Raw genomic sequence first — 57,671 nt, forward strand, 5'->3', positions numbered from 1 at the left:
TGGTAAAACAGTTACACTTCCTATCGTTAATCGTGAAATTCCAATTATTGCTGACGATTATGTTGATATGGAATTTGGTACTGGAGTTGTAAAAATTACTCCTGCTCATGACCCTAATGACTTTGAAGTTGGAAACCGTCATGACTTACCTCGCATTCTTGTAATGAATGAAGATGGTACGATGAATGAAAAAGCAGGAAAATACAATGGTATGGATCGCTTTGAATGCCGTAAACAAATCGTTAAAGATTTACAAGAGATGGGTGTTCTTGTTGAAATCGAAGAACATATGCATTCTGTAGGTCATAGTGAACGTAGCGGAGCGGTTGTTGAGCCTTATTTATCAACTCAATGGTTTGTTAAAATGCAACCACTAGCTGATGCTGCAGTAGCATTACAAAATTCTGATGATAGCGTAAAATTTGTACCAGATCGATTTGAAAAAACGTATCTACGTTGGATGGAAAATATTCGTGACTGGTGTATTTCACGTCAATTATGGTGGGGACATCGTATTCCGGCTTGGTACCATAAAGAAACTGGTGAGATTTATGTAAATCAAGAGCCACCAGCTGATATTGAAAATTGGAATCAAGATAACGACGTTTTAGATACTTGGTTCAGTTCAGCATTATGGCCATTCTCAACTTTAGGTTGGCCAAATGAAGAAAGTAAGGATTTCCAAGCCTATTTCCCAACTAATGTATTAGTAACTGGATATGATATTATTTTCTTCTGGGTATCAAGAATGATTTTCCAAGGAATTGAATTTACAGGTAAACGTCCATTTAACGATGTTTTAATTCATGGCTTAGTACGTGACGAGCAAGGACGTAAAATGAGTAAATCACTTGGTAACGGTGTTGACCCAATGGATGTTATTGAGAAATATGGAGCAGATTCATTACGTTACTTCTTAACAACAGGAAGTTCACCAGGCCAAGATTTACGTTTCAGTATTGAGAAAGTTGAAGCGACTTGGAACTTTGTAAACAAAATTTGGAATGCTTCTCGTTTTGCTTTAATGAATATGGAAGGTTTCACATATGAAAATATTGATTTAACGAAAGAAAAATCTGTTGCTGATGAATGGATTTTAACTCGCTTAAATGAAACAATTGAAAGTGTAACAGCTTTAATCGATCGTTATGAATTTGGTGAAGTAGGTCGTGTACTTTATAACTTCATTTGGGACGATGTTTGTGACTGGTATATCGAAATGGCAAAGATTCCTTTATACGGTGACAATGAAGATGCAAAAAATATGACTCGTTCAGTTCTAGCACACGTATTAGAAAGTACAATGAAGCTTTTACATCCATTTATGCCTTTCGTTACTGAAGAAATTTGGCAATCTCTACCTCACCAAGGTGAATCTATTACAGTTTCTGCTTGGCCAACAGTTAGAGAGGAATTAACAAATAAAGAAGCTTCTGAAACGATGAAAATATTAGTTGAGTTAATTCGTTCAGTTCGTAATATTCGTGCAGAAGTAAACACGCCAATGAGCAAAAAAGTTCAACTAATGATCTCTGCAAAGGATGAAACGATTGCAGCAGCATTAGAAGAAAACCGTTCTTATATTGAGCGCTTCTGTAATCCAGAAGAATTAACAATTTCTACTAACTTAACTGCACCAGAAAAATCGATGTCAGCAGTAATTAGTGGGGCAGAACTTTATCTTCCTCTAGAAGGATTAATTAATCTTGAAGAAGAGAAAAAACGTTTAGAGAAAGAATTAGAAAAATGGACTAGTGAAGTTGAACGAGTTCAAAAGAAATTAAGTAACCAAGGATTTGTAGCGAAAGCTCCTGAAGCAGTTATTGAAGAAGAGCGTCGTAAAGAAAAAGATTATCTTGAAAAACAAGAATCTGTAAGAGCTCGAATTGCAGAACTAAGTAAATAAGTAGTTTAAGCAGTTGATTTAATTGACTGTAATAAAAGTTAGTAAGATAAAAACGGCGAATTGAGTTAATGATTCGTCGTTTTTTACTATAAAGGTAGGGTTATGATGGTTAATACATATGAGGAAGCTCTGAAATGGATGTATAACAGAACAAAATTTGGCATTGTACCTGGATTACAAAGAATGGAAGAAATGCTTGCTAGATTAGGAAATCCCCAGTTAAGTGTTAAAACAATTCATGTCGCAGGTACGAATGGGAAAGGCTCAACAATTACGTTTCTTCAAAGTATTTTATTAGATGCAGGGTATACTGTAGGAACTTTTACATCACCATATATATTAGATTATCGTGAACAAATCATGTTTTGCGGTGAAATGATTAGTGAACAAGAATTTATTCAACTAGTAAACTGTATGATTCCAGTTGTTGAAGAAGTTGAACAGTTACCTTGTGGTGCTCCAACTGAATTTGAAATCATTACGGCAATGGCTTTTTACTATTTCGGTAAAATTAAAGAACCAGACATATTTTTAGTAGAAGCTGGTTTAGGTGGGTTAGAGGATTGCACAAATGTTATGACACCCTTAATTAGTATTATTACGAGTATTGGCCATGATCATCAACAAATTCTTGGTGAAACAATAGAAGAAATCACTAAGCATAAGGCAGGAATCATTAAAAAGGGAATTCCAATTGTTACAGCAGAATTGAAAGATAAAGCTTTAACGATTATTCAAAATACTGCAATCAAGAATGAAGCTGATTATTTTGAATATGGAAAGCATTTTTTTGCTTCTCCTTTGAAAGATTCACTTAATGAAAAATTTAATTACCTTGGCATTGACAAGTTAATTGAAAATATTGAGTTATCAATGCTTGGGCAACATCAAATTAGGAATGCTTCTTGCGCAATTTGTGTTGTTCAATTATTACAAACTAAATATGAGATGAAATTTAGTGAAGAGAATATCAAAAGGGGATTAAAAATAGCTCATAAAGCAGGTAGATTAGAAAAAATAGCATCTAATCCTGTCATTTATATTGATGGCGCACATAATGTTGAAGGAATTCAAAGTTTAGTGGAGACGATGAATAGCCATTTTCATGATAAGAAAATAAAGATTCTGTTCTCTGCCTTAAAAGATAAAAAAGTTGAAGAGATGTTAAAAGAATTACGAGAAATAACAAATAATATTGTAATGACAACTTTTGATTTTCCTAGAGCGATGAATAAAGACGAGTTAATTTCGAATGCTAATACACTCGATATAAAATATGAAAGTGATTTATCTATTGCATTAGAGAAGAATATAAAGGATAGTCAGGAAAACGAGATATTGTTAATAACCGGTTCTTTATATTTTATCTCAGTAGTCAGAAGATACTTGCTAAAAAAATTCGCTTAGAATTGTAAAGGAGGGCCCATAATCTTGATTAGTAAGCATAGTAATAGGTTGATTTGGATCGCATGGATTGTTCTAATGCCTATCATATTTTATTATGCTAATTTGGTTAGCCCTCTTAGACATATAGATCGTTCGAGTTTTTTGATTATAATCGCGTTATTTCTAATTGTAGCAAATATGCCGATTAAAATTAATGATGCTACATTTTCTTTTATTTTCGGAATCTCAATATTAGTTTTTTTATCATATGGTTTAGTTGCAGAACTTTTAATTAGTCAATTAGCCTATATAATTTTATATATAAGATTAAGTATTACAAAAAAAACTCTCTACCGAATGCCGCTTAATTCGATGATGTTTGCACTTTGTTCCATTGGTAGTGCGCTTCTTTATTATTTAGTTGGAGGAAAGATTGAACCTATTGGGACTAAGGAAATATTGAGTAACTTAATTCCAATCCTCATTTACACACTTACATCTTTTTGGATTAATCAAATCGTTATTTATTTTATTACAATTTACTTGTATAAGAGAGAAATGAAATTGATTAATAGGGAATTTAAGTGGGATTTGTTTATTTATCTATTAATGTATCCAATCGGAATAAGTCTATATTTAATGTTAGAGACAAAAGGATATATTACAATCATTTACATAACAATTTACTATATTATTTTAATGATTATTTTAAACTCTTTATCCTCTGCTTTAAATATGAACAAATATTTAAAGAAAACGATGAATATAAGTCAAAAGCTGTCTCAAAGAATGGAAGAAGAGAAAGTAATCGATGAATTTTTTGAACAATTAACTACTTTAATTCCAGTTTCATATGGAAATTTATTTATAGTTGAAGATAAATCGCTTAAATTAAAAAGGTATTTTCAAAATAAATGTGATGAAAAAATATTCAGTTGTCCTTACTTTGAAACGCATGAAGGCTCAATATCTGAAAAAGTATATTTTGAAAAAAGAAGATATAGTTTTAATAGACGATCACAATGGTACACAAATGATCATTTAATATTTTTAGAAGCAGAAAGTTTATTATCAATCCCCGTTATAAAAAATCAAGAAGTAGTTGGTGTACTTACAATAGCATCAGAACAAAAAAATGCTTATAAAAAATACCAAATAGTGCTGATTGAAATACTTGCTTTATATCTCGCAATTGCGATTGAAAATGCAAGGTTTTACTTACAAACAAAATTCAAAAGTGAAACTGATTCTTTAACCGGCCTATATAATTTTGAATATCTCGAATCTAAAATAAAAGATGAATTTGAACGTTTGAAAACATTCAGGATAAAGTCAATTTCATTACTTCTACTTGATTTAGATTATTTTAAAAGAGTGAATGACATGTACGGTCATCAAGCAGGTAATGAAGTATTATTAGAAGTTGCTAGACGAATTAAAATGGTAGTGAATCAATCTGGTTTAGTTGCTCGTTTTGGTGGAGAAGAATTCTCAGTTCTACTAGTAAATCATAATGAAAGAGAAACATATAATTTAGCAGAAGAGATTAGAAAATCGCTTGAAATTATTCCATTTTACATAACAAATCATATGACTAACGAAAATCAAAAGATTAAATTAACAGTAACAGCAAGTATAGGTGCAGCAGTTGCACCATTTGTGGCGAGTGAACCGTCAGACTTAATTCGATGTGCTGACAAAGCTATGTATTCAAAAGCAAAAAATGCTGGTAGAAATAAAGTGGCAATGTATAGCAAATAACCACCGGGAATCCTACGGTGGTTTTTTATTTTGTATAGATAAGAAATGGGCAATTTTTTGTAATTTTTTGTTGCACGATACCTGGTTGTCCTCGACAAATGTCGGCGTGTTTTTCTGGAATTATATGTTAGTATTTTTTTACGTTTTAAAATAAAGTAGTAGGAGGATTCATATGGACAAGTCCTCAAAGATATCAATAAAAATTAATGGCGAGGAAAAAGCATTTGAAGAAGGTGCCGTGACATCCCAAGATCAGGTAGAGAAGGATGGGGAATTTGATTGGGTTTTACCAACTCCTGATGGGTTAGGTAAAAAAGTAATCGTTTTAGATGATGTTAAAAAGAAGAAAAAGATTAAGCCAGAGCAAAAGGTGAAAGTGAAAAAGAAGATTTCTTTTTTCACAAAGAAGTCACCTTCGAAAAGTATTATTATTTCGATAATAGGTGCAAGTTTAATAGGACTATGTTTTGGGTTTGTATTTTTAGGGATATTTAAACAATCAAAGCCAGATAAACTTAACCCAACAAAAAATAGTGTATCGGTTTCTGGTACAGCAACGACTCAAGTACAACTTAAGATTCCAGCGGTGAAGGTTGATTTGGCACAAGTTGGAATGTATAAAAGTATGGAATCAGCGAAGAAAAATGAAAAAGAATTATCTACAAATGGCTTAACCCCTGTCATTTATGAAAAAAATGATAAATTCTTTGTCATTATTGCATTGAGTGGGAAAGATAGCACGTTTTTAGCAGATGAAGTTAAGAAAAAATTAAAAAGTACTTATTTAAAAGAAGAAACAGTTGGTGGGCAAGTTTACAAAGGCCCAAAACAATCAGTAGATATGTATAAAGCTGAAGTGGAAACATTTAATTTTATGTTATCGTATTTAACAGAAAAAAACTTTAATAATGAGAAACAACTTGAACAAATAAGCTCAACGATGTTAATTTTGAGTAAACAAAAAGATTACATTAAAAATAAGCAATTACTAAGTGGACTTAAGCATCTACAAAACATCGAAAAAGTTATGTCTTCAAGTAGTAAGCAAAATCTAAATAAAGTAACCCTATCAGTCCAAGATGATTTGCTATCATTATTTAAAATATTAAAAGAACAAAAAAATACACTGACAAATTAAATTTTGTTAGTGTATTTTAGTTTGTTGAAATAAAACGGCGAATAGAGAAAAAGTACTTTAAGTGGACATTTATTAATGATGAAATGAAATTTTTATTTTTTGGATGATCTATTTATGGTTGTAAATGTTAATATGTTTGAGCAATTTTATGATTCTAATAAAACTAGTAATGTTTTTTTCAGGAGTAAATATTATGAGCTAATTTATAGAATAGCGTATTAATTGATTAGTTTAATTAATGTTCGATAGTAATTGACCTACAATCTGATTAATAAACAACTGTAGGATACTCTAAGTAAAGGCTTTTTGATTAGGCTTTATTGCAGACTTTTTTTGATGAACAACACTCTACTCCTTTACGAAAACTTGGTAAGTTAATTGACTTTTTTACAACTTGAAAATATTGCCAAAATATTTTTGTTTGTGTATTATTTATTACAAATTAAATGAAAGAAATTAATATATATCATTAAAAATTTCTTATTGTAATTTATATCTATTCAAATTTAAAGCAAACTTTATTCTGAAAAGACGGGATTTAGACATAAAATATTTAAAAATGAAATTTTATTATTAGGGCATTTTAATACTTAACAAAACTTTCAATTTTATTACATTTTAATAACGAATAGACAACTAAAAGTGTTTTTTACTAATTTGTGTTATAGTGATTACTTGGGTAGGATAGTCATGTATCCTTCCTTTTAAAAAAAAATAATAGGTGAATGAAATGAAAAAACTTATATTAGCCTCTGCATCTCCTCGAAGAAAAGAACTTCTTAGCATGTTAAATATCCCTTTTATCATTGAAACTAGTGATGTTGAAGAAGTAATGGAGCAGAACCTGCAGTCTTCTGAGATTGTAATGAAATTGGCGGAAGAAAAAGCAATAGATGTATCCAATAAATTTCCAAACGCAGTCGTAATAGGTGCTGATACAATCGTTACTTATAATGATAAAAAACTAGGTAAGCCTACCTCAAAAGAAGATGCATTTGCAATGTTAAAAATGCTATCTGGAAAAACACATGAGGTTTTTACTGGAGTTTCAATTATTAATGAAGGTAAAAGTAGTAGTTTTTATCAATGTACAAAAATTACCTTTAGTGAACTAAGTGACCAAGAAATAATTGATTATATCAATACGAACGAACCAATGGATAAAGCTGGTTCTTACGGCATACAAGGATATGGTGGTACATTTGTAGAGAAAATAGACGGCGACTATTACTCTGTTGTTGGACTTCCGATCAATAAAGTTAAGAAAAAACTAAATGAACTAAATTTTTAACTTTTGATTTGAGGTGGTACTTTGCCAAATTCGCTTCTCATTAAAGATTTTCCGAAAGATGAAAGGCCTAGAGAGCGATTGTTAAAATTTGGTCCCGGAAGTTTGTCTAACCAGGATTTACTTGCGGTTTTATTAAGAACAGGGACAAAAAATGAATCGGTTTTAAAAGTTTCAAACGAACTTTTATTGAAATTTGATGGACTAAGATTATTAATGAGTGCTTCCGTTGAAGAAATATCAAATATTAAAGGAATCGGCGAAGCAAAAGCTGTACAGCTGATCGCTGCCTTTGAATTAGGAAAAAGGATTAACCGACTTCAATATGACGAAAGATTTATGATTAAAAGTCCAGATGATTGTGCTAAATTTATGATGGATGAAATGCGATTTCTTGAACAAGAGCATTTTGTATGTTTATACTTAAATACGAAAAATCAAGTTATTGCCCGCGAAACTATTTTTAAAGGTAGTTTAAATGCTTCAATTGTCCATCCTCGTGAAGTTTTTAAAGAAGCTTTTCGTAGATCTGCAAGCTCGATTATTTGTTTACACAATCATCCAAGTGGGGATCCAACTCCAAGTCGAGAAGATATCGAAGTAACAAAACGATTAGTTGAATGTGGAAAAATAATTGGAATTGAATTACTAGACCATATCATAATTGGTGAACATAAGTACGTCAGTTTAAAAGAAAAAGGTTACGTTTAAGGGTGTTCATTAGTAGCTAATTGTTTTATAATGTAAGTTATGGATAAAAACCTGTTATTTACTAACGATAAGAGAATATAGTATAGATACTTTAAATATAAAGTTGTACGTTTTAGAAAGGAAGATACATATGTTTGGATTAGGTGGATTTACTCGTGATTTAGGAATAGACTTAGGTACTGCGAATACTTTAGTCTTTGTAAAAGGAAAAGGAATAGTAGTTAGAGAACCTTCAGTTGTTGCTTTAAAAACAGATACGAAACAAATTGTTGCTGTAGGGAGTTCAGCAAAACTTATGATTGGTCGTACTCCGGGGAATGTTGTTGCAACTAGACCAATGAAAGATGGGGTTATTGCTGACTTTGAAACAACAGCAACAATGATGAAACACTACATTGATCAAGCTCAAAAGAGTAACGGATTTTTCTCACGTAAACCTTATGTAATGGTATGCGTACCATCAGGCATTACTGCTGTTGAAAAAAGAGCTGTTATTGATGCAACAAGACAAGCGGGTGCACGTGATGCATTCTTAATTGAAGAACCTTTTGCTGCAGCAATTGGTGCTAATTTACCGGTTATGGAACCAACTGGAAGTATGGTTGTTGATATTGGTGGAGGAACAACTGAGGTTGCAATTATCTCATTAGGTGGAATCGTTACTAGCCAATCGATTCGTACTGCTGGTGATGATATGGACGAAGCGATTATCCAATATATTAAAAAGAACTATAACTTATCAATTGGTGAACGTACTGCCGAACAGTTAAAGCTTGAAATTGGTTCAGCTATTAAAACTGATTCAGATGAGCAAATGGATATTCGTGGTCGTGATTTAATTTCAGGTTTACCTAAAACAATTACAATCCATGGAGAAGAAATTGCAGCAGCTTTAAGTGACACAGTAGAAGCAATTGTTGAATCTGTAAAAAATACATTAGAGAAAACGCCACCTGAATTAGCAGCGGACATTATTGATCGTGGAATCGTTCTTACTGGTGGTGGAGCACTTCTTCGTAATATTGACAAAGTAATTGCTCAAGAAACAAATATGCCTGTAATAGTTGCGGAAGACCCTCTTGACTGTGTTGCAATGGGTACAGGTAAAGCATTAGATAATATCGATATTTTCAAAAAGAATTATTCTTCTTCAAGCTCTTCATATCGATAAGGTTGATTGGTAATAAATAAATTTGGCTAGTTTTCTAAAAAGTTGAACTAGCAAATAAGTTCTTTAATAAGAAGATTAATTAAAATTTGTAATCCTCACTACAATTAGTGAGGATTACATTCATGAAATCGTTAGAACAAAAAAGTTGAATTGTTATAAGAGGGTGTAAGAATGCCACAATTTTTTCAAAATAAACGTTTAATGATTGTCTTAGCTGCTATTATCTTACTAGTGGCACTTCTAGGTTATTCTTTAAGAAGTAATAGAAACCTTTCCATTCCTGAGCAGTTTATTAAAGATACAGTAAGTTTGACTGAAAAAGTTTTTAATAAGCCCGCACAACTTATTGCGGGTTTATTTAACAATATGGCGGACTTAAAAGATACATATGATGAAAATCAAGTTTTGAAAAGTAAGCTCGATAAATATGTTGAATTATCTGTACGTGAGAAAGCATTAGAAAAAGAAAACAAAGAATTAAAAGACACGATTGGAATCAAAAAAAGTTTAAGTGATTATGATACATTCCAAGCAACAGTAACAATAAGAGATCCTGATAAATGGCAACAAATCATTACTATTGATAAAGGATCTATAGGTGGAATTGAAAAAGAAATGGCAGTTATCACATCTAAGGGCTTAATTGGTAAAGTTAAAAATGTTTCTAAATTTTCATCAACTGTACAATTATTAAGTTCTTCAGATCGAACAAATCGAATTTCTGCTAAAATTCAAGAAAAAGATACGGTTTTTGGTTTGATAGAAGGCTATGATGTTGAGAAGCAAGCTTTATTATTCAAACGAATTCCTTCAAATGCAAAAGTAAAAAAAGGACAAACAGTTGTGACTTCAGGTCTTGGTGGTGTTTTCCCAGCTAATCTAGTAATAGGTAAAGTTGAGGAAGTTGTGCCTGATGAACATGGGCTAACACAAACAGCTTATATTAAACCGCAAGCAGATTTTAATGACATAAATCATGTACTAGCTGTTAAGCGTTCAATTGATCAGCCACAGAAAGGAGAGTAATTAGTAAATGAGTAAGTATGGTTTACCTCTCCTTTTAACATTTCTGTTTATATTAGAAAACATTTATGTATCAACTGTATCGCCAAACATTCTTGGTCATAATGCGATAATTGTTCCACATTTTTTATTTTTTGGTTTATTATTTATTACATTATATTACAATCCGAAGAAGGCACTTATTTATGGTGTTATCTTTGGATTCGTTTATGATATTGTTTATACAGAGATTATAGGTATATATTTAGCTGCTTTTCCGTTATTTATCTTTTTAATAAGTCAAGCAATTAAAATACTTTATGCGAATTTATTCGTTCGAAGTATTCTTGTTTTAATCTGGACAGCGGCTTTAGAATATTTAGTATACGGATTAAATGCGTTATTCGGATTTACTAATATGAATAATACATACTTTATGAATCATCGATTATTTCCGACACTACTACTGAATGCACTATTTATATTAATTTTTGCATATCCTTTCTCATCATTATTAAGAACGATTAGTGAAAATAATGAGGAAAAATAAAGGATTTTTCGGGTGCATGTCGAATTATACAATCGGGGTGAACACTTATCATGGAACAGAGGCAACAATATGTTACAATAAAAGGAACGAAAGATGGTCTAACACTGCACCTCGATGATACATGTTCTTTTCAAATTTTAGTAGATGAAATTGAAGAAAGACTGTCTACCCACTTGTTTGAGAGCAATGATCGTCCCTTACTTGCAGTTCGATTAAAAATAGGAAATCGTTTTTTATCTCCTGAACAAGATGAAATTATTCGTTCAATTGTTCGTAAAAAGAATAATCTTGTGGTTGAAACAATCGAAAGTAATGTGATTTCGAAGCAAGACGCTATTGAATGGATGAAAAGGGAGGAAATTGTACCTATTTGTAGAATGGTAAGATCCGGTCAGATTCTCCAAGTGAAAGGTGATTTACTGTTAATCGGTGATGTTAACCCAGGTGGAACTGTTATTGCGGGTGGAAATATCTTTATTATGGGTGCACTAAGAGGTACTGCTCATGCCGGCTTTAATGGTAATAAGGAGGCAGTTATTGCGGCATCAATAATGAGACCAATGCAGTTGAGAATTTGCAGCATAATGAACAGAGCACCGGATCATTATGGTGATGAAGGCAATGAGATGGAATGTGCGTATATAAACGAAGATAGCCAAATCATTGTCGATCGCATACAATTTCTGACTCATCTTAGACCTAGTTTGACAAGGTTAGAAAGGGGCATGATGTAACTGTGGGAGAGGCTATAGTAATTACATCTGGTAAAGGTGGAGTTGGTAAAACAACTACATCAGCAAATTTAGGAACAGCATTAGCGATGTTTGGAAAAAAAGTGTGCTTAATTGACACTGATATCGGCCTACGTAACTTAGACGTTGTCATGGGATTAGAAAATCGCATCGTCTATGATTTAGTAGACGTTGTTGAAGGTCGCTGTAAAACGCATCAGGCACTAATAAAGGATAAGCGATTTGAATGCTTATATTTATTACCTGCTGCACAAACAAGCGATAAAACTGCTGTTTCTCCTGAACAAATGAGAGAGCTTGTTGATGAATTAAAAAAGGACTATGATTATATATTAATAGACTGCCCTGCTGGTATTGAGCAAGGATATAAAAATGCAGTAGCAGGTGCAGATAAGGCGATTGTTGTCACAACTCCTGAAGTTTCTTCAATTCGTGATGCAGATCGTATTATTGGATTATTAGATCAAGAGGATATTGAACCTCCTAAACTAGTAATCAATCGTATTAGAAGTCATATGATGGAAAATAGAGATAGCTTAGATGTTGATGAAATTACTTCAATGTTAGCTGTAGATTTAATTGGTATTGTCCAAGATGATGAAAACGTTATTAAAGCAACTAATAGTGGTGAACCTGTAGCTATGAATCCAAATTCAAAAGCTTCTATTGCATATAGAAATATTGCAAGAAGAGTGCTAGGGGAATCTGTACCATTACAATCATTAGAAACTGAAAAGAGCATTTTCTTTAAAGTGAAAAAGTTATTTGGTATCCGATAACACTTCGTAAAAAACGAAGTGTTTTTCTTTTATCCATTTTTCAATTTTCTCCCAAAATCCTGCCTAATACCTTTGTCCATTTTTCAAATTATCTACTCATAAGTTGTCCTACCCGTTCATATAAATTAATTAACTAGTTTGCGAGGAGAGGTGACACTTTGAGTAAGCGCGTAGATGATATAAGAAAGCGGATCGCTAAACGGCGTGAACAAGAAGAAAAATGGGGAAATCCGAATCAAGCGATGAGCAAATTTCCGGTAAAAGAAGTGCAAAATACTGAGGGCGGATACACTTATACTTATGATGATTTGGTAGAAGAGCAAGGTAAGAAAATAATGAATAATTCTAACTTTATGTTTAGAAGTTTATTATGCGCGATCATTGTACTAGCTTTAGCCATCATCTTAAAAAGTAACTCACCTATGGCATCTCAAGTTCGGCATGGTCTATCCCAAGTTTATGAAAGTGAATTTCAATTTGCCTCATTACAGAAATGGTATGAAGATCGGTTTGGAAGTCCAATTGCTTTTTTACCGCAATTAAATGATCAAAAAAAGAATGTAGGAAATGATAATTATGCTGTTCCTGCAAGTGGTAAAGTACTACAAAGCTTTAAAACGGACGGCCAAGGGATATTGATTCAAACTGAAGCTAACCAAAAAGTAGAGTCAATCAAAAAGGGTCGAGTCCTTTTTGTAGGAAAGAAAGATAATTTAGGAAATACGGTTATTATTCAACACGCCGATGGTTCAGAATCTTGGTACGGAAAATTAGGAACAACTAACGTAAAAGTATACGACGAAGTGGATAGTAAAAAGATTATCGGAACGGTGTCATCTAATGATGAAGGGAATCTAGGTACTTATTATTTTGCAATTAAAATGGGGGAAAAATTTATTGATCCGAAACAGGTGATTCCATTTGAATAAATGGCTAATTCTTCCTTCAAAAATTTCAGTTCATCCACTGTATTTGTTAATTGCATGTATTGGTATTATGACAGCTAATTTTTGGTCAGTATTGTTTGTATCCATTATTATTTTTTGCCACGAATTAGGTCACGCCATTGCTGCTACTTCATTTAATTGGAGAATTAATAAAATTACGCTACTTCCGTTTGGTGGGGTTGTAGATCTTGATGAACATGGAAATCGACCAACTTACGAGGAGTTTATTGTTACAATCTCTGGTCCCATTCAACATTTAACTTTATATATAATCGCTAACTTTCTATTTCGAATGAATTTAATGCCAGAAAACCTTTATACGCTTTTTATCAACTACAATCTTAGTATTCTTTGTTTTAATTTATTACCAATTTGGCCATTAGACGGTGGAAAATTAATACATCATTTATTTTCATTGATCTTTCCGTTCGTTAGAGCCCATATATATAGCTTGTACTCATCATTTGTATTTTTAGTGTTATCCTCATTACTTACAATCATAATTCAGCCTATGAACATTACTATTTGGGTTTGTCTATTATTTTTAATCGTTTCCTTATGGGGTGAATGGAAAAATAGGCATTTTGTTGTTATACGATTTTTAATGGAACGATTTTATGGAAACAAACAATATATCCAAAAAATTAAATCAATCTCCTTGAATAAAGAAACAAAATTATTTGAAGTTTTTTCTAACTTTCAAAAAGGGTATAAATACAACGTCGTCTTTTCTCTTGATAAAAAAAATCAACAAATGTTAGATGAAAATGAATTATTACATGCTTACTTTACTGAGAAGAAAGCAACCTATTCGCTTGAAGAACTAATTAGTTAGATTGCATTTACTTTAAACTTTTCCCAACAACTTTGAGAAATTTTACTTAATCCCAAAAAAATATAAGAGTTTGCACAAAAAAAGATGGTCTCTAGTTGAGGCCATTTTTTTAAATTTGTATTATTCAATTCTATTTATACATACCACGATGAGTCTTTTGGAATATAGTCATAGTAATACAATATAGAAGGGATCCTTTTTTGAATTTTTATATCGTTTGAAACTCGTCTGCCCCATTCATCGTCTTCACCAAAACTAATATTAAGAAACTTATGTGCCGAGGCAATCTTTTTTGAATAGCACATTAAATGATTTGGTTTTCGATAATAATAATGATCATCTTCCCCATGGGCAAACTCTTTCCCATACTTACAAACTTTTGAATATTGGTTATTAAAATTTACTAAAACGTCAAATACAATACAGTCAACATTTGGCGTTTCATTTATTGCTGAGCACAATAATTCGATATAATTTGGTTCTATCCGATCATCGTCATCTATAAATACTACATAATCTCCTTTTGCTTGCTCAATTAGAACATTTCTTTTTTCACCAATGCTTCTTTTTTTATTTTCTAAAAGTACTAATATTTCAACAGGATATGTTTTACTCTGTTTATCTAATTCATTAATAATATTATTTAAATACCCCATTCTTTCGGGGACAGTTGGAATAAGAATTGATAGAATTATATCCATATAATCGCTCCTATCTAAATCAGGATTAAGTAAAAGAAAGGGAAAAATAATGTCTCTTTAAAGAACAATGTAAGGGAAATCTAAATATAATATTCAATTTCTAATATTCATGTGAGTAGACTAACTAATCGATTGTATTAACTAGCTTTTTTCTAATTAAATGAATAAAATGATAGGTACTATACATAGTTAGGAAGATGAATTTGAAGAAAGTTATTATGAATGTTAAACATTCAGAGAAAAGAATTGCTGTAACTGAAAATGACCAGCTAGTAGAATGGTTTTCTTCTGCTGATAAAAATACACATGTGGGAAATATATATGTAGGACAAATCCAAGAGGTCATGCCGAAATTAAATGCCATTTTTGTAAATATTGGTTTAAATAAAAATGGCTTCATGAGATTGGAAGATACAATCGAGGGTAAAGAATCTGAAATCAATAAAGATGAATTAATACGAAAAAAGTTCCAAAAAGGACAATATATTTTGGTTCAAGTAATAAAGGATGCGTTTGATGAGAAAGGTCCTAAGCTAACAAATAATCTTGAATTTTCTGGTGATTACGTAGTATATTTCCCTCTTACAAAACAAGTTGCTGTATCAAATAAAATAAAAAAAGAATCGAAACGAAATAAATTATATTCATTAGGTCGGGATTACACTAGTGATAGTGAGGGGCTAATTTTCAGATCTTCATGTGAAAATGCCGAATCGGATGAGATTTTAAATGAGTTAAAAGGATTTCAAATAGTTTATGAGTCGTTTAAAAATCAAAGTTTTAAAAAAATCACTTGTGTATGGGAAGCGAATTCCTTGTTTACTAAGTTTTTTAAATTGCATCCTAAAGATACAATCAGTGAATTAATAATTGATGATTTAGCTGCTTATAAAAATTATTTGCCTGAAGATCTTCAAATAATTAGTTATAGAGGAAATGAAAATATTTTTGTAGCATTTAAAATAGAAGAACAAATAGAGAAATCCTTTAAACAAATTGTATGGTTAAAAAATGGCTCATTTCTACTAATCGAGCAAACTGAAGCTATGACAGTAATCGATGTAAATACTGGTAAATTTAGCGGGAAAAATAATCGTGAAGAAACCGTGTATCATACAAATCAATTAGCTGCAATTGAGATTGTTCGCCAATTAAGACTTCGTGATATTGGTGGAATGATTATTGTTGATTTTATTAATATGAAGTCCATTGAACAGCAAAAAAGTATAGGTGTTTTATTAAAGGAAGCGTTTAAAAATGACCGAGCATATACAAAGCTATTTGGGTTTTCAGGACTTGGTTTATTCGAACTTACACGCAAAAGAACAGCTCATTCACATATCGAAGCAACACATCAAAAGTGTCCTGAGTGTAATGGTAGTGGGCTTGTAAAAAACACTGTTCAGACAGCCTTTGAGTTAGAAAGAGAGCTTTGGGAACTCTCAACAAGTCGTGATATTGAGGCATTACTTGTTGAATGTAGTGAAGATGTTGCAAAAGCGTTAAATGGAGATCAAAATAATCATGTTCAAAGACTAGAAAAAGCAATGTTTATAAAAATCTGTTTAAAAATTATATCTTCAAAAACACCATTTTATAATATAGCTAGAACTGGAACGACCAAGGAAATAACTAGCTATTTAGAAACTGACATTAACTGAAGTAGTTGTTGACATTCGACATATGTCATGGTAACATCATAATGTTATTGTTTGTAGCGCACCCGTGCTACAACCGCGCATAATAGGTATTAAATTGCTATTATTAGCATGCCTATTGGTGGCGAGTCTTAGACTATTGAGGAGGTGCAATTATGTACGCAATTATTGAAACTGGTGGTAAACAAATCAAAGTTGAAGAAGGTCAAGCAATCTACATCGAAAAGCTTGATACTAACGCAGGTGAAACTGTAACATTCGACAAAGTTTTATTCGTAGGTGGCGAAAACATCAAAGTTGGTAGCCCAACTGTTGAAGGAGCTACTGTAACTGCAAAAGTTGAAAAGAACGGTAAAGCTAAAAAGATTCTTGTATTCAAATACAAATCTAAAAAGAACTACCGTCGTAAGCAAGGTCATCGTCAACCTTACACTAAAGTTGTTATCGAAAAAATCAACGCTTAATTTTAAGTAATGACTAAAATAACAATTGAACGTTTAAAAGATGGACGTATAGGTTCCTTTAAAATAAGTGGACATGCATTTTTTTCTGATGCTGGGACTGACATTGTTTGTGCCGGTATATCAGCAGTTTCAGTAGGAACTGTAAATGCTTTGGAAGCAATTTGTCGTATAGATTCTGAATTAAATACAGTGATTGATGAAAAGAAAGGTTTCTTGAAGTATCAATTACCGATTGATTTAAATGAAGATAATATGCAAAAAGCGCAACTTATCCTTGAAGCGATGATCGTATCTTTACAAACTATCGCTGCAAGTTACGGTGACTATGTCACTATAAACGAGTAAAACAGGAGGTGTAACCATGTTAAAATTAAATCTTCAGTTATTTGCTTCTAAAAAGGGAGTAGGTTCTACAAAAAACGGTCGTGACTCAATGTCAAAACGTCTTGGCGCTAAACGTGCTGACGGACAATTCGTAACTGGTGGTTCAATTCTTTACCGTCAACGCGGCACTAAGATTTATCCAGGTGTAAACGTTGGTCGTGGTGGAGATGACACATTATTTGCGAAGGTTGATGGCGTAGTTAAATTCGAACGTTTAGGCCGTGACCGCAAACAAGTAAGTGTATACCCTGTAGCTCAAGAAGCTTAAGAAACTAACTTAGAAACTCTAACCTTTTAGGTTAGAGTTTTTCTGTACTTAAGATCTATTTATTTATAATAAATTGCTTTTCAACATAGAAAAAAGTGTTGTTATAGCAACCTCTCAAACAATATGCTCCGAGACTCGGCATTTTACAAGGTAAACACTAGTTTGAGACATTCAAAATGATCAATCAAAATGCCGAGTCTAACTTTTTTATACCTTCATAAATACCAAAAATGTAAACCTATAGGAGAAATACAATGCAGGAGAAATGGGACGTTCTAGAGGTATTAAGGCATTCGCGTCATGATTGGTTAAACCGAATTCAATTAATAAAAGGATATATGGCCACAGGTCAATCTGACCAGCTAGAAGAAACGATTACGAAAATTGTTGCTGATTCTTTAAATGAAGCTAAAATTTGTTCGTTACAAATTCCAGAGTTTGCAGAATTTATCATTACCTATAACTGGAAGCCTCGTACAATTGTACTAGATTATGAAATTTTAGGGGAACCATGTTCGCTTAAAAATCTAGACGAAGTGATGACAGTATGGATTCAAAATTTTTTAGAAAAACTAGAATCTTGGGTACATATTTATGAGGAAAATTTTGTTAGTTTAACAATTGAAATAAATGATAAAACAGTTAGTTTCTTTTTTGACTTCAGAGGTAAACTAACAAAGAAAGAAGATATGTTGAAGTGGATTGTTTCATCATCAAATGACAGCTCAAAAATTAGAATGATGTCATATTTTTGCGAGACAGAAGAATGTAGTATCGAATTTAAATTGGAAAAATAAAAGAGTGGTGGATTTATGTTTATTGATCAAGTCAAGATATATGTAAAAGGTGGAGACGGTGGAAACGGTATGGTAGCCTTCCGTCGTGAAAAATATGTACCAAAAGGTGGCCCTGCTGGTGGAGACGGTGGTAAGGGAGCTAATGTTGTATTTAGAGTAGATGAAGGCTTAAGAACATTAATGGATTTCCGTTATAAACGTCATTTTAAAGCAGATCGTGGTCAACACGGTATGTCTAAAAATCAACATGGTAAAAATGCAGAAGATATGATTGTAAAAGTACCACCTGGGACGATCGTAACAGATGCTGATTCAGGTGAATTAATAGCAGACCTTACAATGGATGGTCAAACAGCTATTATTGCAAGAGGAGGCCGTGGAGGCCGTGGGAATAGTCGATTTGCATCGCCTGCAAATCCGGCTCCAGAAATAGCTGAAAATGGAGAGCCAGGTAAGGAAAGAAACATTAAACTTGAACTTAAAGTGTTAGCTGATGTTGGTTTAGTTGGTTTCCCAAGTGTTGGTAAATCAACATTATTATCAGTTGTAAGTTCTGCTAGACCAAAAATTGCTGAATATCATTTTACAACAATTGTTCCTAATTTAGGTGTTGTAGAAACTGAAGATAATCGTAGTTTTGTTATGGCCGATTTACCAGGGTTAATTGAAGGGGCACATCAAGGTGTTGGACTTGGGCATCAATTCCTACGTCATATTGAAAGAACACGTGTAATTGTTCATGTAATTGATATGTCAGGTCTTGAAGGCAGAGACCCATATGATGATTACTTAACAATTAATCAAGAGCTAAAAGAATATAATTTACGTTTAACTGAACGACCTCAAGTAGTCGTTGCAAATAAAATGGATATTCCAGAAGCTGAAGAAAACTTAAATAAGTTTAGAGAACAAGTTGGAGATGAAGTTCAAATTTTCCCAATTTCTGCAGTAACACGTCAAGGTTTACGTGATTTATTATTTACAGTTGCAGATTTAGTGGAAACAACTCCAGAATTCCCACTTCATGACGAAGAGGAAGACAAACCATTACGAGTTCTTTATAAATATCAAAAAGAAGAACCTACTTTTGAGATTACTCGTGAAAGTGATGGAACGTTCGTCGTTAAAGGTGAAGAGCTTGAAAAACTATTCAAAATGACTAACTTTGAACGTGAAGAGTCAATTCGTCGATTTGCACGTCAAATGCGTGGTATGGGGATCGATGAAGCATTACGCCAACGAGGTGCTAAAAACGGAGATATCGTTAAAATTTCTGAATACGAATTCGAATTTATCGATTAAAAATTTCTATATAAAAAGAGGGTGTCCAACACCCTCTTTTTTTTATTTCAAAAATAAAGTACTGCAAATAAGGATTGGGGAATCGCAAATAAATCGCGAACTGCAAATGAATTTCGAAAATCGCAAATAAGATAAAGTTTTACCCATGCTAGTAAAGGTATTTTGGCTTAAAATTGTACAAAATAATGACCATTAAAAAGGAAGGGAGCAATTTTACTCTAATTCTTCCAATTTTGACTATAAAATGGCTAAAATGATCAATAAAAAAATTTAAAATATTAACTACAAATTAAAGTCTGGCTTAGATACCCTGCTCTAATAAAAAAGGGATGCCCATGTGTTCCTTACTCTGACACATGAGACATCGCCCTTACCGTATAATCAAAGAAATCTACCAATACCATTTCAAACCTCATAACCCTATACTTACGGTATATCTACCAAAAAACCTTCATTTTTTAATTGTAAGATCGCACTTTCTAGCTGTTGTTCACTATCTGCTTCGATTGTATGAAGATGTGTTCCATTTGTTAAATTAGACAGTGGGACAGAGCTAGTTTCTCCCATTTTTTGAAGAAATAAGGTTATATCATAACGGTTTGCAATTTGTAATTGGGCTGTGATATATCCATAGACAGGATGTTCAACCATTACATCCTTAACTGTAACACCGTGATCGACTAATATTTCTAGTTCTTTTTGAGTTTCTTCTGCTGTATGGTGACAAATAATTACTTTTTTAATTTTGTCAGTTTCCTTATTAGGGTGTATATAAATATAACCTTGAGCAGTTGCTAGTATAGGCTCATTTTTCGCTTTTAAAAGTGTAATATCACCTACAACTACTTGTCGACTAACATTTGCTCTTTTAGCTAAGGAATTACCTGATAGGGGTGACTCAGACTCCTTTAACCATTGTAAAACTTTCTTTCTTCTTTCTTCCCCTAAAAGTTTTTTATTCATTTTAATTTCCTCGATTAAAAATTTTGATTAATGATTAATTTTAACACAGACGAAAATTTGATTAAGTCATCTTCTGTTGTATGTTTTCCGATTGAAACTCTGAAGAATTGTTTTGCCTCATGAGGGTCTCTTCCAATGGCTAACATCGTTTCTGAAGGTTTCTGCATGCCAATGGCACAAGCACTTCCAGTTGAAATGGCAAATTGATGTCGATTACATTCAAGCATCACAAACTGACCTTCAAGTCCAATAATCCTCATTCCTATTATATTTGGAATACATTCGCCATCGTTACCTTCAAATTTTACAAGATGATTAACATCTTGTAATTGTGATTTTAAAACATTTTTTAAATCGTGACATCTCTTTTGCTCTTCGTCTTGATTTTTTATTATATGACCAGCTGAAGTTACGAATGATGCAATTGCTGGAACATTAACAGTTCCGGGACGAATTCCACTTTCATGTGATGTACCGGGATAGATAGGTTGACAAGTTAATTTAGGATTTAAATAAAGGGCTCCAATCCCTTTTGGTCCATATAATTTATGACCTGAAATACTCAAACTAGAAATTTCATATTTTGAGACATCTATTGCTATTTTTCCAAATGATTGTACACAATCGCAATGAAGTAAAATATTAGACGAACTAAATAAATTTGCAATCTCGTTAATCGGTTGAATTGCTCCAATTTCAGAATTTACATGTTGAAAAATACCTAATACAGTATCTTCACGAATGGCATTTTCAATCATTTCTAATGAGATAATCCCGCTATTTGTTACCGGCAAATAAGATACTTCATATCCTTGTTCTTCCAATACTTTTAAATAATTACCAATTGAAGAATGCTCTAATGTTGTAGTTAAAATATGTTTTCCGACTTTTTTTGTACTCTTTAAGAGGGTTTGGATCGCAATTAAATTTGATTCAGTTCCTCCACTTGTAAAGTAAATTGAAGCGGGGCTAGCATTTATAAATCCCGCTAATTGTTTACGGCATGCTTCAAGTAGCAGTGAAGCCTTTGAGCCAATATCATGTAAACTTCGCTCATTCCCAAAGTAATTTTTAGAGGCAGTGACAAATGTCTCAATTGCTTCTTCACTCATTGGAGTCGTAGCAGCATAGTCTAAATAAATCAATTTAAAGTCTCCTTTTTTACTCATTAAAAAAAAATTTCTTGTCATTAGTTTAAATATATGTAAATATAGGTGTCAAGACAGCTTTTTTATCTATAAGATAAAATTTAAATAGAGGTACTGTAAATGGAGGGGGCAACTATGCGAACTGCAGACGTTGTCATTATTGGCAGTGGGATTGCTGCTTTAATGGCTGCTGAGGAAATTTGTCAGTCTAAAAATGTGATTCTATTCACAAAGAAAAAAATTTGGGACAGCAATTCGATGCTTGCACAAGGTGGAATTGCAGCAGTAATGTCAGAGGATGATTCTTGGGAACTTCATAAACAAGATACGCTCGAAGCGGGTTGTAATGTAAATAATATAGATGCGGTAGAAGAGCTAGTAAAGAACGGAACAAAGTCTATGAAAGATCTTGTTTCTATTGGTATGGAATTTGATAAAGATGAATCTGGCCAGTTTCATCTTGGTAGAGAAGGAGCCCATCGCAAAAATAGAATTTTACATTCTGGCGGTGATGCCACTGGAAAGCATCTAGTAGAAACTGTATATGCTCGGATAAAAGATAAAATAACGATTATTGAACATGAAATGGTAATTGATTTAATAATACATGATGGTATATGCAAGGGTATTTATATACTTAATGAAAATGGTGAATTAGAATCTTGTTTTGCAAACACGACACTTCTGGCAACGGGCGGTATTGGGGCAATGTATCAATTTAGTTCTAATAATAGGGCCATAACCGGAGATGGAATTGCTATGGCATATCGAGCGGGTTGTGAGACCACTGATTTGGAATTTATCCAATTTCATCCTACCATGCTTTACATTAATGGAGCATGTAAAGGTCTAGTATCAGAAGCTGTTAGAGGTGAAGGAGCTTTTTTAGTAACGAAAACTGGTCGTCGCATTATGAAGGGAATCCATCCTTTTGAAGATTTAGCACCAAGAGATGTTGTTAGTAGGGCGATCTTTAATGAAATGCAAAACGGTGAAGAAATCTATTTATCGATCGAAATGATAGATGGATTTGAACAGCGTTTCCCAACAATTACTACCAATCTTATTAATAATGGGATTGATCTACAAAAAGGATTGATTCCAGTTGTTCCAGGTGCACATTTCCACATGGGTGGGATAAAGACATCTGCAAATGGAGAAACGACAATTCCAGGATTGTATGCAGTAGGTGAGGTTGCTTGTACCGGTGTGCATGGTGCAAACCGACTTGCTAGTAATTCTTTATTGGAAGGGATTGTGTTTGGTAAAAAGGTTGCGAAATTTATTGCTGACCTACCTTTAGCTAAAATAGATGGGAATCAACCGAAATACATGATACCAAGATTTAGAACGTTACCTACAAAAGATGAAATTAAAGAAATAATGATGAAGTATATCGGCATTGTAAGAAAGGAAGAAGATTTAAATAAAGCAATCACATATTTTTCTTACTTTTTAGAATCTAAAACAGTAGATTCACGCCCGATGAACAAAGAGGAACTAGAAAGATACAATATGCTAATTACTGGAAAACTAATTGCAGAAGCTGCTGTAAGAAGAAAAGAAAGCATCGGCTCACATTTTATAGAATATATAGATCAACCAGCTAATATTTGAGGAGAGAAATTCATGAATACTTTAAAAGCTAAAAAAATGATTGAGCAATTTTTACTAGAGGATATTGGAGAAGGGGATTTATCCTCAATTCATATTTTCCCAATGCATGAAAGAACAACGGGAAAAGTACTTGCAAAGGCAGATGGAGTAATAGCGGGTACTGAATTAATTGAAATAACTTATAAATTACTTCATGAAGATATTAAAGTAACACTTCACGTTAAAGATGGTGAATCTGTTGTGGCAGGGCAACTACTTGCAGAAGTAGAGGGACCAGTTCAAGTGTTATTATCAGGTGAAAGAGTTATGCTTAATCTTTTACAACGTATGAGTGGAATTGCAACACATACTTCAAAAGCAGTTGAAACACTAAGCGATGAGAAAATTAAACTAGTCGATACAAGAAAAACGATGCCAGGTTTACGTTTATTTGATAAATATGCAGTTACTTGTGGTGGTGGAGCGAACCATCGTTTCGGTTTATATGATGCAGTGATGCTTAAAGATAATCATATTGCTTACGCAGGTTCAATAAAAAATGCAGTTGAGTCATTACGAAATAAATTAGGTCATATGGTCAAAATTGAAGTCGAGACGGAAAACAAAGATCAAGTTCTTCAAGCTATTGAAGCTGGTGCAGATGTCATTATGTTTGATAATCGTACGCCAGATGAAATAAAAGAATTTGTTAAACTTGTTCCAGAAACGATCGTAACGGAAGCTTCTGGTGGAATTACTTTAGAAAATTTAGCAAGTTTTCAAAACTGTGGTGTAAATGTTATTTCTTTAGGCTGTTTAACACATTCAGCAAAAGCATTAGATATAAGCTTCTACTTGTAAAATAGTAGGGATTGGAGTGGGGACAATGAACGTTTTAGATATGATACAAAAAAATGAAGGATATCAAATTCCTGATGAGTACTATACATTATCAACTGAGGAAATGGAAAAAAGAGTAAAAGATATAAAAGAGAGATTAGGTGATGCTCTTTTCATTCCAGGTCATCATTATCAAAAGGAAGAAGTTGTAGTTTTCTCAGATTCGACAGGAGATTCTCTACAACTTGCTCAAGTTGCCGCTAATAATAAAAAAGCGAAATATATTGTATTCTGTGGTGTACATTTTATGGCAGAGACTGCAGATATTTTAACGGAAGATGAACAAATTGTTATTTTACCTGATATGAGAGCAGGCTGTTCAATGGCAGATATGGCAGATCATCATCAAACTGATCGTGCATGGGTAGAGTTACAGAAGCTTTTCGGAGACACAATTTTACCGTTAACATATGTTAATTCAACTGCTGCGATTAAAGCGTTTGTCGGTAGAAATGATGGTGCAACCGTAACATCATCTAATGCTAAAAAGGTAGTTTCTTGGGCTTTCACACAAAAAGAACGTATATTGTTCTTACCTGATCAACATTTAGGCAGAAACACAGCATTTGAATTAGGTGTACCTTTAGAGCATATGGCGATTTGGAATCCAATAACGGACACTTTAGAATATGAGGGAGACCTAAATAACATCAAAGTAATACTTTGGAAAGGTCACTGCTCTGTTCATGAGAATTTTACTGTGAAAAATATTGAGAATGTACGAAAAAATCATCCTGATATGAGGATTATTGTGCATCCAGAATGTTCTAGAGAAGTTGTAGCAGCAAGTGATGACAATGGATCTACAAAATATATTATTGACCAGATTGAAGCTGCTCCTGCAGGAAGTAAATGGGCAATTGGAACTGAGATGAATTTAGTTCAAAGAATTATTAAAAATCATCCTGATAAGGAAATCATTTCATTAAATCCATTTATGTGTCCATGCTTAACAATGAATCGTATCGATTTACCACACTTGTTATGGTCTTTAGAAAATATCGAAAAAGGTAATATCCAAAATATTATTACAGTTGATAAACAAACTGCAAAAGATGCAATTAAGGCATTAGATAAAATGCTTGAGCTTGCTTAAAAATAAAATAAAATATCATAAAAAATTTAAAATCATCTAGTTCAACTTGAGCTAGATGATTTTTTTATAGAAAAAACAAGAATAAAGTAAATACTTATACAAGCTTACTCGTCATAAATTAAAATACCTTCTATCATAAATATAAATATTCAGACATACATTGTTGTGAGGTACTAATGTACAATCCAACGTAGAGGCAATTGGTCAGGAGGGGAAAAGGTGAGAATTCACATAGTAATAAAGGGCGATACCCTTAAGAGCATTGCTCAAAAATATAATATCGACTATGAAGAGATAGTTAAATTAAATGCCCAACTAAGTAATCCAGATATGATCTATCCTGGCATGAAAATAAAAGTGCCAGAAAGGGGAGAAAAACCAGCCCCATTAGGTTCTAAAAAGGAGGTACAGCAACCTAAGCCAAGTGTTGCTTTGGAGGTAGAAGAAGGAAATGTTCAACCTGTAGCTCAGACACAACCTGCTGTCATGCCGAATACAAAGCCAGTTGATAATAATTTGAATATTAATGTAGAGGTTACACCGACAGTAAAACCTGTAATTCAGATACCTATTCCACCTGCGAAACCGACTGTATCACCTGCGACAAATAATGCGAATCAACAAGTATCTCCTGTTCAAACTGGAAAACCAAATGCGAACATACCGCAAGTTGTTTCGCCAGTGGCAGTTAAAAATCCGATAAATGATAATAAATCAAATGTGAACACCAAGGGAGGACAAAGCATGTCAGAGAAAAAGAACTACTTCCCAGGATCATTGGTTTCTCCATCAACACCAAATACGCAAGTATCTCCTGTGGAAACAGGGAAACCAAATCAACAAGTATCGCCAATAGCAACAGGCAAACCAAATCAACAAGTATCACCGGTAGCAACAGGAAAACCAAATGTGCAAGTATCACCAGTAGCAACAGGAAAACCAAATGTGCAAGTATCGCCAGTGGCAACAGGAAAACCAAAAGAGCAAGTATTACCTGTAGCAACAGGAAAACCGAATATGCAAGTATCACCAGTAGCAACAGGAAAACCGAATATGCAAGTATCACCAGTAGCAACAGGAAAGCCGAATATGCAAGTATCACCAGTAGCAACAGGAAAGCCGAATATGCAAGTATCACCAGTAGCAACAGGCAAACCAAATATGCAAGTATCGCCAGTGGCAACAGGCAAACCAAATATGCAAGTATCGCCAGTGGCAACAGGAAAGCCAAATGCGCAAGTATCACCAGTTGCAACTAATAAAGCTCAAACATTACCGGCGTATGTGGGACCAAATAATGCACCACAAACATTACCAGCGTATATGGGACCAAATGCACCACAAACACTTCCAGCATTTGCAGGACCGAATGTACCTCAAACACTACCAGCGTATGTAGGACCGAATCCAAACGCAGCCCAAACGCTACCAGCATATGTAGGACCGAATCCAAACGCAGCCCAAACGCTACCAGCATATGTAGGACCGAATCCAAACTTCCCGCAAACATTACCGGCATATATGGGACCGAACGGAAACTTCCCGCAAACATTACCAGCATATATGGGACCAAATGAAAACTTCCCAGCAACAATGCCAGCATATATGGGGCCAAACGCAAACTTCCCAGCAACAATGCCAGCATATATGGGACCAAACGCAAACTTCCCAGCAACAATGCCAGCATATATGGGACCAAATGAAAACTTCCCACAAACATTACCAGCATATATGGGACCAAACGCAAACTACCCATATTATCCACGAGGAGAAGGAGGGACATTACCAACTTTACCGAGTTTTGGAGCTATGCCGATGATGCCAGGAGTAACTGGAGAAGCACCAGTTCCGCCAACTGCGATGCCAACGCCATTACCAGCACCAGTGCCAACACCATTACCAGCGCCAATGCCAGGAAATAATATGCAAACACTACCAGCATATATGGGACCGAATCCAAATGTAGCACAAACTTTACCGGCATACATGGGACCGAACGGAAACTTCCCACAAACATTACCAGCATATATGGGACCAAATGAAAACTTCCCAGCAACAATGCCGGCATATATGGGACCAAATGAAAACTTCCCAGCAACAATGCCAGCATATATGGGACCAAACGCAAACTTCCCAGCAACAATGCCAGCATATATGGGACCAAATGAAAACTTCCCAGCAACAATGCCAGCATATATGGGACCAAACGCAAACTTCCCAGCAACAATGCCAGCATACATGGGACCAAATGAAAACTTCCCAGCAACAATGCCAGCATATATGGGACCAAACGCAAACTTCCCAGCAACAATGCCGGCATACATGGGACCAAACGCAAACTTCCCAGCAACAATGCCAGCATATATGGGACCAAATGAAAACTTCCCACAAACATTACCAGCCATGGACTATCCAAAGTTCCAAGGCGGTCCAGTTGTTTCACCATATGCTACTGGACCGACTCCAATGTATCGTGATTCATCTGAACCTTATTTTGATCCAAATTCGCAATTATTTACTCCTTATGCACAAAATCAGTCTTCCTACGGAGTACCATATTTTGAGGAAGATGAACAATAAAGAATTTTATTTAAAAAGGCGATTAATTACTAATCGTCTTTTTTTTATTTAGTTATTTTAATACAGGAATTAATTGGATTAGAAATTATTTCTCATGTAACAGCCTTTAAAGAGCACTTTTTTACTTAAAATGAGTTTCAAACCATCAATTAACAATTTAAAATCCACCTAAAAAGGTCAACCTAACTTTGTAATACATTTTAGTATTACAATTGGCTGTAATTAAAGGGAGGGTTTTATATTGAATAAAAAAGGTCTTATCGTTGCTACAGGTGTGCTAACAGCTTTAACATTATCTGCTTGTGGAACAAACAATAATGCCATGAATGACCATAAAAGAAATGTTGGTTATGAAAAAGTAAACTTCAATAAACCGACAAACCCTTATGCTGTTAATTATCGTTATGAAAACGTAAACTATCCTAATAACCAAGATTATTTCACAAAGAAAAATAATCACTACGGAAATGATCGTATAAATGAAGGTTTAAGTAGTGAATATTCTAATGATGGCGTAATCCATGACGGAACATATGGAAGAAATGTCAATTATACAAATAGAAACTACACGATGGATCAAGTTCGTTATAATAACGATTTAAACACAGCTCCTCTTGTACCATATACAAATATTAGTACAAACACTAATATGAATGCTGGTGAACGAAAGTTTGCGGACCAAATATCTAAACGAGTAGAAGAAATGTCAAATGTATCCAAAGCAAGCACGGTTGCTGTTGGTGATCAGGTTCTTATTGCAGTAGATCTGGTAAATAAAAATGTTGATGAAAGCGCATTTCGATCAAAAATCAAAGACGCTTTATCACCATACACGAGTGGTAAAAAAGTATATGTAACATTTGATGGAACAATTAGAAATAATTTAAATAACATGACAAATAATGTTCCAAATGCCACTAAAAATGTATTATACGATACAAAAGAAAATGTTAAACATATGTATCGTAATGTAAAAAATGATGTTAAGGATGCAACTAATCCAAACCGATAATAATCAATTTTTTACACTGAAAAGGAAGAAGCTCTTGCTTCTTCCTTTTTTAGAGCTTGTTTCTTTGTAATTTACATTTTTTTTAATTCGATGATTAAGATCCTTTTAGTTCTTAGAATAGTTTAACAATTCGTTTGATGAGGGTTAAACAATATGGTAAAGTGATTTTTATATTGACCAAAAGTTCGAAGTGGTCAATTGGTTAATAAGAGAATTTGAGGTGAGTTTTTTGAAAAAGCAAATTATTTTACAAGCTGCCACAAAGTCATTTACCATTTTTGGCTATAAAGCAACTACAATGAGTCAAATCGCAAAACAGGCAAATGTTGGAAAAGGAACGATCTATACTTTCTTCAAAAATAAAGAAGAATTATTTGATGAAATCATCAATAATTTGATTACTGAAATGAAATTTTTAGCAGAACAATCGATTCATGATGAAGATTCATTCATTGAAAAAGCTCATAAAGGAATTGAAGTATTTATTGTTTTTCATAATGAACATGAATTAACAATAAAGTTGCTTCAGGAACAACAAGAAATTGGAACGACTATAGTACATGACGCTTTAAAGCGATTGAATCAATCAATCATTCTATACATACAGAAAAAAATTGAAGAAGCAATAGTAAAGAAAGAAATTGTAGAATGTGATCCCGAAATAACTGCTTTGGTAATGTTTCGACTTTATACAACACTTAAAATCGATTGGGAGAAAGAGCACGAGGCGCTAAGTCCTAAAAAAATTACTGAGTTATTTAACTTTTATATCCTAAATGGTTTATCAAAAGGACAAGATCAGGGGATTAGGAGGAGAAAATTTTGATTTTTAAATTAGACAATAAAGATAAAAAAATGGCAAATTTAATTTTAAATGTACAGTTACCCGCATATAAGGTAGAAGCAAAGTTAATCAATTTTGAAGGAATACCACAATTAAAGGACAATGTCGAAAGCATTAGAGATTCCAAAGAAATTTTTATCGGTTATGTGATTGAGAATGAATTAAAAGGATTTTTGGCCTATACAGAAGACGATAACGAATTTCAAATATGTAGATTGGTAGTACATCCTAGTTGCTTTAAGCGGGGCATTGCAAGAAAATTAGTTAATTATTTTTTAAATGAAGTTGCCAAGAAGAAAAAAGTAATTGTTTCAACAGGATCAGATAACCTACCAGCCATTAACTTATATAAAACTTCTGGTTTTAAATTTCATAAGAAAATTGAAGTGGCACCTAATTTTTTTATATCTCTATTTGAAAATACATATGGTAATTAACCCCCTTTCCTAAAGACAACTCTTTAGGTTTTTTTGTTTAGAAGATTAATGGCCATTTACATATAAAAATTATAAATATGTTGGATAAAGATAAAAGGAATGGTCAAACTAAAAAAGCTTGTATGAATTTGTCTAAAGGAGTGGATGTTTGTGAAAAAGTTCATTTTAATATTTGTTTGTTTACTAGCTTTATTAATACCGGCACAAACTGAAACATTGGCAGCTCATAATGAACTTCAACATAGTTCTAACAAAAAGGGAATTACAATCATTTTACATAAAGTATATATAAACGGTGAAGTGATTGAGGAAATTTACATTAATCAACACAAAACGTTGGGTCAAGTAAAAAAAGAATTTAAGGGTTGGAAAGTCATAGAAGAAAATGATGACCAAATCGTACTAATGAAAAAAATTAATGATCTTTCACCTACTTTAAAGGCGAAAGGTTACTTCGGAATAAATTCAAATGGGGTTTTGAATTTATATATTGGAGTGCCAAGCGGTAATAATATTATCGAATCTTTTTTTCAAATAGATACGAATAAATTAGAAGTAAATAAACAAAAGCAACTTGAACAAGGGATTAAAATTTCGACGAAAGATCATTACGATTATCTATTACATTACTTAAAAGAGTATGAAAGAATCGTAAATTAAATTTCGGAATTTGACTGTGATCAATCGGACGTCTATCTAAAATGTCATATAAAAAAGAATCCACAAAGTAATTTATTTTCCTTGTGGATTTTTTGTATTTGGATGGTTCAAGTCATTTTTCTATCTTGAACTTCCAATTCCTCTATTCTTTCCCAATCACTTCGTAAAATTGAATAAACATAAGTATCATGCACAGTACTACCTTGTACTAAATACTGACGTAGTAGACCCTCATTGGTAAATCCTATTTTTTCAAGGAGTTTTTGGGAAGGTAGATTTTCCGGATAAACGATTGCTCCTATTCGATTTAGTTGAAGAATATTAAATCCATAAGATAATAATGCTTTTAAAGCTTCTGTCGCAAAACCTTTTCTCCAATAGTCAGGGTGTACCTCATAGCCAACTTCGGCCCTTTTGTTTCGTTCTTGGTAAGCAGTAAATCCACATGTTCCGATTAGTTTGTTTGTTTCATTATCAATCATTCCCCAACGGATGCCATTGCGCGCTTCATACATTTCTCTAAAATAATGAATTACGTCCAATACTTCACTACTATTTTTTAGTGCATCTAGTCCATAATATTTGGTGACATCTTCTCTTGATAAAATATTGAACATTCGATTAAGATCAGTGACTTTAATTTCTCTTAAATAAAGTCGCTCTGTAGTTAGAATTGGAAACATGTTCAAATCGAATGGCCTCCTTATGGATTTTCTTAAGTACCGATTTTTTAAAATTTCGCTAAATTTATTAGTCATTTTTATGTAAACTTTTTCGTTAAATCATATGTATAAAATTTTTATTTTCGACAGCCGACTATTTTTTTCCTTCTTCTTTCTATGGTACAATGGAATACATGTAAAAAGGGGAGAAAACCATGTACGAATACATAATTGGAAAGATAGAATGGGTTGGACCAGAATATATAGTAATTGATCATAATGGAATGGGTTATCAATTATTTACACCTAATCCATATGTTTTTAGACCTTCAAATGAAATCTTAAAAGTTTATACACATCATTATGTAAGAGAAGATGTTATGATGTTATATGGTTTTAAAACACTAGATGAACGTACTTTATTCCAAAAATTGTTAAGTGTGTCAGGAATCGGTCCTAAAGGTGCTTTGGCAATTGTTGCGACTGGAGAACCAAATCAGATAGTTCATGCGATCGAAGAAGAGGACGAGGTATTTTTAACAAAATTTCCTGGTGTTGGTAAAAAGACAGCAAGACAAATGATCCTTGATTTAAAAGGAAAACTTGAAAAAGTCTTTGGAGCAGTTCAAGTCGATTTATTTACTGACCTAGATGCTATTGAAGAGAAAGAAAGTGCAGCATCTTCATTAGATGATGCAATTGAAGCATTAAAAGCATTAGGCTATGCAGAAAAAGAAGTTAAAAAGATCGTACCGTTATTAAAGAATGAGAAGCTTTCAACGGATGAATATATTAAAAAAGCACTTCAATTACTATTGCAAGCTAAGAGGTGATGAAAATGGATGACCGAATTTTATCTGGTGAAAGTAGTGGCGAGGAATTTGATCAAGAGCTTTCACTAAGGCCTCAATCATTAAGGGAATATATAGGGCAAGATAAAGTCAAAAAGAATTTGCAAGTTTTTATTGAAGCTGCAAAGATGCGAAATGAGTCTTTAGATCATGTTCTATTATACGGTCCTCCTGGATTAGGTAAAACCACTTTAGCAGCGATTATTGCGAATGAACTAGGTGTTGGATTCAAAACGACTTCAGGACCAGCGATTGAGCGTCCTGGAGATTTAGCAGCTATTTTGACTTCACTTCAACCTGGTGATGTATTGTTTATCGATGAAATTCACCGATTGCCTCGAACAGTAGAAGAAGTACTTTATCCAGCAATGGAAGACTTTTTCTTTGACATCGTAATTGGAAAGGATGCAACTGCTAGGTCGGTAAGAATTGATTTGCCTCCATTTACATTAATAGGAGCAACAACAAGAGCAGGTCTCCTTTCCTCACCACTTAGAGATCGTTTTGGAGTATTAAATCGATTAGAATTCTATACTGTTGAACAACTTGCATTGATCGTGAAAAGAACAGCAGAGTTATTCGGAATGGAAATTGAAAATGACGCTGCTTCAGAAGTAGCTAGAAGATCTCGAGGTACCCCTCGAATTGCAAACCGTTTATTAAGAAGGGTAAGAGATTTTGCTCAAGTTCAAGGAAGTGGAATCATTACCTTTGAAATAGCTAAAGACTCTTTAATTCAAATGCAGGTAGATGAAGCAGGTCTAGACCATATCGATCATAAATTGTTACTAGCTATTATTGAGCGATTTAGAGGTGGTCCTGTTGGGGTTGATACGATTGCTGCTTCAATCGGGGAAGAGTCACAAACGATTGAAGATGTATATGAGCCATATTTACTTCAAATTGGCTTTCTTCAGCGGACTCCTAGGGGACGAATTGTTACTGATTTAACATACAAACATTTCGGGTTGCAGGTGCCGGAGCAATGATTGATTTGTCAAAAATTTTAATTACGTTAGGAATTATCTTACTAGTTGTTGGATTGTTTATTCGATTTGTTGGGAAACTTCCAGGCGATATTTTTATAAAAAAAGGAAATGTATCGTTTTACTTTCCGATTGTAACTTGTATTATCATAAGTATTTTATTATCACTTATATTTTCATTATTTGGGAGAAAATAAGTGAGTAGAAATAAATAGAGTTTGGAAAAGGGAATTGTGGATAATCTCCCTTTCTCCTTACTCCTGAAATTTATGAGGTGTATAGAAATGGATGTAAATTTATTTGATTTTGATTTACCTGAAGAGTTGATTGCTCAGACTCCTTTGTTGGACCGAGAAGCATCGAGACTAATGGTATTACATAAAGAGTCAGGAAATGTAGAGCATAAACAGTTTCCTGATGTGTTAGATTATCTACAAGAGGGCGATTGTTTAGTTTTAAATGAAACAAAAGTAATGCCTGCTAGATTATTTGGTGTGAAAGAAGATACAGGTGCTCAAATTGAAGTATTATTACTTCAACAAGAAGAGCAGGATGTATGGGAAACTTTAGTAAAGCCTGCTAAAAGAGTCAAAGAAGGCACAATCATTTTATTTGGAGATGGCAGATTAAAGGCAGAATGTGTAGGTTCTAGTGATCAAGGTGGAAGAAAATTAAAATTCCAATACGATGGGATTTTTTATGAGATCTTAGACCAACTAGGTGAAATGCCACTACCTCCATATATTAAAGAAAAGTTAGAAGATAAAGATCGTTACCAGACAGTATTTGCAAAAGAAATTGGTTCAGCGGCAGCGCCTACTGCAGGTTTACATTTTACAAAAGAACTTTTAGCTAAAGTTCAAGAAAAAGGTGTAAAGTTAGCATTTATTACATTGCATGTAGGTTTAGGTACATTTAGACCAGTAAGTGTAGAATCGATCGAAGAACATGATATGCACTCAGAATACTACTATATGTCTGATGAAACGGCTAAACTGTTAAATGAAACGAAAGCAAACGGTGGTAGAATCATTACTGTCGGAACAACTTCTACTCGTACAGTTGAAACGATTGCTACAGCTAATAATGGTAAGTTTGAAGGGTCTAGTGGTTGGACGTCTATCTTCATTTTCCCAGGATATAAATTTATGGGAATTGATGGGATGATTACGAACTTCCATTTACCAAAATCAACTCTAATTATGCTGATTAGCGCTTTAGCTGGAAGAGAACCAGTTTTATCTGCTTATAAAGAAGCAGTTGATCAAAGATATCGCTTTTTTAGCTTTGGCGATGCAATGTTAATACTTTAAGAATTGAAAGGAATCGAAAAATGACAGCAATTCGTTATGAACATATTAAAACTTGTAAGCAAACAGGTGCGAGATTAGGAATTGTCCATACTCCACATGGTTCATTTGAAACTCCAGCATTTATGCCTGTTGGAACTTTAGCCACTGTTAAAACAATGGCTCCTGAAGATTTAAAAGCAATGGGATCAGGTATTATTTTAAGTAATACTTACCATTTATGGTTAAGACCTGGTCATGAGATTATTAAAAAAGCTGGTGGCTTACATAAATTTATGAACTGGGATCGTGCAATTTTAACAGATTCAGGAGGATTCCAAGTATTTAGCTTGAGTCAATTCCGAAAAATCGAAGAAGAGGGCGTACATTTCAGAAATCACTTAAATGGCGATAAATTATTCCTTTCACCAGAAAAGGCGATGGAAATTCAAAATGCATTAGGTTCTGATATCATGATGGCGTTTGATGAATGTCCACCATACCCTGCTGAGTATGATTACATGAAACGTTCAGTTGAGAGAACAAGTAGATGGGCAGAGCGTTGTTTAAATTCTCACCAAAGACCAGAGGATCAAGGATTATTTGGAATTGTTCAAGGGGGAGAATACGAAGACCTTCGTAAACAATCTGCAAGAGACTTAGTTTCTTTAGATTTCCCAGGTTATGCAATTGGTGGATTATCAGTTGGAGAACCAAAGGATGTAATGAATAGAGTTTTAGAGTTTACGACACCTTTCCTACCAACGGATAAACCAAGATATTTAATGGGAGTGGGTTCTCCTGACTCATTAATTGATGGCGCAATTCGAGGAGTGGATATGTTTGACTGTGTACTTCCAACGCGTATCGCTCGTAATGGTACATGTATGACTAGCGAAGGACGATTAGTTATAAAGAATGCAAAATATGCAGAGGACTATTCTCCGCTTGATCCTAATTGTGATTGTTATGCATGTAAAAACTATACAAGAGCATATATCCGTCATTTAATCCGATGCGAAGAGACGTTTGGAATGCGTTTGACTACTTACCATAACTTACATTTTCTGTTACAATTAATGGAACAAGTTCGCCAAGCAATCCGCGAAGACCGTTTAGGTGATTTCCGAGAAGAGTTTTTTGAACAATACGGTTTTAATAAGCCGAACGCTAGGAACTTCTAAAATTTACATATTGAAAGGAAGATTAAGATGGGTAATGGTTTAATGGGGATTTTACCTCTAATATTAATGTTCATAGTTTTCTACTTCTTACTAATTCGTCCACAACAAAAGCGTCAAAAGCAAACAGCTTCTATGCAAGCTGGAATTAGCAAAGGCGATATGGTTGTAACAATCGGTGGATTACACGGATTAGTTGATGCTGTTAACGAAGAAAATAATACAATTACATTAAAAACTGCTGATGGATCACGTATGGTATTTGAAAAAAACGCAATTCGTGAAACAAGAAATCAAGCTTAATTTTACTTAATTGTAGCGTAAGAAACGCTAGTTCCTTTTGGGAACTAGCGTTTTGTTTATTCTGTAAGAAATTTAAATTAAGTCTAAAGTGATTTAGATATAACTCAAAAAACTTTATTGATTATAAGATTTATTACTTGCCGCATTCACTCCAAAAATTGACCCTAACATACAAACACCTAAGAAAATACCGTGATACATTATTTGTTCCTGTGAAAAAGTTCGATCATAGCCAAGAAACTGTACAAAAAATACAAAAATAGAATACGCTCCACTTGTTAATAATCCAAGAATCCAACCTTTTTCTTTCCCTTTCGCTCCTGTAACAAAACCACCAATTAACATAACGATAAATGATAGGATAAGAGTAGTTGTTGTGACACTTGCTTCTGTAAGTGAAGTTAGTTTAAGTAATAATGATAAAATCAAACTAATTGACAATACTAATAAAAGAATAGTTAAAAAGCCAAAAGAGACAGCTACAGCTGTTTTTTTCATTCATATTCCCCCTTGTACACTCTTTTAATACAAGCATATTCATGAGATGAATTTTTAGAATACTTATAGGGCAATTACAAATAGTAAAATTATGAACAAAATTCTACTATTATTTTCTTTATGGGAAATTAGTAGGGTTTGGATTCATATTTACAGGTGTCAGTGCTAGCTTAAGATCAATTTTTTTGAAAATCAACAAGTTTTGGATGTGAGGGTAAGTAAAATGGAATTAGGTTCTATGACGATTCGTACCATTTTAATCTATTTAATTATTGCATTTTTCTTTCGGATAATGGGTAAGAGAGAAATAGGTGAGTTAAGTTTATTAGATCTAGTCGTTTATATTTTATTAACTGAAATAGCAGCAATCGGGATCGAAAACCATAATGATCCGATCGTAAAAGTAATCTATCCAATGTTTTTAATTGTAGTTATCCAAATAATTTTTTCTTTAATTTCGCTAAAAAGTGTTAAGTTTAGAAAAATATTAGATGGACATCCTGTATTAATCATTAGTAAAGGTAAAGTTTTAGAGAAAGAGATGAAAAAACAAAGATACACATTTGACGACCTATTACTCCAACTAAGAGAAAAGGATATTGGAGATGTACGGGATGTTGACTATGCATTACTAGAACCTACAGGGAAATTATCAATATTTAAAAAGGAAATAAACGGTGATATAAATTATAGCTCACTCACATTTCCACTAATATTAGATGGCATCGTACAAGAAGATAATTTAAATCAGTATCATAAAGATAAACAGTGGTTATTAGAAGAGTTAAAAAAACATGGATATGATGAATTCAAACAAGTATCTTATTGTAGCTTACGAGGAGGAGAAATATTTTTTGATAAGAAAGACGAATAATTTAGGATTTAGAAATATCAGTATCCTGCAGTGGAAATTAACTAACATATACATAAAAGAAAATTAATAAACCACAAAGAACATTTAATTACTTTGTGGCTTCAGAGTTTTGAAATATAAAACGGTCAGTAACAAGACGTACATTAAGTGAACATTTTAATGATTAAATTATCAATTTTGGTGAGAAATTAATGATTTTAAATGTTAATATGTTTGAGCAGTTTTATAGATCAATGAACTCTAGTAATTGATTATTATTGATTAGTTAAAAATATATAAGGGCTGACTTATAGAAAAACAATTTCAAATGATTATTATAATACGTTGGTGTTCGATCTTAATTGACCTACATATTGATTAACAAACTTTTATGCTACCCTTAGTAAAGGATTTTAAATTAGATTTTTTAGTGTGAACTTTTTTTGATGAAAAAGTTGATTGGAGCGGATGTTGCTCGACTCCTATGGGATTAGCGGGAAGGCTGAGACCCCGCTAAAGAATCTCGCCCCATGGAAAGCGAGCATCCTGTAGTGGAAATCAACATCAATCAACTCCTTTACGAAAATTTGATAACTAGTTTACAAAAGTGTTTTTCAACAGAGTGAAACCACAAAGTACATTAATTACTTTGTGGTTTTGTTATGATCTATTCTATTGTCCATTATCTTGTAATTAACTTTTTAAAGAATGGGATTCGAATGATCTCATCTTTCTTAACTAGATTAAATAATAGAATTAATAAGATATACATTAAAGTGACAACCGAAATACTTGCTAAGGTTTGTACTAATAATGAGGATGAAAAAACTACGTATTCTTTGATGAATTTTCCGACATAAATACAAATTCCTAAAATGACTAGACAATAAACATAATCCTTAACGAAAATTGAAAAGTTGATGGCTTTTAATACAGTGAAATAGTGAAGTACCGTTATTGTTACAATACTAATATTCATAGCTAACGCAACACCGTTAATACCAAACTTTGGATTTGTAGCTAGTAATAAAATACTAGCAATTTTAACGACCGAACCGACAAAGCTATTAATCATGGCTGAATTTGCAAGATTAAGTGCCTGCAATACAGCTTGTAGTGGTCCTTGGAAATAGTAAAAAATAAAGCAAGGTGCTAAAAGTAATATAAAATTTGTAGCTTGGTCACTTTTGTACATTAGTGTTAAAATCGGTGAGGCAAAGACGTATAAAATAACAACAGACCAACCACCCGCAATCATTGAGTAGCGTAGTGCTTGCTGCAATCTTCTTTCAACAGTTACACGATCTTTTTTGGCCATTGCTTCACTAATCGCTGGCACAAGTGCTGTAGATAGTGCATAAGTAATAAACGCTGGTAAAAGTAATAGAGGTAAAGCATATCCTGCAAGCAATCCATATTGTTTAGTTGCAACAGCTGCGGTTACCCCTGCAATCGCTAAACTTTGTGAGACAACTATTGGTTCTAAAAACATTGATATTGAACCAATTAAACGACTTCCAGTTGTTGGTAGAGCAATACTTAATAGGTCGCTAAGAGTTTTTCTTCCATCTTTAATATTGTTCTTAAATCCAGAAATGAACTTTGCATTTTTTTCTTTCTTAAAAACATAAAGCATATAAATTAAAGAAGCTAATTCCCCTAATACAGAAGAGATAATGGCGCCACTAGCGGCAAATTCAACTCCATATGGTAAAAAAGTTTTAGTACAAACTGCAACTAGTACTATACGAACAACTTGTTCAATAACTTGGGAAAAGGAAGAAGGTCGCATATTCTGAACGCCTTGAAAATATCCACGTAATACTGATGAAATAGCAATAATTGGAACAACTGGTGCGATGGCAATTAGTGGGTACATAGTCCTTTCGTCCGTTAATAAGTTTTTAGCAATATAAGGGGATAAAAATATCATTGCTGTTGTAAAAATAATACTTAATATGCCAGTTATTGACATTGATACAGCTAAAATCTTTTTTATCCGATCTTGTCTATTTTGAGCAACTGCTTCTGCAATTAATTTTGAGATGGCAATTGGTAAGCCGAGCTGTGTAAGCGTCATGACCAAAAATAGTGTCGGGACTGCCATCATAAATAATCCTACGCCTTCTTCACCCATTATTCTTGCTACAACAATACGATTAAAAAACCCTAAAATTCTTGTGATGAGCCCTGCAATAAGTAAAAAAAACGTTCCTCTTAAAAACGTTTGCTTTGTCATTACTTTTACCACCTTCTCAAACAGCCTAGAATGATTTACAATTATATATATGCTATAAATGTAGGCAAGCATGACAAGTTAGTTCAACATCTAGGAAATGAATATGAAGGTCTAAAATCATTTTTCTAAAAATACAGAAAATTAGGGGGGAAGAGTATGTCGACTTTTCATCAACAAGCTGCAGAATTTAAACCTAAGCTACAGGTAGTAATTGAAAGTAAACTGGATGAATTTAGAATGCTTGGATTCGATACTGTCAGTGAGGATGGCTTATGGGAATGCCTCGAAAGAACCATATGGCGAAAGAAAGAGGACGAACCAAAGCTTTTTCAACTAGTAGAAGACATACTCTCATTAACTGTAAACGATTATATGAATTATATTCGAATCGAAGCATTTAAATCACCTACTTGGCAGTTTGGGGAGTCAGTTTAACCATTAATTGACAATAAAAAAATTGCATTTGTATAATATAAGAATGAAAACATACCATTTTCGTACTAGAACTTGAACTAGTTAGAGGAGGAAATTCACAACATGGTGAAGCGTAACAGAATTGTTGCCTTCTTCTTAATTATTGCTGTATTAGCAGCAGTAATCGGCACAACTGTATTTGGTACCGCGAATAATATTAAGCTTGGTCTAGATTTACAGGGCGGGTTTGAGGTGCTTTACAAAGTTAAGCCGATTAAGAAAAGCGACAAAATTAACAAAAATGTTTTAGTAAGTACAGCAAAAGCTCTTGAAAAACGTGTAAACGTATTAGGAGTAAGTGAACCAAACATTCAAATCGAAGGGAAAGATCGTATACGTGTACAATTAGCTGGTGTAAAAGATCAAGCTAAAGCACGTGATATTCTTTCTACTGAAGCGAATTTAACAATTCGTGACGTAAATGATAAGGTTCTGATGACTGGAGCGGATTTAAAAGAAGGCGCTTCAAAGCAAACATTTGACCAAATGGGTAAACCAAGTGTATCAATTACATTTAAGGATGCTTCTAAGGTTAAAGATGTTACAAGTAAAGTATTAAAAATGGGTGCTCCAAATAATATGATGGTTATTTGGTTAGATTTCAAAGAAGGACAAGACTCTTTCAAAAAGGAATCTGCAAAAGCAAAACCTAAATTCTTATCTGCAGCTAGTGTAAATCAAGTATTTACAGATGATTCACTTTCTATTGTAGGCTCTACATTTACGGTTGAAAGTGCAAAAGAACTATCAGACTTATTAAATGCAGGGGCACTTCCAGTACACCTTAAAGAAATGTATTCAACATCAATCGGTGCAAAATTTGGTACAGATGCTCTTCATGAAACAATTTTTGCTGGAATTATTGGTGTGGCAGTAATTTTCTTATTTATGCTTTATTTCTATCGCTTACCAGGTTTAATCGCAAGCATCATGTTAATGGCATATACTTACGTAACATTACTAGTATTTGACGGCATGAATGCAGTATTAACACTTCCGGGTATAGCTGCATTAATACTTGGTGTTGGTATTGCAGTAGATAATAATATCATTACCTTTGAGAGATTGAAGGACGAGCTAAAACTAGGGAAATCAGTTGCATCGGCGTATCGTGCTGGTAATCAGCGTTCATTTGGCACGATTTTTGATGCTAATATTACAACTCTACTTGCTGCTGTAGTATTGTTCTCATTCGGTACAAGCTCAGTAAAAGGATTTGCAACAAGTTTAATTGTAAGTATTTTAGTAAGCTTTTTAACTGCAGTATTCGGTACTCGTCTATTACTTTCTTTATTAGTTCAAAGTCGTTACTTAAATAATAAGAAAACATGGTTTGGTATTAAACAAAGTGAAATTCTTGGTTTAAATCATAACCTAGCACATCCTCCTACAAAATATGATAAAGTCGATTTTGTAAGTGTAGGTCGAAAATTTGTTTATTTTTCAATTGTTACAGTAGTTGTCGGTGTTATTCTACTTTCTATTTTCCGATTAAATTTAGGAATTGATTTTGCAAGTGGTACACGTGTAACATTTGAATCAAAATCAGCCGTTACAAAACAAGTTGTTAATGATGAGATTTCAAAATTGAACTTGAAGCCAGAAAGTATTACTATTTCAACAAATGATGCAAAAACAGGTTCAATCGTATTTAAAGGCGTATTAACAAAAAATCAAATTAATGATTTGAAAAAAGATTTTACGACTAAATTTGGGGTAGAACCAAACGTAAGTACTGTTGATCCAGTAGTTGGTAGAGAATTAGCAGCTAATGCCGTTAAAGCATTGATTATCGCGTCAGCAGGTATCATTCTTTACGTATCATTACGTTTCCAATTCTCATATGCAATTGCTTCAGTAATTGCCCTACTACATGATGCATTCTTCATTGTTGTAGTGTTTAGTATTTTTAGATTAGAAGTAGATATAACTTTCATCGCAGCGGTTCTAACGATTGTTGGTTATTCGATTAATGACTCGATCGTTACATTTGACCGAGTACGTGAAAATATGAAGCTTAAGAAGAAAATTCGTTCTAGAGAAGAATTGAAACAAGTTGTAAATGAATCAATTCGTCAAACTTTAGGCCGATCTGTTAAAACAGTTCTTACTGTACTATTAGCAGTACTTGCATTGCTTATATTCGGAAGTCATGCAATTCTTAACTTCTCACTTGCATTATTAATAGGTTTAGTTGTTGGAACATATTCTTCAATCTTTATCGCTTCACAAATTTGGTTATTTATTAAAGGTCGCCAACTTGATAAAAACCAAGTAATTGATGTTGAAGAAGCTAAATAATTAAAAAGAGTATAAGCTCATGCTTATACTCTTTTTTTCATGTTAGCGAAAAAAAGAATTTATCAATTAAAAAAGTAAGGTCTTTTTGATTTCCACTACAGAATGCTCGCTTTCCGTGGGGCGAGATTCTTGAGCCTCCTCGTCACGTACGTTCCTGCGGGGTCTCAGCCTTCCCGCATCTCCCACAGGAGTCGAGCACCCTTTCATTCCAATCAACTCCTCATCAAAAAAGTTTATCTTTAAGAATTTTGGAATAATCTTTTAGAGAAAGTGCAAATAAAAGAACATTTCTTTAATAATTAGGAAAACTATAAATAAGGCCATTGAATCATGAAGAAAGAGAAAAAACAAAGGAATTGAAGAAATTACATAAAATCAAAAAATAAAAATAAATCTTCTTCTTAATTTGTGTTCATAGATTGGTTTAAACTTTTTAACAAACAATATTACATAACTAAAATCAACCCAACATATCAAAAAAATTTAGTGTTCCATTTTTCAATTGAATATATTTTATTTATAAACGTTGAAAAATAGTATAGGCTCATGCTTATACTCTTCTTGTATTAAATTCATTATGATTTGAAGATAATAATATAATGTGTTAATAATGATTAGTGTATTTTTTAGAGTTAGAAAAAGGGAAGTAGGTAAAGTATATGGAACAGGAAGAGCGTTATAAGGAAGCCAGGAAAGGGGCTTATATCGGAATATATGGAAATTTACTTCTAGCAATTGTTAAAGCAGTTATAGGATATATTGGAAATAGTAAAGCGTTAATGGCAGATGCGGTACATTCTGCGTCAGATGTGGTCGGTTCGATCGCGGTTTTATTTGGTTTAAGAGCTGCTAAGATGCCTCCAGATGAGGATCATCCTTATGGACATGGTAAAGCTGAATCAATTGCTGCAATTATTGTTGCTGTACTATTATTTATTGTTGGAATTGAAATAACTAAATCCTCTATAACTGCATTTTTTAAACCAGTGCATCCACCAGAGCTAATCGCTTTATTAGCAGCTTTTATATCAATATTTTTAAAAGAATGGATGTTTCGCTATAAATATGCTTTAGGGAAAAGGTTAAATAGTGACGCAATCATCGCTAATGCATATGAACATCGCTCCGATGTATACTCATCTGCTGCAGCTATGGTTGGTATTGGAATTGCAATTCTAGGTACTAAATTTAATATGCCAGTACTTTTATATGCAGACCCTGCCGCTGGTCTTATTGTAGCAATTATGATTTTAAAAATGGCTTGGGATATAGGTGCAGAATCAATACATACGACAATGGATCATGTCCTTCATGAAGAAGATATTGAACCTTATAAAGAAATTGTTAGGAACGTAGAAGGAGTTAAAGAAATAAATTCTCTCTATGCAAGGGAACACGGTTATTACGTCATAATCGATATTAAAGTCTCAGTAGATCCATATATAACGGTTGAAGAAGGACATAAAATCGGTAAAAATGTTAAAGCACAGTTGATGGAACAAAAAGATGTGGAAAATGTTTTTGTCCATATTAATCCATATAATGATAAAAATAACTCTTTCATCCAATAAGTTTACTTTAGTATAATAGTACAGTTAGGGGTGAGAGTATTGTTAAAGTCAAAAGCACGTTGGAAACCGAAATTATCGAATCACCAAGAAGAGCAATTATTAAGTAAAGAATTACAGATTTCCCCTCTATTAGCTAAACTACTTGTTACTCGTGGATTTAATACAGTAGATGCAGCAAGTAAGTTTTTATATGAAGATCAAATGAGCTTTCATGACCCGTTTTTATTAGAGGGTATGGATATTGCAATTGACAGAGTATTTCAAGCGATTGAAGAAAATGAAAAAATATTAATTTTTGGCGATTATGATGCAGATGGAGTTAGCAGTACTTCAGTATTGTATTTAACATTAATCGAACTAGAAGCAAATGTAGATTTTTATATACCAAATCGTTTTACTGAAGGATATGGTCCAAATAAGAATGCATTTAAATGGGCGAATGACCAAGGTTATTCATTAATCATTACTGTAGATACAGGTATTTCTGCAGCAGAGGAAGTTAATTTTGCAAATGAACTAGGTGTGGATGTAATTATTACGGATCATCATGAACCACCAGAGGAATTACCAAACGCTATTGCGATTATTCATCCAAAGCTAAGTCCGAGCTATCCTTTTAAAGAACTAGCTGGTGTAGGAGTTGTGTTTAAATTCGCTTCCGCATTATTAGGTAGAGAACCAGAGGAATATTTGGAACTAGTTTCAATTGGTACAGTTGCTGATTTAGTACCTTTGGTTGATGAAAATCGTTTAATCGTAAAAAAAGGTGTAAGGCAACTAAAGCAAACTAAGCGTGAAGGACTAAGAGCTCTTTTAGAAATTAGTGGAACTACAACAGATTCAATTACCGAAGAAACAATTGGATTTGCAATTGGTCCTAGAATTAATGCAGTTGGTAGACTTGGTGATGCTAAGCCTGCAGTAGAGTTAGTTTTAGAAAATGATAGAGCACTTGCTAAAAAAAGAGCAGAGCAAATTGAAATTCTAAATAAGGAGCGACAAGAATTAGTTTCACGTATGACAGAAGAGGCAATTAAGCAAGTAAAAGAGCTTGATTCATCTTGTTCAAATAAAGTGATTATTGTCGCAAAAGAAGGCTGGAATGCAGGAGTAGTTGGGATCGTTGCTTCGAAATTAGTTGATCGCTTCTACAAGCCAGTAATTGTTCTAAGTATCGATCGTGAAAAAGGAATAGCAAAAGGTTCAGCAAGAAGCATTGAAGGTTTTTCTCTATTTGAAAACTTAACAAGATGTAAAGATATTTTACCTCATTTTGGAGGTCATACACTTGCTGCTGGTATGACATTGGCAATTGAAGATGTCGAGCTATTAAGACATCGTTTAAATGAATATGCAGATCAAATTATGACAGATGAAGATTTTATCCCATTAAAAGAAGTCGATTTAAACTGTCAGGCTAGTGAAGTTTCAATCTCATTTATTAATGAATTAAATATGCTAGCACCTTTTGGGATGCATAACCCAAAACCTGTTTTAGAAATAAACGAGGTTGATGCTCTAAATATTAAACAAATCGGTAATGAAGGTGCACATCTTAAAGTACAACTAAAAGATGAGGTTACATTCCTTGATGCCGTAGGGTTTGGATTTGGACATGTTGCTAATGAAATTGCAAGTGGATCAAAAGTATCATGCTTAGGAATGGCTTCTATTAACGAATGGAATGGTAAACGAAAGCCGCAGTTAATGATCCATGATATTAAAGTAAATCATTGGCAGTTATTTGACTTAAGAGGTCAAGAGCCACATCGATTAACTTTACCTTCAACCGAAGAAAAATTCATATTTTTACATCAATCATCAAATGAATATGAAAATTTAAAGTCTAAATATCCTATTTCTAAGTTTGTTGCATATGAAGATGTACTAAACTTAGATGTTAATATACAAAATAACTATGTGATCCTACTTGATTTACCTAGTTCTGAAAATGATTTGAAAGAAGTTTTTCGTAATGGGTTATCAGAACGTATCTACTTAATTTTTAATCAAGAAGAATTACATTTCTTCTCACCAATACCAAGTAGAGAAAGTTTTAAAAAATTCTATTCGATCTTAGCAAATACAAATCCATTTGACATGAACATGTATGAAGTGGCATTATGTCGTAAGATGGGTTGGAAAAAAGAACAAGTCGATTTTATGACAAAGGTGTTTTTTGATTTAGAATTTGTTACAATAGAGGATGGAAAAATTCGTTTGTTGCCACAAACTGAGAAGAAAGATCTCTCTTTATCTAATACGTATGCAAAAAAATTAGCTAGTATTGAACTAGAACGCTTATTTCTGTACTCAAAATGTGATGAATTAACTACATTTTTTCAAAATATGAAAAGTCATTTTTCCGAAAATGGGGAGGCACTTATTTAATGAATTTAAAAGATTATATAACGATCGTACCGGACTGGCCAAAAGAAGGCGTTCAGTTTAAAGATATTTCATCATTAATGAATGATGGAAAAGCTTATAAAGAAGCAACAGATCAAATCGTAGCTTATGCGAAAGAAAAAGATGTTGATTTAGTAGTTGGACCAGAAGCTCGTGGATTTATCGTTGGTTGTCCAATTTCTTACGCTTTAGAAATAGGTTTTGCACCTGTTCGTAAGCCAGGTAAATTACCTCGTGAAGTTATTAGCTACAACTACGATTTAGAATATGGTACAAATACGTTGACAATGCATAAAGATGCTATTAAACCAGGTCAACGTATACTGATCACTGATGATTTATTAGCTACAGGTGGTACGATTGAAGCTACAATCAAACTAATTGAAGAATTAGGTGGAATTGTAGTTGGTATTGCTTTCTTAATTGAGCTTTCTTACTTAGAAGGTCGTAAAAAATTAGAAGGCTATGATATATTTACACTAATGACATATTAATATTTAACATATGATAATGTTATCTAGACAGGGTACTCTGAATAATCAGAGTGCTCTTTTTCTATCAAAGATCTGCAAAAAAAAATGAAATTTGACGACTCCTGCTTTACAAAAAACGAAATTTTCATGATAATAGAAGAAATAATGATTTAAGGTGATTAGATGGCTACTGAGCAAGTTTTGACAGCAGAACAGGTTTTAGAGCAAGCGTCCCATTATTTAAAAGAAGATGATGTGGCGTTTATTAAACGTGCTTATGAATATGCTCGTGACGCACATAGTGAGCAATTTCGTAAGTCAGGTGAACCATATATTATACACCCGGTTCAAGTAGCAGGTATCCTAGTTGGCTTAGAGATGGATGCTACAACCATTAGTGCTGGGTTTCTTCATGATGTAGTAGAGGATACTGAAGTATCTAAAGAGGACTTAGAGAACCAATTTGGCAAAGAAGTATCTATGCTTGTAGATGGTGTAACAAAGTTAGGTAAAATCAAGTTTAAATCGAAGGAAGAACAGCAAGCTGAAAATCATCGCAAAATGTTTGTAGCGATGGCACAGGACTTGAGAGTAATATTAATTAAATTAGCCGATCGCCTTCACAATATGAGAACGTTAAAACACTTACCTCAAGAAAAACGTATGCGAATTGCGAATGAAACGTTAGAAATATTTGCACCGCTAGCTCATCGACTAGGGATTAGTAAAGTAAAGTGGGAGCTTGAAGATACAGCGTTACGCTATTTAAATCCACAGCAATACTATCGAATAGTTAACTTAATGAAGCGAAAAAGAGCAGAGCGCGAGCAATATTTAGAAGAGGTTATTAACGAAATCTCAACTCAACTTGAAGATGTCGAAATTAAAACAGAAATTTCTGGACGTCCTAAGCATATTTATAGCATTTACCATAAAATGGCTAAGCAAAATAAACAATTTAACGAGATTTATGACTTATTAGCTGTACGTGTGATTGTTAATAGTATTAAAGATTGCTACGCTGTTTTAGGCGTTATTCATACATGCTGGAAACCGATGCCAGGTCGTTTTAAAGATTATATTGCAATGCCTAAGGCGAATCTGTATCAATCTCTTCATACGACAGTAATCGGTCCAAAAGGTGAACCACTAGAAGTACAAATTCGAACACAAGAAATGCACCAAATTGCTGAATATGGTGTTGCAGCACACTGGGCATACAAAGAAGATAATGCAAATCTTCCTTCACAAAAAACTTTAGAAAATAAATTAAGTTGGTTCCGTGAAATTATCGAATGGCAAGATAATTCTACAAATGCAGAAGAGTTCATGGAATCGGTAAAAATGGACTTATTCTCTGATATGGTTTTTGTATTTACTCCAAAAGGTGATGTTTATGAATTACCACTAGGATCTGTTCCAATCGATTTTGCTTACCGAATTCACTCTGAAATCGGAAATAAAACAATTGGTTCAAAAGTAAATGGAAAAATGGTCCCACTTGATTATAAACTTAAAACCGGTGATATCGTTGAGATTATGACATCGAAGCATTCGTATGGACCTAGCCAAGACTGGTTAAAGGTCGCTCAGTCTTCACACGCTAAAAATAAAATACGTCAATATTTTAAAAAGCAAAGAAGAGAAGAGAATGTTGAAAAGGGCAAGGAATTAGTTGAAAAAGAAATTAAAGCATTAGAATGTGATTTAAAAGAAGTATTAACGTCTGAAAATTTAAAACGCGTCGCAGAGAAATTTAATTTCTCTAATGCAGAAGATATGTATGCAGCCGTTGGATACAATGGAATTACTGCAACACAGATTGCTCACCGTTTAACAGATAAATTCCGCAAACGTACTGAAATTGAGCTAGAAGACCGATTAAAAGAACTTTCTTCGGACCTTAAAAAAGCTCCATCACGTCGTAAAGATGCTGGTATTTCTGTAAAAGGTGTAGATAATTTATTAATCCGCTTATCAAAATGCTGTAATCCTGTACCTGGTGATGATATTGTTGGCTATATCACAAAAGGCAGAGGAATCTCAGTTCATAGAAGCGATTGTGTAAACATGTTAAATGATAGTGAAGAAGATCGTTTTATTGAAGTTGATTGGGAGGAAAGCCCTACGTTCGAACGTGATTATAACGTTGATATCGAAATTTTCGGTTACGATCGTCGTGGTCTTTTAAATGAAGTTCTTTCAGTTGTAAATGAAACAAAAACAAATATCTCTTCAGTAACAGGAAAAAATGACCGAAATAAAATGGCAACTATTACAATGAGTTTGTCCATTCGTAATATAAACCACCTGCAAAAAGTAGTGGATAAGGTTAAACAAATTCCAGACATATACTCTGTGAGACGTATTTTCCACTAATAGGAGGTGCCGAAAGTGAAAGTATTATTACAGCGCACAAAAGAAGCAAAAGTCGTTGTAGACGGACAAGTAGTAGGTCAAATATCTAAAGGTTTATTATTGTTAGTTGGAATAACGCATGAAGACACGATAGAAGATGTTAAATATTGCGCTGACAAAGCAGTTAACCTAAGAATTTTTGAAGATGAACTTGGAAAAATGAATTTATCATTAAATGATGTTGGAGGCCAGGTTCTATCTGTTTCTCAATTCACTTTATATGGCGATACGAGAAAAGGTAGACGTCCAAGCTTCACAGATGCAGCCAAGCCAGAAATCGCAAATGAATTATACGAATATTTTAATTCGTATTTACGCGAACAAGGTTACGAAGTACAAACCGGTATTTTTGGTGCAGATATGGATGTAACATTTACAAACTGGGGACCAATTACAATTATGATTGAAAGTAAATAATCCAATTTTTAACCTCCTTTTCCAAAAAGGAGGCATTTTTTTTAATAAAAAAAATTATTAAAATAATAACTTCAAATAGCGAATATATTGAAGTACACGGGTTCTTTCAAAGAATTTAGAGGAGGTCATTATATGGACATAATTACAATCGTGTTAATCCTTATCGCTGGTGTAATTTTGTTTACGATCCTCAAAAGTTTCTTAAAAGCACTTTTATTTGTTATTTTAATCATCCTAGTTTATTACGGATTAATGCATTTCATAGACGGATCAGTTGAAAGCATTCAATCTACTTTGAGAATATTTATTTAAACCATGGTATGTACCATGGTTTTTTTTTGAAAGCAACTGCAAATAAATTTTCAAGACTGCAAATAAACATCAATTTGCAAAAAATATCGTTAAATTTAACTAATTATTTTCTACTTCTACTAATATCTACGTTAAAGACTACTTAAATTTAATCAATTTCCACCTCTTTTTTTCTGAATCCATAGAACTAATTAAAATTGCTTAACCCTAAAAAAACGTGCCTAAGTTTTCAACAATATTTTAATTGTTTAATCCTTTAATTATTTGGACATCCTATATAACAACATACTTGGAAGGAGACTGCAGCATGAGAATAAATAATCGTAATAGTCTAGGATCAGGTAGAAAAGGTGTCTTGAATATGGATTTTCATGAGTTTCAAAATAGGGGACAAGAGTCCAATTCATTAGAGATGGCAAGTGAGTTTGGTTTAACTTTAAGAGAAGTGCGTGATTTAAAAAGACAGTTGGAGCGTTCGTAAAAAAATTTTAACTGTTCTTGACATTTGTCGTATCCGAACGTAAGATATTAAATAACATATTGATACATAGTAATAATCCATAGACGGAGAAAAGTAGGATAGGATCTCTTGTAGAGAGAGGAAGTGCCGTGGCTGAGAGCATTTCCACAAGTAGACTATTTGAAAGACACTCCCGAGGCTTTATTCTGAACGATTTCTAGTAAGGATAAACGTAATCGGCGTTAACGATGAAAGTGGGAGAACAGTTTATTGTTCTTCAATTAGGGTGGCACCACGGGCTTATAACTCTCGTCCCTACTGTTTTTATTTCAGTAGGCACGAGGGTTTTTTGTATTTATAAAGGTTTATATTTAGGAGGATTTAAAATGTCGATTAATATCCCAAGAGGTACTCAGGATCTTTTACCTGGTACGATTGAAAAATGGCAGTATATTGAAAAGTTTGCAAGAGATTTATGCAAACGATATAACTATAACGAAATTCGTACACCAATCTTTGAACATACTGAATTATTCCAGCGTGGTGTTGGAGATACAACAGATATTGTTCAAAAAGAAATGTACACATTTACTGATCGTGGAGATCGTCAATTAACATTACGTCCAGAAGGAACTGCGTCAATCGCTCGTTCTTATGTTGAAAATAAAATGTACGGAAATAGCAATCAACCTACAAAGATGTACTATATCGGTCCTATGTTCCGTTATGAACGTCCCCAGGCTGGTCGCTATCGTCAGTTCGTACAATTTGGTATCGAAGCTTTAGGTAGTAATGATCCTTCTATCGATGCAGAAGTATTAGCTCTATCAATGGAATTATATCGTGGTCTTGGATTGAAAAATGTTAAGTTAGTTCTTAATAGTTTAGGTGACCTAGAAAGCCGTAAAGCACACCGTGAAGCGCTTGTGAATCATTTTAAACCAGTAGCACATGAGCTATGTAGTGATTGTAATAATCGTTTAGAAACGAATCCTTTACGTATTTTAGATTGTAAAAAGGATCACGATCACCCTTCAATGAAGACAGCACCATCGATTTTAGAATATTTAAATGAAGAATCTATGAACTATTTCGAAGCTGTTCAATCTTATTTAACAGCTATGAAAATTCCGTTTGAGATTGATGCAAATTTAGTACGTGGTTTAGATTATTATAATCACACTGTATTTGAAATCATGTTAGAAGGTAAAGGATTCGGTACAATTTCAACTTTAAGTGGTGGTGGCCGCTATAACGGATTAGTTGAAGAACTTGGCGGTCCTAATACTCCTGGTATTGGTTTCGCATTAAGTATAGAGCGTTTAATATTAGCTCTTGAAACAGAAGGAATCGAACTTCCAATCCAACAAGAAATGGATGTATTCCTAATCGGACTTGGAGAAGAAGTGAAAAAAGAAGCGACTGCTATTTTATATCAATTGCGAAAAGCTGGTCTTGTTTGTGAAAAAGATTACCAAGATCGTAAAATAAAAGCTCAATTCAAAGCAGCGGAACGTTATAAAGCAAGATTTGTAGCGGTTCTAGGTGAGGAAGAATTATCTCGAGGAGTCATTAATTTAAAAGACCAAGAGACTGGTGTACAAGAAGAAGTTGCATTAGACATCTTTGTAAAATACGTAAGCTCTAAATAAACAAATGGGGGAATTGAAAATGGAACAACGAACGCATTTATGTGGAGAACTAAGGGAATCACATATCGGTCAAAGTGTAACACTTAAAGGATGGGTACAAAAAAGACGTGATTTAGGTGGATTGATTTTTATTGATTTACGTGACCGTTCTGGACTTGTACAAATCGTTTTTAATCCTGAAACTTCAGGTGAAGCTTTAGCTCTAGCTGAAACTGTACGTAATGAATTTATTCTTCACGTTCACGGGAAAGTAGTATCTCGTGGTGAAGGTACAGCTAATACAAATCTTGAAACAGGAGCAATTGAAGTTTCTGTTGAAAAACTTGAACTTATTAATAAAGCTAAAAATCCTCCATTTCCAATTGAAAATAAAACTGAGGTAGCAGAAGACCTTCGTTTAAAATATCGTTATTTAGATCTACGTCGTCCAGTTATGTATGACACATTTAAATTACGTTCAAAAATTACAAAATCAATTCGTGATTTCTTAGATGGTGAAGACTTCTTAGAAGTTGAAACGCCAATTTTAACGAAGAGTACTCCAGAAGGAGCTCGAGACTATTTAGTACCTAGCCGTGTACATCCAGGTGAGTTTTATGCATTACCACAATCACCTCAAATTTTTAAACAATTATTAATGGTTTCAGGATTTGAACGCTATTTCCAAATTGCACGATGCTTCCGTGACGAAGATTTACGTGCTGACCGTCAACCAGAATTTACTCAAATAGACATTGAAACTAGCTTCCTTTCTCAAGAGGAAATAATGGAAATGTCTGAAAGAATGATGGTTAAAATGATGAAGGAAACCAAAGGTGTTGAACTAGTTACACCACTTCCTCGTATGAGCTATGATGAAGCGATGAATCGTTACGGTTCTGATAAGCCTGATACTCGTTTCGGTTTAGAGCTAATTGATGTTTCTTCTTTCGCTAAAGAAAGTGGATTTAAAGTATTTACTTCAGCTGTTGAAAACGGTGGACAAGTAAAATGTTTAAATGTAAAAGGTCAAGCAGCAAATTATTCTCGTAAAGACATCGATGGTCTTCAAGAATATGCTGGCCGTTATGGAGCAAAAGGTCTTGCTTGGTTAAAACTTGAAGAAGATGGTTTTAAAGGACCAATCGCTAAATTCTTTAGTGAGGAAGAGTTTGCTACATTAAAATTAGCTGTAGAAGCAGAAGCTGGTGACTTAATTTTATTCGTAGCTTCAGATGCTTCAGTAGTTGCAAATAGCTTAGGTGCACTTCGATTAAAACTAGGTAAAGACTTAGATTTAATTGATCAATCTAAATTCAATTTCTTATGGGTTACTGACTGGCCATTACTTGAGTATGATGCAGAATTAAATCGCTATTTTGCGGCTCATCATCCATTCACGTCTCCTGTTCGTGAAGATATTGCGAAACTTGATACTGACCCAGGTAGTGTAAAAGCTCAAGCTTATGACTTAGTATTAAATGGTTACGAGCTTGGTGGAGGATCGGTTCGAATTTACGAAAGAGACATTCAAGAAAAAATGTTCAAATGCTTAGGATTTTCTGAAGAAGAAGCACAAGAGCAATTTGGTTTCTTAATGGAAGCATTTGAATATGGTACACCACCACATGGCGGAATTGCGTTAGGTTTAGACCGTATTGTTATGTTACTTGCAGGTCGCTCAAATTTACGTGACACAATTGCATTCCCTAAAACAGCATCAGCAAGTTGTTTATTAACAAATGCACCAAGTTCAGTTTCTTCTGCACAATTAGAAGAATTAGCGTTAAAAACAACTGTAGAAGAGTAAAATAAAGAGGAAGGGTGAAGGAATTAATTTTCTTAATCCTTTCCTTTTTCTTGTTGAAGGACTAAGAAAAATTCTGTTTTTCTTTAATTCAAGCTTGCTGTAAATAGCTTGTATCATGTATATTTAAATCATTGTAATCTGATTAAGATAGTGGGAGTTGAATAAATGTTACACCAATTTTCTCGTAATGAGCTTGCATTTGGTAAAGCAGGTTTAGAGCGATTACAAAACAGTACGGTAGCTATTTTAGGTATTGGAGGCGTTGGCTCATTTTCTGCAGAAGCTTTAGCGCGTTCTGGAGTTGGACGTTTAATACTAGTGGACAAAGATGTTATTGATATAACAAACGTGAATAGACAAATTCATGCTTTATTATCAACAGTTGGAGAGCCTAAAGTAGAGATGATGAAGCAACGTATTCTTGAGATTAATCCTGAGTGCGATGTAATTACACATAGAATGTTTTATACAGAAGAAACATTTGAAAAGTTTTTCGAAATTCCATTAGATTATGTAATTGATGCTTCTGATACAATTACATATAAAATTCACTTAATTAAAGAGTGTCGCCGCCTGGGAATTCCACTTATTTCAAGTATGGGTGCCGCTAATAAGATGGATCCAACTCGATTTAAAATTGCTGATATATCAAAAACAACTCACGATCCTATTGCGAAGGTTATTCGAACTAAACTTCGCAAAGAAGGCATTCAAAAAGGTGTTACAGTTGTTTATTCAGACGAAAGTCCTATTGTTATTCGTGAAGATGTACGTAAAGAAATCGTACCAGATGAAAATACAAAAATTAGAAAAGCAAAAATGCCACCGTCTTCAAACGCCTTTGTCCCATCAGTTGCTGGCTTAATCGCAGCTAGTCATGCAGTGCGTGAATTAATAAAGGATATTGAAATTAAGCGTGTAGGTAAAGAATAACCAATGCTCAAACATTGCTGACTGTAGGAATTAATTTCCTACAGTTTTTTTATTTATTAATGTAAAAACTACCTTCTATAGGAGGTGTTTGATGTTGAATAGAGCCTTGAAAGTATTTTGTACTTTCGGATTATCATTATCAATATTAACTGCTTGTAATAGTACAAGTGACGTGGAAAAAGATTCAAAACAGCATCATGTAGATAATTTATCCAATCGGATTAATGTTAAGTATAAAAAGAAAAATAATGTTGTCGAGAAAAATGGTAAGGTTGGCAAAGATGGCGTCGTTAACGATATGGAATCGATTGAAATGAATAAACGTAAGCCTAATAAATAAAAAAGACCCCCAAATTAATTGGGGGTTTCAGTCTGCTCGGACACATTGCAGGATAAGGTAAAAGGGATTACATATTTAAATCCTTCTCATTTTTAGCTCTAATTTTACGTCCTCTCACAAATTGACGTCCTATTAACGAAATAACTAATAGTCCAACTACAAGTAGTAGAATTTGAATATATGATAAGTTAAAGTATTTAGCACCAGTAATAATTAAGAGTGTAGATAACGTACCTTTAATAATAAAAAATATAATTATCCATAAACCGCCTTTTTTCCAATTCATTTCATTATACTCCTTACTATTGCATCCATTTTGTTACTTCATTATACAATAGGACAAGTGATAATATACTGTGAATGTTTTACATTATTTTGTCCGAATTTATTCGAGTAGATTGATTAATACATTTTGTTTCTTTTGGATTAATGCCTTTAGTTTAACAATTTTTTTATTTAAATTATCATTATCAATTTTTAAAAGATCTACTCTTTCTTTTAACTGCAAATTTTCCTCCGAAGCTTGATGCATTTGTTCAAAATTCTTTAAGAATTGGATGATCATTTCTAAATTTAGTGAAGGAGGATCTATTGGCTTATTTAATCTGGTAATTTCTTCTGTGGGTGTGTTTATTTCTTTACAATGATCTTTTGATAGTTTTCGGTATCTAGAAGCACAGGCTGTCTTTGTCCGATTAATAATATTTGCTACCATTTCAAATGCTTCTTGCTTCGATTTACCTTTACTTTCATATTTTTCAACTAGTTCTATTAATGTGTTTTCATCTTCAAGTGACCATTTTGTTTTGGGAGCATTCATTTTTTCACCTTCTTTAATTCATCTATTATTATCTTGACCAAATATATTATTAGTAAAAAGAAATATTTTCGGGTGCAGATGAAAAATGTTTCCAATTCATTTACAATAGTAAAAAGAGCTATAAAGGAGGGAGCAAAATGAGCCATGAACCTCTAGCATACCGAATGAGACCAAGAACGATTGATGAATTAATTGGTCAGGAAAAAATTATCGGAAAAGAATCAGCGTTATATCGATTAATACATAACGGACGAGTTCCTTCAATGTTAATACACGGGGAACCTGGAATAGGGAAGACATCGTTTGCCCATGCAATTGCTGGTACGGTTGATAAACGTTTTGTAACTGTAAATGCGACTACTTCTGGTAAAAAAGAACTTGAGGATATCGTTCATGAGGCGAAAATGTTCGGTGAGATTATTCTTTTTGCAGATGAAATTCATCGATGGTCAAAGCTACAACAGGATTATTTATTATCATATGTAGAAAGCGGGTTTATCACGTTAATTGGGGCAACAACTGAGAATCCATACCACGACGTTAACAGTGCGATACGATCTCGCTGTAACCACATTTTAAAATTAGAACCTCTTTTACCAAAACATATTTATAAATTATTAGATAAAGCCTTAAGAGATGAGGATAGAGGATTAGGAAATTTGCAAATCCAAATTTCAGAGGAACAAATTTTAAAAATTGCTCATGGAGTAAACGGTGATGCAAGATCATCTTTAAATATTTTGGAATCAATTGTATACGGTTCTACAAAAGAGTCAGACGGTACGATTGTAGTACAAGATGAAATTATTGATGAATTTCTTCGTTCAAAAGGTTTTAATCATGATAAAAATGGAGACTTTCATTATGATACATTGTCTGGTTTCCAAAAGAGTATTCGTGGAAGTGATGTAAATGCTGCACTTTATTATTTGGCGAGGCTCATTGAAGCGGGTGATTTAACTAGCATTATTCGAAGGTTATTAGTTATTGCTTACGAGGATATCGGATTAGCTGGCGATCCATGGAAGGTTGTTCTAGCGTGTGAAGCTGCAAAGCAAGTTGGATTTCCTGAAGCAAGAATTATTCTTTCAAATGCAGTAATTGAGCTTTGTTTGTCATCTAAATCTAATTCTAGTGTGACATCAATTGATCGAGCATTAAATGATGTGAGAAGTGGGCTACATGATGATATCCCAGCACATTTAAAAGATAGTCATTATGCCGGTGCCAAGGATATGGGGCATGGGATTGGTTATATTTATCCGCATGATCATCCTTTAGGTAATTTTGGCGGTTGGGTAAATCAACAATATCTTCCAGACCGACTTGTAAATCAGGTTTACTATAAACCAAAAGAAGCAGGTAACGAAAAACGTTACGGGGCTATTTTTGAAAAACTACGGC

56 protein-coding genes and 2 other annotated features (2 of these 58 only partly in view) are annotated in these 57,671 nt (G+C 33.4%); of the genes, 48 read left to right on the forward strand and 8 right to left on the reverse strand.

Annotated features, from left to right (window positions below):
* From AN960_RS13925 to AN960_RS13985, 13 genes are all read left to right on the forward strand, one after another.
* A protein-coding gene (locus tag AN960_RS13925) for a valine--tRNA ligase (protein ID WP_056472526.1) crosses the window boundary here: on the forward strand, positions 1-1,906 show its 3' portion. 737 nt of this gene lie to the left of the window's left edge; the window shows 1,906 of its 2,643 coding nt (coding positions 738-2,643); its start codon lies beyond the left edge, outside the window; the stop codon is at positions 1,904-1,906.
* 105 nt (positions 1,907-2,011) lie between these two features.
* Entirely contained in the window at positions 2,012-3,313 is a 1,302-nt protein-coding gene (locus tag AN960_RS13930) for a bifunctional folylpolyglutamate synthase/dihydrofolate synthase (RefSeq protein ID WP_056472528.1), read from the forward strand.
* A gap of 24 nt (positions 3,314-3,337) precedes the next feature.
* Complete coding sequence (locus AN960_RS13935) at positions 3,338-5,053, forward strand: sensor domain-containing diguanylate cyclase (RefSeq protein ID WP_056472532.1); 1,716 nt, start codon at positions 3,338-3,340, stop codon at positions 5,051-5,053.
* 172 nt (positions 5,054-5,225) lie between these two features.
* On the forward strand, positions 5,226-6,191 hold the full coding sequence (locus AN960_RS13940) for a hypothetical protein (protein WP_056472537.1): 966 nt from the start codon (positions 5,226-5,228) through the stop codon (positions 6,189-6,191).
* A 730-nt stretch (positions 6,192-6,921) separates the two neighbouring features.
* Entirely contained in the window at positions 6,922-7,482 is a 561-nt protein-coding gene (locus AN960_RS13945) for a Maf family protein (RefSeq protein ID WP_056472540.1), read from the forward strand.
* 21 nt (positions 7,483-7,503) lie between these two features.
* On the forward strand, positions 7,504-8,190 hold the full coding sequence (gene radC, locus AN960_RS13950) for a RadC family protein (protein WP_056472543.1): 687 nt from the start codon (positions 7,504-7,506) through the stop codon (positions 8,188-8,190).
* A 130-nt stretch (positions 8,191-8,320) separates the two neighbouring features.
* Entirely contained in the window at positions 8,321-9,361 is a 1,041-nt protein-coding gene (locus AN960_RS13955; protein WP_056472546.1) for a rod shape-determining protein, read from the forward strand.
* 171 nt (positions 9,362-9,532) lie between these two features.
* Positions 9,533-10,387 carry a rod shape-determining protein MreC gene (gene mreC, locus AN960_RS13960; protein WP_056472548.1) on the forward strand — a complete coding sequence of 285 codons (855 nt, stop codon included), beginning with the start codon at positions 9,533-9,535 and terminating at the stop codon, positions 10,385-10,387.
* Positions 10,388-10,394: 7 nt separating this feature from the next.
* Positions 10,395-10,913, forward strand: coding sequence for a rod shape-determining protein MreD (mreD, locus tag AN960_RS13965; RefSeq protein WP_056472550.1), 519 nt, complete (start codon positions 10,395-10,397; stop codon positions 10,911-10,913).
* Between the two features lie 47 nt (positions 10,914-10,960).
* Entirely contained in the window at positions 10,961-11,647 is a 687-nt protein-coding gene (gene minC / locus AN960_RS13970; RefSeq protein ID WP_056472554.1) for a septum site-determining protein MinC, read from the forward strand.
* Between the two features lie 2 nt (positions 11,648-11,649).
* Complete coding sequence (minD, locus tag AN960_RS13975) at positions 11,650-12,444, forward strand: septum site-determining protein MinD (protein WP_056472557.1); 795 nt, start codon at positions 11,650-11,652, stop codon at positions 12,442-12,444.
* A 158-nt stretch (positions 12,445-12,602) separates the two neighbouring features.
* Positions 12,603-13,373: a M23 family metallopeptidase gene (locus AN960_RS13980; RefSeq protein ID WP_056472562.1), complete on the forward strand. Its 771-nt coding sequence runs from the start codon at positions 12,603-12,605 to the stop codon at positions 13,371-13,373.
* The gene (locus AN960_RS13985) at positions 13,366-14,226 is read left to right on the forward strand and encodes a site-2 protease family protein (protein ID WP_056472566.1); all 861 of its coding nucleotides are present in this window, start codon (positions 13,366-13,368) and stop codon (positions 14,224-14,226) included. The genes AN960_RS13980 and AN960_RS13985 overlap by 8 nt, the downstream gene beginning before the upstream one ends.
* A 134-nt stretch (positions 14,227-14,360) precedes the next feature.
* Here AN960_RS13985 and AN960_RS13990 read toward each other — a convergent pair whose 3' ends face one another.
* Positions 14,361-14,927 carry a glycosyltransferase family A protein gene (locus tag AN960_RS13990; RefSeq protein WP_056472570.1) on the reverse strand — a complete coding sequence of 189 codons (567 nt, stop codon included), beginning with the start codon at positions 14,925-14,927 and terminating at the stop codon, positions 14,361-14,363.
* 203 nt (positions 14,928-15,130) lie between these two features.
* Here AN960_RS13990 and AN960_RS13995 point away from each other — a divergent pair, with 203 nt between their 5' ends.
* The 6 genes from AN960_RS13995 (at position 15,131) to obgE (ending at position 19,800) form a co-directional block, all read left to right on the forward strand.
* The gene (locus AN960_RS13995; RefSeq protein WP_056472573.1) at positions 15,131-16,588 is read left to right on the forward strand and encodes an Rne/Rng family ribonuclease; all 1,458 of its coding nucleotides are present in this window, start codon (positions 15,131-15,133) and stop codon (positions 16,586-16,588) included.
* 61 nt (positions 16,589-16,649) lie between these two features.
* Positions 16,650-16,727 (forward strand) — a sequence feature (ribosomal protein L21 leader region).
* 13 nt (positions 16,728-16,740) lie between these two features.
* The gene (gene rplU, locus AN960_RS14000; protein ID WP_025672164.1) at positions 16,741-17,049 is read left to right on the forward strand and encodes a 50S ribosomal protein L21; all 309 of its coding nucleotides are present in this window, start codon (positions 16,741-16,743) and stop codon (positions 17,047-17,049) included.
* A gap of 9 nt (positions 17,050-17,058) precedes the next feature.
* Complete coding sequence (locus tag AN960_RS14005; protein ID WP_056472574.1) at positions 17,059-17,394, forward strand: ribosomal-processing cysteine protease Prp; 336 nt, start codon at positions 17,059-17,061, stop codon at positions 17,392-17,394.
* A 16-nt stretch (positions 17,395-17,410) separates the two neighbouring features.
* The gene (rpmA, locus tag AN960_RS14010; RefSeq protein WP_025672162.1) at positions 17,411-17,701 is read left to right on the forward strand and encodes a 50S ribosomal protein L27; all 291 of its coding nucleotides are present in this window, start codon (positions 17,411-17,413) and stop codon (positions 17,699-17,701) included.
* 254 nt (positions 17,702-17,955) lie between these two features.
* The gene (locus tag AN960_RS14015; RefSeq protein WP_056472579.1) at positions 17,956-18,498 is read left to right on the forward strand and encodes a Spo0B C-terminal domain-containing protein; all 543 of its coding nucleotides are present in this window, start codon (positions 17,956-17,958) and stop codon (positions 18,496-18,498) included.
* Positions 18,499-18,513: 15 nt separating this feature from the next.
* A complete protein-coding gene (gene obgE, locus AN960_RS14020; RefSeq protein ID WP_056472581.1) occupies positions 18,514-19,800 on the forward strand; it encodes a GTPase ObgE in 1,287 nt (428 codons plus the stop codon).
* Positions 19,801-20,226: 426 nt separating this feature from the next.
* Here the strand turns inward: obgE and AN960_RS14025 are convergent, their stop codons facing one another.
* Both AN960_RS14025 and AN960_RS14030 read right to left on the reverse strand, forming a co-directional pair.
* Positions 20,227-20,769, reverse strand: a complete 543-nt coding sequence (locus AN960_RS14025) for a transcription repressor NadR (protein WP_056472585.1) — start codon at positions 20,767-20,769, stop codon at positions 20,227-20,229.
* Between the two features lie 8 nt (positions 20,770-20,777).
* Positions 20,778-21,932 carry an IscS subfamily cysteine desulfurase gene (locus tag AN960_RS14030; RefSeq protein WP_502692550.1) on the reverse strand — a complete coding sequence of 385 codons (1,155 nt, stop codon included), beginning with the start codon at positions 21,930-21,932 and terminating at the stop codon, positions 20,778-20,780.
* 114 nt (positions 21,933-22,046) lie between these two features.
* Between AN960_RS14030 and nadB the strand changes: the two genes are divergently transcribed.
* The 8 genes from nadB (at position 22,047) to AN960_RS14070 (ending at position 31,036) form a co-directional block, all read left to right on the forward strand.
* Positions 22,047-23,528 carry an L-aspartate oxidase gene (nadB, locus tag AN960_RS14035; RefSeq protein WP_056472592.1) on the forward strand — a complete coding sequence of 494 codons (1,482 nt, stop codon included), beginning with the start codon at positions 22,047-22,049 and terminating at the stop codon, positions 23,526-23,528.
* A 12-nt stretch (positions 23,529-23,540) separates the two neighbouring features.
* On the forward strand, positions 23,541-24,368 hold the full coding sequence (gene nadC, locus AN960_RS14040; RefSeq protein ID WP_056472595.1) for a carboxylating nicotinate-nucleotide diphosphorylase: 828 nt from the start codon (positions 23,541-23,543) through the stop codon (positions 24,366-24,368).
* A gap of 40 nt (positions 24,369-24,408) precedes the next feature.
* Entirely contained in the window at positions 24,409-25,503 is a 1,095-nt protein-coding gene (nadA, locus tag AN960_RS14045) for a quinolinate synthase NadA (RefSeq protein ID WP_502686145.1), read from the forward strand.
* Between the two features lie 219 nt (positions 25,504-25,722).
* Positions 25,723-28,083, forward strand: a complete 2,361-nt coding sequence (locus AN960_RS24910) for a LysM peptidoglycan-binding domain-containing protein (RefSeq protein ID WP_056472598.1) — start codon at positions 25,723-25,725, stop codon at positions 28,081-28,083.
* Positions 28,084-28,324: 241 nt separating this feature from the next.
* Positions 28,325-29,095 (forward strand): YhcN/YlaJ family sporulation lipoprotein, encoded by a 771-nt coding sequence (locus AN960_RS14055; RefSeq protein ID WP_056472600.1) that lies wholly within the window; start codon positions 28,325-28,327, stop codon positions 29,093-29,095.
* 220 nt (positions 29,096-29,315) lie between these two features.
* Positions 29,316-29,921 (forward strand): TetR/AcrR family transcriptional regulator, encoded by a 606-nt coding sequence (locus AN960_RS14060; RefSeq protein WP_056472602.1) that lies wholly within the window; start codon positions 29,316-29,318, stop codon positions 29,919-29,921.
* Entirely contained in the window at positions 29,918-30,376 is a 459-nt protein-coding gene (locus AN960_RS14065; protein WP_286131711.1) for a GNAT family N-acetyltransferase, read from the forward strand. Before AN960_RS14060 ends, AN960_RS14065 begins: the two co-directional genes overlap by 4 nt.
* A gap of 150 nt (positions 30,377-30,526) precedes the next feature.
* Positions 30,527-31,036 (forward strand): BofC C-terminal domain-containing protein, encoded by a 510-nt coding sequence (locus AN960_RS14070; RefSeq protein WP_056472605.1) that lies wholly within the window; start codon positions 30,527-30,529, stop codon positions 31,034-31,036.
* Between the two features lie 107 nt (positions 31,037-31,143).
* On the opposite strand, the gene AN960_RS14075 is transcribed toward AN960_RS14070, so the two are convergent.
* Complete coding sequence (locus AN960_RS14075) at positions 31,144-31,719, reverse strand: GNAT family N-acetyltransferase (protein WP_056473104.1); 576 nt, start codon at positions 31,717-31,719, stop codon at positions 31,144-31,146.
* Between the two features lie 194 nt (positions 31,720-31,913).
* Here AN960_RS14075 and ruvA point away from each other — a divergent pair, with 194 nt between their 5' ends.
* The 6 genes from ruvA to yajC all read left to right on the forward strand — a co-directional run bounded on the left by ruvA (position 31,914) and on the right by yajC (position 36,308).
* Complete coding sequence (ruvA, locus tag AN960_RS14080) at positions 31,914-32,531, forward strand: Holliday junction branch migration protein RuvA (RefSeq protein ID WP_056472609.1); 618 nt, start codon at positions 31,914-31,916, stop codon at positions 32,529-32,531.
* 5 nt (positions 32,532-32,536) lie between these two features.
* A complete protein-coding gene (ruvB, locus tag AN960_RS14085; protein ID WP_056472613.1) occupies positions 32,537-33,538 on the forward strand; it encodes a Holliday junction branch migration DNA helicase RuvB in 1,002 nt (333 codons plus the stop codon).
* Positions 33,535-33,732 carry a DUF2905 domain-containing protein gene (locus tag AN960_RS14090; protein ID WP_056472616.1) on the forward strand — a complete coding sequence of 66 codons (198 nt, stop codon included), beginning with the start codon at positions 33,535-33,537 and terminating at the stop codon, positions 33,730-33,732. Before ruvB ends, AN960_RS14090 begins: the two co-directional genes overlap by 4 nt.
* An 87-nt stretch (positions 33,733-33,819) precedes the next feature.
* The gene (gene queA, locus AN960_RS14095) at positions 33,820-34,848 is read left to right on the forward strand and encodes a tRNA preQ1(34) S-adenosylmethionine ribosyltransferase-isomerase QueA (protein ID WP_056472619.1); all 1,029 of its coding nucleotides are present in this window, start codon (positions 33,820-33,822) and stop codon (positions 34,846-34,848) included.
* A gap of 20 nt (positions 34,849-34,868) precedes the next feature.
* Positions 34,869-36,008 (forward strand): tRNA guanosine(34) transglycosylase Tgt, encoded by a 1,140-nt coding sequence (tgt, locus tag AN960_RS14100; RefSeq protein ID WP_056472622.1) that lies wholly within the window; start codon positions 34,869-34,871, stop codon positions 36,006-36,008.
* A gap of 27 nt (positions 36,009-36,035) precedes the next feature.
* Positions 36,036-36,308, forward strand: a complete 273-nt coding sequence (gene yajC / locus AN960_RS14105; RefSeq protein WP_286131712.1) for a preprotein translocase subunit YajC — start codon at positions 36,036-36,038, stop codon at positions 36,306-36,308.
* 114 nt (positions 36,309-36,422) lie between these two features.
* Here the strand turns inward: yajC and AN960_RS14110 are convergent, their stop codons facing one another.
* The gene (locus AN960_RS14110) at positions 36,423-36,806 is read right to left on the reverse strand and encodes a TIGR04086 family membrane protein (RefSeq protein ID WP_056472625.1); all 384 of its coding nucleotides are present in this window, start codon (positions 36,804-36,806) and stop codon (positions 36,423-36,425) included.
* A 223-nt stretch (positions 36,807-37,029) separates the two neighbouring features.
* Here AN960_RS14110 and AN960_RS14115 point away from each other — a divergent pair, with 223 nt between their 5' ends.
* On the forward strand, positions 37,030-37,680 hold the full coding sequence (locus AN960_RS14115; protein WP_056472628.1) for a DUF421 domain-containing protein: 651 nt from the start codon (positions 37,030-37,032) through the stop codon (positions 37,678-37,680).
* A 661-nt stretch (positions 37,681-38,341) separates the two neighbouring features.
* Here AN960_RS14115 and spoVB read toward each other — a convergent pair.
* A complete protein-coding gene (spoVB, locus tag AN960_RS14120; protein WP_056472631.1) occupies positions 38,342-39,898 on the reverse strand; it encodes a stage V sporulation protein B in 1,557 nt (518 codons plus the stop codon).
* A gap of 156 nt (positions 39,899-40,054) precedes the next feature.
* Here spoVB and AN960_RS14125 point away from each other — a divergent pair, with 156 nt between their 5' ends.
* The 13 genes from AN960_RS14125 to AN960_RS14180 all read left to right on the forward strand — a co-directional run bounded on the left by AN960_RS14125 (position 40,055) and on the right by AN960_RS14180 (position 55,447).
* Positions 40,055-40,333, forward strand: a complete 279-nt coding sequence (locus AN960_RS14125; RefSeq protein WP_056472635.1) for a post-transcriptional regulator — start codon at positions 40,055-40,057, stop codon at positions 40,331-40,333.
* Positions 40,334-40,435: 102 nt separating this feature from the next.
* Positions 40,436-42,673: a protein translocase subunit SecDF gene (gene secDF, locus AN960_RS14130; RefSeq protein WP_056472637.1), complete on the forward strand. Its 2,238-nt coding sequence runs from the start codon at positions 40,436-40,438 to the stop codon at positions 42,671-42,673.
* Between the two features lie 659 nt (positions 42,674-43,332).
* A complete protein-coding gene (locus AN960_RS14135) occupies positions 43,333-44,244 on the forward strand; it encodes a cation diffusion facilitator family transporter (protein WP_056472640.1) in 912 nt (303 codons plus the stop codon).
* Between the two features lie 39 nt (positions 44,245-44,283).
* On the forward strand, positions 44,284-46,635 hold the full coding sequence (gene recJ / locus AN960_RS14140; protein ID WP_056472643.1) for a single-stranded-DNA-specific exonuclease RecJ: 2,352 nt from the start codon (positions 44,284-44,286) through the stop codon (positions 46,633-46,635).
* A complete protein-coding gene (locus AN960_RS14145) occupies positions 46,635-47,147 on the forward strand; it encodes an adenine phosphoribosyltransferase (RefSeq protein WP_056472646.1) in 513 nt (170 codons plus the stop codon). The genes recJ and AN960_RS14145 overlap by 1 nt, the downstream gene beginning before the upstream one ends.
* A gap of 162 nt (positions 47,148-47,309) precedes the next feature.
* Positions 47,310-49,505 (forward strand): RelA/SpoT family protein, encoded by a 2,196-nt coding sequence (locus AN960_RS14150; protein WP_056472649.1) that lies wholly within the window; start codon positions 47,310-47,312, stop codon positions 49,503-49,505.
* Positions 49,506-49,520: 15 nt separating this feature from the next.
* Entirely contained in the window at positions 49,521-49,961 is a 441-nt protein-coding gene (dtd, locus tag AN960_RS14155; protein ID WP_056472654.1) for a D-aminoacyl-tRNA deacylase, read from the forward strand.
* A 132-nt stretch (positions 49,962-50,093) separates the two neighbouring features.
* Positions 50,094-50,273, forward strand: coding sequence for a hypothetical protein (locus AN960_RS14160; RefSeq protein WP_056472655.1), 180 nt, complete (start codon positions 50,094-50,096; stop codon positions 50,271-50,273).
* 307 nt (positions 50,274-50,580) lie between these two features.
* Positions 50,581-50,754: a hypothetical protein gene (locus tag AN960_RS24785; protein WP_088013656.1), complete on the forward strand. Its 174-nt coding sequence runs from the start codon at positions 50,581-50,583 to the stop codon at positions 50,752-50,754.
* Between the two features lie 71 nt (positions 50,755-50,825).
* Positions 50,826-51,053: a binding site (T-box leader), on the forward strand.
* Positions 51,054-51,119: 66 nt separating this feature from the next.
* Positions 51,120-52,385: a histidine--tRNA ligase gene (hisS, locus tag AN960_RS14165; protein ID WP_056472657.1), complete on the forward strand. Its 1,266-nt coding sequence runs from the start codon at positions 51,120-51,122 to the stop codon at positions 52,383-52,385.
* Between the two features lie 19 nt (positions 52,386-52,404).
* The gene (gene aspS, locus AN960_RS14170) at positions 52,405-54,174 is read left to right on the forward strand and encodes an aspartate--tRNA ligase (RefSeq protein WP_056472659.1); all 1,770 of its coding nucleotides are present in this window, start codon (positions 52,405-52,407) and stop codon (positions 54,172-54,174) included.
* A gap of 165 nt (positions 54,175-54,339) precedes the next feature.
* The gene (locus AN960_RS14175) at positions 54,340-55,107 is read left to right on the forward strand and encodes a tRNA threonylcarbamoyladenosine dehydratase (RefSeq protein WP_056472661.1); all 768 of its coding nucleotides are present in this window, start codon (positions 54,340-54,342) and stop codon (positions 55,105-55,107) included.
* Positions 55,108-55,198: 91 nt separating this feature from the next.
* Positions 55,199-55,447: a hypothetical protein gene (locus AN960_RS14180; protein WP_056472663.1), complete on the forward strand. Its 249-nt coding sequence runs from the start codon at positions 55,199-55,201 to the stop codon at positions 55,445-55,447.
* A gap of 67 nt (positions 55,448-55,514) precedes the next feature.
* Here AN960_RS14180 and AN960_RS14185 read toward each other — a convergent pair whose 3' ends face one another.
* Together AN960_RS14185 and AN960_RS14190 are read right to left on the reverse strand one after the other, a co-directional pair.
* On the reverse strand, positions 55,515-55,733 hold the full coding sequence (locus tag AN960_RS14185; RefSeq protein ID WP_056472665.1) for a hypothetical protein: 219 nt from the start codon (positions 55,731-55,733) through the stop codon (positions 55,515-55,517).
* A 99-nt stretch (positions 55,734-55,832) separates the two neighbouring features.
* Entirely contained in the window at positions 55,833-56,267 is a 435-nt protein-coding gene (locus AN960_RS14190) for an SANT/Myb-like DNA-binding domain-containing protein (protein WP_056472667.1), read from the reverse strand.
* 137 nt (positions 56,268-56,404) lie between these two features.
* Here AN960_RS14190 and AN960_RS14195 point away from each other — a divergent pair, with 137 nt between their 5' ends.
* On the forward strand, positions 56,405-57,671 hold the 5' portion of the coding sequence (locus tag AN960_RS14195; RefSeq protein WP_056472670.1) for a replication-associated recombination protein A. It continues 23 nt past the right edge of the window; only the first 1,267 of its 1,290 coding nucleotides appear in the window; it begins with the start codon at positions 56,405-56,407; its stop codon lies beyond the right edge, outside the window.

The sequence above is a fragment of the Bacillus sp. FJAT-25509 genome (genome assembly GCF_001420605.1).
Taxonomy (GTDB): Bacteria; Bacillota; Bacilli; order Bacillales; family Bacillaceae_G; genus Gottfriedia.

Excerpts from the sequence above, each read along its gene's own strand:
- AN960_RS13930 (WP_056472528.1), top strand. The coding sequence starts at position 2,012 with ATGGTTAATACATATGAGGAAGCTCTGAAATGGATGTATAACAGAACA.
- AN960_RS13940 (WP_056472537.1), top strand. The coding sequence starts at position 5,226 with ATGGACAAGTCCTCAAAGATATCAATAAAAATTAATGGCGAGGAAAAA.
- AN960_RS13945 (WP_056472540.1), top strand. The coding sequence starts at position 6,922 with ATGAAAAAACTTATATTAGCCTCTGCATCTCCTCGAAGAAAAGAACTT.
- AN960_RS13955 (WP_056472546.1), top strand. The coding sequence starts at position 8,321 with ATGTTTGGATTAGGTGGATTTACTCGTGATTTAGGAATAGACTTAGGT.
- mreC (WP_056472548.1), top strand. The coding sequence starts at position 9,533 with ATGCCACAATTTTTTCAAAATAAACGTTTAATGATTGTCTTAGCTGCT.
- mreD (WP_056472550.1), top strand. The coding sequence starts at position 10,395 with ATGAGTAAGTATGGTTTACCTCTCCTTTTAACATTTCTGTTTATATTA.
- AN960_RS13990 (WP_056472570.1), bottom strand. The coding sequence starts at position 14,927 with ATGGATATAATTCTATCAATTCTTATTCCAACTGTCCCCGAAAGAATG.
- rplU (WP_025672164.1), top strand. The coding sequence starts at position 16,741 with ATGTACGCAATTATTGAAACTGGTGGTAAACAAATCAAAGTTGAAGAA.
- AN960_RS14005 (WP_056472574.1), top strand. The coding sequence starts at position 17,059 with ATGACTAAAATAACAATTGAACGTTTAAAAGATGGACGTATAGGTTCC.
- rpmA (WP_025672162.1), top strand. The coding sequence starts at position 17,411 with ATGTTAAAATTAAATCTTCAGTTATTTGCTTCTAAAAAGGGAGTAGGT.
- AN960_RS14015 (WP_056472579.1), top strand. The coding sequence starts at position 17,956 with ATGCAGGAGAAATGGGACGTTCTAGAGGTATTAAGGCATTCGCGTCAT.
- obgE (WP_056472581.1), top strand. The coding sequence starts at position 18,514 with ATGTTTATTGATCAAGTCAAGATATATGTAAAAGGTGGAGACGGTGGA.
- AN960_RS14030 (WP_502692550.1), bottom strand. The coding sequence starts at position 21,932 with ATGAGTAAAAAAGGAGACTTTAAATTGATTTATTTAGACTATGCTGCT.
- nadB (WP_056472592.1), top strand. The coding sequence starts at position 22,047 with ATGCGAACTGCAGACGTTGTCATTATTGGCAGTGGGATTGCTGCTTTA.
- nadC (WP_056472595.1), top strand. The coding sequence starts at position 23,541 with ATGAATACTTTAAAAGCTAAAAAAATGATTGAGCAATTTTTACTAGAG.
- nadA (WP_502686145.1), top strand. The coding sequence starts at position 24,409 with ATGATACAAAAAAATGAAGGATATCAAATTCCTGATGAGTACTATACA.
- AN960_RS14075 (WP_056473104.1), bottom strand. The coding sequence starts at position 31,719 with ATGTTTCCAATTCTAACTACAGAGCGACTTTATTTAAGAGAAATTAAA.
- ruvA (WP_056472609.1), top strand. The coding sequence starts at position 31,914 with ATGTACGAATACATAATTGGAAAGATAGAATGGGTTGGACCAGAATAT.
- ruvB (WP_056472613.1), top strand. The coding sequence starts at position 32,537 with ATGGATGACCGAATTTTATCTGGTGAAAGTAGTGGCGAGGAATTTGAT.
- AN960_RS14090 (WP_056472616.1), top strand. The coding sequence starts at position 33,535 with ATGATTGATTTGTCAAAAATTTTAATTACGTTAGGAATTATCTTACTA.
- queA (WP_056472619.1), top strand. The coding sequence starts at position 33,820 with ATGGATGTAAATTTATTTGATTTTGATTTACCTGAAGAGTTGATTGCT.
- tgt (WP_056472622.1), top strand. The coding sequence starts at position 34,869 with ATGACAGCAATTCGTTATGAACATATTAAAACTTGTAAGCAAACAGGT.
- yajC (WP_286131712.1), top strand. The coding sequence starts at position 36,036 with ATGGGTAATGGTTTAATGGGGATTTTACCTCTAATATTAATGTTCATA.
- AN960_RS14110 (WP_056472625.1), bottom strand. The coding sequence starts at position 36,806 with ATGAAAAAAACAGCTGTAGCTGTCTCTTTTGGCTTTTTAACTATTCTT.
- AN960_RS14115 (WP_056472628.1), top strand. The coding sequence starts at position 37,030 with ATGGAATTAGGTTCTATGACGATTCGTACCATTTTAATCTATTTAATT.
- spoVB (WP_056472631.1), bottom strand. The coding sequence starts at position 39,898 with ATGACAAAGCAAACGTTTTTAAGAGGAACGTTTTTTTTACTTATTGCA.
- AN960_RS14125 (WP_056472635.1), top strand. The coding sequence starts at position 40,055 with ATGTCGACTTTTCATCAACAAGCTGCAGAATTTAAACCTAAGCTACAG.
- secDF (WP_056472637.1), top strand. The coding sequence starts at position 40,436 with ATGGTGAAGCGTAACAGAATTGTTGCCTTCTTCTTAATTATTGCTGTA.
- AN960_RS14135 (WP_056472640.1), top strand. The coding sequence starts at position 43,333 with ATGGAACAGGAAGAGCGTTATAAGGAAGCCAGGAAAGGGGCTTATATC.
- AN960_RS14145 (WP_056472646.1), top strand. The coding sequence starts at position 46,635 with ATGAATTTAAAAGATTATATAACGATCGTACCGGACTGGCCAAAAGAA.
- AN960_RS14150 (WP_056472649.1), top strand. The coding sequence starts at position 47,310 with ATGGCTACTGAGCAAGTTTTGACAGCAGAACAGGTTTTAGAGCAAGCG.
- AN960_RS14160 (WP_056472655.1), top strand. The coding sequence starts at position 50,094 with ATGGACATAATTACAATCGTGTTAATCCTTATCGCTGGTGTAATTTTG.
- AN960_RS24785 (WP_088013656.1), top strand. The coding sequence starts at position 50,581 with ATGAGAATAAATAATCGTAATAGTCTAGGATCAGGTAGAAAAGGTGTC.
- hisS (WP_056472657.1), top strand. The coding sequence starts at position 51,120 with ATGTCGATTAATATCCCAAGAGGTACTCAGGATCTTTTACCTGGTACG.
- aspS (WP_056472659.1), top strand. The coding sequence starts at position 52,405 with ATGGAACAACGAACGCATTTATGTGGAGAACTAAGGGAATCACATATC.
- AN960_RS14175 (WP_056472661.1), top strand. The coding sequence starts at position 54,340 with ATGTTACACCAATTTTCTCGTAATGAGCTTGCATTTGGTAAAGCAGGT.
- AN960_RS14180 (WP_056472663.1), top strand. The coding sequence starts at position 55,199 with ATGTTGAATAGAGCCTTGAAAGTATTTTGTACTTTCGGATTATCATTA.
- AN960_RS14185 (WP_056472665.1), bottom strand. The coding sequence starts at position 55,733 with ATGAATTGGAAAAAAGGCGGTTTATGGATAATTATATTTTTTATTATT.
- AN960_RS14190 (WP_056472667.1), bottom strand. The coding sequence starts at position 56,267 with ATGAATGCTCCCAAAACAAAATGGTCACTTGAAGATGAAAACACATTA.